The following is a 56,518-nucleotide window of genomic DNA, read 5'->3' as shown; positions in this document are numbered from 1 at the left end:
GGCATTATGCACCTCGCGCATGCGGTCGTTATAGCCGAAGAACAGGCTGCCATCGGCAGCCAGCTCCTGGCGCATGCGGGTCTGGCGATCCAGCATGGCAAGCAGGCTTTGGCGCAGGGTCTGGTCCATGGCGAAAACATCCCATAATTGCGGCGAATCGGGGCCCCTACCCTGCCCCGACCCGCCATTCAACGCAAGGGTGGTTACACCATCAGCTGAGCGCCGATCTCCACCACCCGCCCGCTGGGGATGTGGAAATAGGCGGTGGCATCCGATGCATTGTTGGCCAGCAGGATGAACAGATCGTCCTGCCAGGCCGGCATCTCGCTTTTGGCCGCCCGGCGCAGCGCGCGCCGCGACAGGAAGAACGAGGTTTTCATGATGTCGAATTTCCAGCCCAGCTTGCGGCACAGCGCCAGCGCGGCCGGCACATTCGGCTCTTCCATGAAACCGAAGCGCAGATGCACCCGGCTGAACCGCCCGCCGAGTTTTTCCATGCGCACGCGATCAATGATCGGCACGCGCGGCTGGTTGGCGGTTTCCACCGTGAGGATCACCACCTCTTCATGCAGCGCCTTGTAATGCTTCAGGCTGTGCAGCAGCGCCGTGGGCGTGGTGAGCGGATCGCTGGTGAGAAACACCGCCGTGCCGGCCACGGTGGGCGGCGGACGTTTTTCCAGCGAAACGATCAGATCGGTGAGCGGCACATCGGTCTTGCGCGTCTTGTCGAAAACGATGCGCACGCCGCGGGTCCAGCTCCACATCACCAGCATCATCAACATGGCGAACAGCACCGGCACATAACCGCCTTCGGAGAATTTCAGCAGGTTGGCGCCGAGGAACACGAAGTCGATGGCCAGGAACGGCAGCAGCAGGCCGAGCGACAGCCAGAGCGGCCAATGCCAATGCTTCCACACCACCACGAAGGCCATGCAGGCCGTCACCACCATGGTGCCGGTCACCGCGATGCCATAGGCGGTGGCAAGCTTGCTGGACGAACCGAACAGCACCACCAGGAACAGCACGCCCACCAGCAGCAGGAAATTCACCTGCGGCATGTAGATCTGGCCTTCCTGGCTTTCCGATGTGTGGCGCACCTCCATGCGCGGCAGCAGCCGCAACTGGATCGCCTGGCGGGTGAGCGAATAGGCGCCGGTAATCACCGCCTGCGATGCGATCACCGTGGCCATGGTGGCGAGCGCCACCATCGGCAGCAAGGCCCAATCGGGATAGAGCAGGAAAAACGGATTCTCCAGCGTCTCCGGCTTTGCCAGCACCAAGGCGCCCTGGCCCATGTAATTCAGCGCCAGGGCGGGAAACACCACGGCGCTCCAGGCGAACTGGATCGGCTTGCGGCCGAAATGCCCGAGATCGGCATACAGCGCCTCGGCGCCGGTGACGGCCAGGAATACCGCGCCCAAAGCCACCAGGCCGATATGGCCGTTATGCAGCAGGAAATTCACCGCGTAATACGGATTGAAAGCGGCGAACACCGCCGGATGATCGGCGATATGCAGCAGCCCGCCCACAGCCATGGCAACGAACCAGACCAGCGTGATCGGGCCGAAGAACCGCGCCACTTTTTCGGTGCCGCGGCTTTGCACCACGAACAGCCCCACGATGATGACGATGGTGAGCGGCAGCACATAGGGATCGAAAGCGGTGGTGACCAAGGTAAGGCCTTCCACCGCCGAGAGCACGGAAATCGCCGGCGTGATCAGCGCATCGCCGTAGAACAGCGCGGCGCCCGCCATGCCCAATGCGACCATCAGCGTGCCAACGCGCCGATGCGCGTTATGGCCCAGCGCGCGCCGTGCCAAAGCCATCAGCGACAAGGTGCCGCCTTCGCCCTGGTTGTCGGCGCGCAGCAGCAGCAGCACGTATTTCAGCGTTACGATGATGATCAGCGCCCAGAGGATGAGCGAGAGCACGCCCACCACATCCTCGAACCGCGCCACGCCATGGGCCACATGGCCATGCGCCTTGTTGGCGGCATGCATGGCCTCGCGGAAGGCATAAAGCGGGCTGGTACCGATATCGCCGTAAACCACGCCGATAGAGCCCAGAGTGAGCGCCCAGAAGCCGGCCTTCTTGCCCGCATCATGGCCATTGCCATGACCATTACCGTTGCCATTGCCATGTGCCGCGCCGGAAGCGGAATGCTCCTGCGTAGCGACTTGGTTGGGCTTGGCGATGTCGGGAGAGGAAGTACCGGTTTGGGGAAGAACCCCATTCGCACCGGAAGACGTCATGTGGAAACCACACCATTAACCGCGCATGTCGGCGGCCGCGGCGGCGTCATTACGCCTGTTTCACTCTCCGCGCAAGAGGATTCGCATATGACCTTAGGCGAAATAACGCTCCAGCATGCCGCGATAGATTTCGGTTAAAGCGCGGATATCCGCCACCAGGGAGTTTTCATCCACCTTGTGCATGGTCTGCCCCACCAGGCCGAATTCGATCACCGGGCAATAGGCCTGGATGAAACGCGCATCCGACGTGCCGCCGGTGGTGGACAATTCCGGCGCCTTGCCGGTGATGGCTTCCACCGCCTCGGCCATCGCCTGCACGAAGGCGCCGGGCTTGGTGATGAACGGATTGGCGCTTTCCTGAAACACAACCTCCACGCGGCCATCGTCGAAGCCGCCGCCGAGCCGGCAGCAGCTTTCGATCCAGGCGCGCAATTGCGAAGCCGTATGTTCGGTGTTGTAGCGGATATTCACGGCGGCATGGGCGGCGGCGGGAATCACGTTGGTGGCGGCATTGCCCACATCCACCGTCACGATTTCCAGATTGCTCGGCTCGAAATGCGCATTGCCGCTATCCAGCCGGCGGCGTTTCAGCGCGGCCAGGATATCGATCAGGCGCGGGATCGGATTATCCGCCAGATGCGGATAGCCGACATGGCCCTGCATGCCATGCACGGTGATGCGTGCATTCAGCGAGCCGCGCCGGCCGATCTTGATCATGTCGCCCAGGCGCAGCGGATTGGTGGGTTCGCCCACCACGCAGGCATCCAGCGTCTCTTTGCGTTCGGCCAGCCAGTCCAGCACCTTGGCCGTGCCGTTGATGGCCGGGCCTTCCTCGTCGCCGGTGATGAGCAGGCTGATCGTATGCTCGAAGCCCGGACGGGCGGCCAGGAAACCCTCGGCGGCGGCCGTAAAGGCGGCAATCGCCGATTTCATATCGGCGGCGCCCCGGCCATAAAGCCGGCCGGCCTGGATTTCGGCGCCGAAGGGATCCACGCTCCAGGCCTTGGCATCGCCCACCGGCACCACATCGGTATGGCCGGCAAAGCAGAAATTGCGCCCAGCCCGGCCTAGATCGCCCTTGCCCCAGCGGGCATACAGATTGTCGATATCCGGCGTGCCTGGCGCGGAAAACCGCAAAGGATGGCAGGTGAAACCCAGGCCTTCCAGCGCCGTTTGCAGCACGCCCAGCGCGCCGGCATCGGCGGGCGTGATGCTGGGGCGGCGGATCAGGTCTTGCGCCAAGGCTACGGGGTCGATCACGGGCAGAATCTCCAACGCGAAAGGCGGCATGTAACCTCTTGATCATATAATGGTCAATGGCGGTTGCACCCCGATACGTTGACCCCGATACGTTGACCCCGATACGTTGACAGGGGGCCATGCGCCCCTTATCTGTCACCCGGGCCTTTCTGCGCCCGATTTTCCTGCCGACAATCAGAGGTATGGCATGTTCGGCGCGCTCGCCAAGAAGCTGTTTGGTTCGGCAAACGACCGCTCGGTCCGGGCCTTTTCCAAAAAAGTCCAGGCCATCAATGCCTTGGAACCGGATATCGCCAAGCTGGACGATGCCGCTTTGGCGGCTAAAACGGCGGAATTCCGGGATAGACTGGCTAAGGGCGCCGATCTGGACGACCTGTTGCCGGAAGCCTTCGCGGTGGTGCGCGAAGCCGCCAAGCGCGTGCTGGGCCAGCGCCATTACGATGTGCAGCTGATCGGCGGCATGGTGCTGCATTCGGGCAAGATCGCCGAAATGAAGACCGGCGAGGGCAAGACCCTGGTGGCCACGCTCGCCACCTACCTGAACGCGCTGCCCGGCAAGGGCGTGCATGTGGTGACGGTGAACGATTATCTGGCCCGCCGCGACGCCGAATGGATGGGCCGGGTTTACGGCTTTCTGGGCCTGACCACCGGCATCATCACCCACGGCATCGACGACGAAGAGCGCCGCGCCGCCTATGCCTGCGACATCACCTACGGCACCAACAACGAATACGGCTTCGATTACCTGCGCGACAACATGAAGTTCCAGCGCGACTCCATGGTGCAGCGGTCGTTTGCCTATGCCATCGTGGACGAAGTGGACTCGATCCTGATCGACGAGGCGCGCACCCCGCTGATCATCTCCGGCCCCTCGGAAGACACCACCGACCTTTATGTGAAGGTGAATGTGCTGATTCCGCATCTGGCGCCGGAGGATTACGAGAAGGACGAAAAGCAGCGCGCCGTCAGCTTCACCGAAACCGGCACCAGCCATATCGAGGATTTGCTGCGCGAAGCCGGCCTGCTGAAGGAAGACACCGAGCTTTACGACATCGACAATATCGCCGTGGTGCACCACGCCAACCAGGCTTTGCGCGCACACAAGCTGTTCTCCCGCGATGTGGATTACATCGTGAAGGACGACAAGGTGGTGATCATCGACGAATTCACCGGCCGCATGATGGAAGGCCGGCGCTATTCCGATGGCTTGCATCAGGCGCTGGAGGCCAAGGAAGGCGTCAGCGTGCAGACCGAGAACCAGACCCTGGCCTCGATCACCTTCCAGAATTATTTCCGCATGTATCCCAAACTGGCCGGCATGACCGGCACGGCCTCCACCGAGGCCACCGAGTTCGGCGATATCTACAAGCTGGACGTGGTGGAGATTCCCACCAACGTGCCGGTGCAGCGCAAGGACGAAGACGACGAGGTTTATCGCACCGGCGCCGAAAAATTCGAGGCGATTGCCGAACTGATCGCGCAATGCCGCGCCAAGGGCCAGCCGGTGCTGGTGGGCACGGTCTCCATCGAAAAATCCGAATTGCTGTCGGCCCTGCTCAAGCGCAAGAATGTGCAGCATGCCGTGCTGAATGCGCGGTTCCACGAGCAGGAAGCCGGCATCGTGGCCCAGGCCGGCCGTTTGGGCGCGGTGACCATCGCCACCAACATGGCCGGTCGCGGCACCGATATTCAGCTCGGCGGCAATGCCGAGATGCGCATCAAGGCGGAATGCGAGGGTCTGCAGGGCGATGCCTTCATCGCCAAGGAAGCCGCCATCCGCGCCGAAGTAGCGGCTGAAAAGGAAAAGGTTCTGGCCGCCGGCGGTCTTTACGTCGTGGGCACCGAACGCCATGAAAGCCGCCGCATCGACAACCAGCTGCGCGGCCGCTCCGGTCGCCAGGGCGATCCCGGCGGCTCGAAATTCTTCCTCTCGCTGGAAGACGACCTGCTGCGCATCTTCGGCTCCGAACGCATGGATGGCATGCTGCGCAAGCTGGGGCTGAAGGATGGCGAGGCCATCGTGCATCCCTGGATCAACAAGGCGCTGGAAAAGGCCCAGCAGAAGGTGGAAGCGCGGAATTACGAAATCCGCAAGAACCTGCTGAAATTCGACGATGTGATGAACGACCAGCGCAAGGTGGTCTACGAGCAGCGTATCGAATTGATAGGCACCGACAACGTGGCCGACACCATCACCGACATGCGCCGCGAGATCGTGGACAATCTGGTGGACAAGCATATCCCCGAGAAGGCCTATGCCGAGCAGTGGGATGCCGAGGGCCTGCAGGAAGAAGTGCGCCGCCTCTTCGCGCTGGATCTGCCGATCGTGGATTGGGCCAAGGAAGAAGGCATCGCCGACCAGGCGATCCGCGAACGGCTGCACGATATCGTGGATCGCCGCTTTGCCGAAAAGGCCGCCAATTTCGGCCCCGAGCTGATGCGCATGGTGGAGCGCAGCCTGCTGCTGCAGGTGCTCGACCAGAGCTGGAAGGAACATCTGCATCACCTGGATTTCCTGCGCCAGGCCATCGGCTTGCGTGCCTATGCGCAGAAGGATCCGCTCAACGAATACAAGCGCGAGGCTTTTGCGCTGTTCGAGCAGATGCTGGTGCGCACGCGCGAGAATGTCACCGCCATGCTGGCCCGGGTGGAAATCCGCCCCGAACAGCCGCCGCAGGGCCTATTCGCCGAACCGTCGCAGCCTTTGACGCAGGAAAGCCGCGGCGGCCCATTCGAGGATAGCAGCGGCCAGACCCTGCCGCAGGACGGCACCCTGGCAGCCCGCCCGGTCAGCTCGCACCGCGTCGACCCGGCCGATGAATCGACCTGGAAACACAGCCCGCGCAACGGCCTCTGCCCCTGCGGCTCCGGCAAGAAATACAAATACTGCCACGGCAAATAACGCGGCTTTAATCCGCCATCCTAGGGCTTGTTTAATCCGTCACCCTCGGGCCCAGGCAGCGCTCTTGGCCGAGGGTCCATGCCTGAAGCCGCATCGTTGCCCACCGATGGATGCCCGGAATAAATCCGGGCATGACGGGTGAGGCTGTGATCTCCACCCAGCGTCACCCTCGCACTTGTTGCGAGGGTCCATGCCTCAGCCAACGCAGGCGGGTGGCTTCAGATAAGCTGGCTATACAAATCTTCCCAATCGGGATTGCGCGTCTCAATGGTGCGAATCTTCCAGGCCCGGGGCCAACGCTTCATGGTCTTTTCGCGCTGAATGGCTAACCGGATATCCTCGAAGGGTTCCGCATAAACCAGCCGCTTCAAGCCATAGCGATGCGTAAAGCCCTGCACCGTGCCATCGCGATGCTCGGTGACGCGCCGCGCTAAATCGGCAGTAACCCCAATATAAAGGGTGCCGTTACACTGGTTGGTCATGATGTATACCCAACCACCGGCCATGCGCCCTCTTGATGCTGGGTAAGTTCGTCCGAGGCAAAGAACTGTGGCATGGCCATTTCAGTCCGCGCAACACCAAAACCGTCGCGCGCATATTTAGTCCGGGTTTAGTCCGGGCGTGACGATCTCTCTTGTTTTCGTCACCCTCGCACTTGTTGCGAGGGTCCATGCCCGACACGGCCCGTAAGCTGAAAGATGGACCCCCGGAATAAATCCGGGGGTGACGCTGTGGGAGATTGGGTCCATGCCTAACACAGCGCGGCGACCCAACGATGGATGCCCGGAACACGTCCGGGCATGACGGTGAAGGCCGCTAACGGATTTTCAGCTTGGCGAGCGCGGCAAACGGGCTGTCCTTGATGATCGCCTCGTCGCGTTGGCGGCGTTCCTGTTCGCGCTGGCGCTTGGCCTGGATCGCCTTGCCCGAGCGCACGAACATGTCGATCTCCGGCTCGCCAGGCGCCGGTGCACGCTTCACCGGGCGATAGCCCAACTTGATCAGCAGCAAGCGCAATTGCTCGGCACCGCAGCCGGCGAGATTCATCCATTCAACCGCCGGCGGGAAAGAGCCATCGGGGCGCGGCGTGGCGCGCTTTTCCGGCGCGGCGGCAGGCGCTGCATCGGCAACCGCTTCGGGCGCGGCTTCAGCAACATCGGCAGCAGCCGCATCGGCAATCGCTTCAGGGGCCGCTTCCAGGATCGGCGCCTCCGGGGTTGCTTCCGGAACAACGTCCGGGGCTGCTTCGTCAGGCGCGGTTTCGGCAGTGATCTCAGCCGGCGCGGCTTCCGCCGGTTTGATCGGCTGCACCGAGGCGATCACCAGCGGGCGCGGCGGATGCTTGGCATCCTGTTCGGCCTTGCGGCAGCCTTCGGCAACGCGCTGCACGATGTCCAGGCGGTAGGCGCGGTTTTCCACCCGCAGGAAACCGGCGGCCAGCCACCAGGCATCGGGGCGCGGCTCGAGGATATCCAGCGAGGTGAGGCCCGGCGGCGGCGGCGCCAGCGGGGTTTTTTCGCGCGCCACCGAAAACAGCAGGGTCTTCAATTGCGTCGGCTTGGGCTTGAGCAGCTTGGGCAGATAGATATGCATCTCGCCGAACACCACGCCCAGCTTGCGCAGCGGATGCCGGGCGGCCTGATCCAGGCTGCGCAGCAGATCGTTCACCGCTTCGCGGGTCAGCGCGCCGAATTCCATGGCGAGCTGGAAGGCCAGACCGCGCGCAGCCCCCTTCAGATCGGCATCGCGCAGGCGATACAAATCGGTCAGATGCTGGCGCAGATGGGCATCCAGCCAACCCTGCAGCCGCTCTTCCACCGCCTTGCGCAATTCGGCGTCCAACGCATCGTCGGCCAGCAGGCGCAAACGCGGCTCCAGCGCACTGGGGCCCTTCACCAGCAGCGCCAGCACGGCGCCATGGGCATGCACCGGAATTTCCTTCAGCAGGATGCCGCCTTCCGGCGACAGGCCGAAGCGATCATCCGGCAGCTTCAAAATCTCGCGCGCGCGTTCTTCCAGGGCCGGGCCGAGCGCATGATTGGCGGCGGCGCGCAGCGCACGCTCCTCCTCGCCGGTTTCATGCCCGGCCTGCCGGAACCGCAATCCTTCGATACGGCCGATGCTTTCGCCTTCAACCATGAGCGTGTCGTCCTCCGCCAAGCGTACTGTCAGGCTGCCGGGATCGTGGAGATGCCGGGCGAAGAATGCCGCCCGCCGGTCCACGAACTTTTGTGTCAGCCGCTCGTGCAGAGCGTCCGACAGCCTGTCTTCCATCGCCCTGGTGTTTTCCTGCCAATGAGCGGCGTCGTCAAGCCAGCCAGCGCGGTGTGAAATGTATGTCCAAGTACGAATATGCGCTAGTCGCGCCGAAAGCGTATCGATATCGCCGTCCACGCGGTCGATCCGGGCCAGTTGGCCGGCAACCCAGTCGCGCGGCAATTTCCCGCCATCGTCGCAGAGATGGCCATAAATCCGAGCCAGCAGGCGCACATGGCCATCGAACAGGCTTTTGCGGAAATCCGGGATGGCGCAGACCTGCCAGAGCAGGTCGATGCGATCCCTGTTGCTGGCGCGGTTACGGATTTCCTCGTCCTGCAGCAGCAGTTTCAGCGCCAGGTAATCCTCGGCATCGCGGGCGCGGATCAGGCCCTCGCGCGGCGGCGGCGCCTCCAGGCTGCGCAGCAATCGTTCCGGGCTGCGGTAATCCAGATCGTAATTGCGCCAGCGCGCGGCCGGCACCGGATCGAAACGGTGTTCCTCGATCCGCTGGATCAACTCCGGCGGAATCTCCGCCATGGCGCCGTCATGGGGATTGTTGGTGACGCCGAATGTGCCGTTGCGCATATGGCGCCCGGCGCGGCCGGCAATCTGCCCCATCTCGCCCGGCGTGAGATTGCGGATGGCATGGCCGTCGAACTTGCTGGTCTCGGCGAAGGCCATATGCTCGATATCGAGATTGAGGCCCATGCCGATGGCATCTGTCGCCACCATCACTTCCACATCGCGGTTCTGAAACAGCGCCACCTGGGCATTGCGGGCGCGCGGGCTGAGCGCACCCAGCACAACGGCCGCGCCGCCGCGCTGGCGCCGCAGCAATTCGGCAATCGCATACACATCGCCCGCCGAGAATGCCACCACGGCGGAACGCTTGGGCAGCCGCGACAATTTTTTCGGCCCGGCATATTCCAATGCCGACAAGCGCGGCCTTGCGATGAATTCCGCCGCCGGCACCAGGCGGCGGATCAAGGCCCGCATGGTATCGGCGCCGAGGAACATGGTTTCCTCGCGCCCGCGCGCATGCAGCAGGCGTTCGGTGAACACATGGCCGCGTTCGGGGTCGCCGCAAAGCTGGATTTCATCCACGCAGAGGAAATCGTAGGAGCGATCCAGCGGCATCGCCTCCACCGTGCAGACGAACCACATGGCGCGCGGCGGCACGATCTTCTCTTCGCCCGTCACCAGGGCCACGCGGTCCGGGCCTTTCAGCGCCACCGCGCGGTCATAAATCTCACGCGCCAGCAGCCGCAATGGCAGGCCGATGATGCCGCTGCGATGCGCCAGCAGGCGCTCTACGGCCAGATGGGTCTTGCCGGTATTGGTGGGGCCCAGCACGCACAGCACGCGCCCTGCCGAGGCCACCACAGGTGCCTGCATGTTCATGGCGGAGCCGCAAGCGAAATCATGGAAAACCCCATACGCACTCTCGCGGCATTTTAAAGGCCCGCCGTCGCGCCGGGAAGTGTTCTAGCGGCTGCTGGCGATGCCGTATTTGCGGGCGATTTTCGCCAAATCCCGGTCATAGGTTTTCAGCGCCAGATCATGGCGGGCGCAAATCGCCAGATGCAGGGCGTCGGGCGCGGTCAGGCCGCCATCAAAGGTTTCAAGCATGGCGCTGGCAATCGGAAACACATCGCTCTGGATTCTCACCAAGCCGGCAATCTGATTTTGCCACAGCAGAAAACTTTCCCTTGCAGTCACGGCATCGCGGCGGGTGATATCGCCGCGGCGGATTTTACGGCCAAGCACATCCAGATATTCCATCTGCACCCAGCCGCTGATCCAAAGCGCGCCGGTATCCTGCTGTTCCAGCCAGGTGATGGATTCTTCGGATTGCGCTTCGGCCAGAAACAGTGACAGCACGATATTGGTGTCGAGATAGATGGGCCGCTGCATCCGGTCGATCAGAACCGCTGTTCATTGCGCATGCGGCGCACGGCTTCAACGGCGCTTAGCGCCCCTTTGCGCTGCTTCACCAATCCCTTGCGCAAAGCCGCCACATCTACCTTGCCGGGCACCTTGGGGGCGGTGTTCTGCTGCTCTTCTGCCGCCGGCTCCGGGGTAAAGCGGATGACCGGCTTGCCATGGCGCAGGATCACGATTGTCTCGCCTTGTTGGGCGCGATCGATCAATTCGCTGAACTTGGCCTTGGCTTCGGCCACGCCGTAATTTGCCATGGGCGCCTCCGGGAAATTATGACCCTATTTATGACCATAATTATGGTCATAATTCTAGTCAGAATCAACCCCGGTCCATCGCCACGCTCTTGATGGCGGCGCAGACCTCCGCGCCCGGCGCCAGTTGCATGCGTTCGGCGGAATACCGCGTGATGCGGGCCAGCAAGGCCACGCCGTTGCAATCCAGCCGCACATCCATCGCGGTATCGCCATGGGGCAGCATTTCCACCACCCGGCCGCGCAACAGATTGAGCGCCGAACTGCCCTCGGGCGGTTGCAGAAACAGTGTTACATCGCGGGCGGGAATGCGCAGCTTCAACATGCTGCCCGCCGGCAGATCGATTTTCGGCAGCAGCAGATCCCCGGCCTGACTGCGCACGCGGCTGAGGCCATGGGCGGGCAGATGATCAACCAAGCTGCCTTCCAGCAGCGCGCCGGCATCCTCGCCGCCGCCGAGCAGCGGCAGATCCAGCCGCGCCGCCAGTTCGGCCGGCTTGCCATCGGCCTGCACCCGCCCGGCGCCCAGCAGCACCAGATGATCGGCCAGCCGCATCACCTCGGGCAAAGCATGGCTGACATAGACGATGGGAATCTTCGCCGCGTCGCGCAGGCGCTCGATATAGGGCAGGATTTCCGCTTTGCGCGCCGCATCCAACGAGGCCAGGGGTTCGTCCATCAACAGCAGGCGCGGCCGCGCCAGCAACGCCCGCCCGATCGCCACGCGTTGCTTTTCGCCGCCGGATAATTTGCCCGGCCGCCGCGCCAGCAGCGGCTCCAGCCCCAGCATGGCCACGGTTTCGTCGAAACCATCATGGCGCAGCCGCAGGCCATCGGCGAAGCGGCGGCCATACAGCAGGTTGCTGCGCACATCCAGATGGGGAAACAGCCGCGCTTCCTGAAACACATAGCCCAGGCTGCGTTTATGCGGCGGCAGGAAGATGCCTTGCGCGGTATCCACCAGCACGCGGCCGGCCACGGCGATACGGCCCTGCTGCGGCCGGCGCAGGCCGGCGATCAGATCGATCAGCGTGGTTTTGCCCGCGCCCGAACGGCCGAACAAAGCCGTGATTCCGGCGCCGCATTCAAACCGCAGGGCGAGATCGAAGGCACCCTGGCTGTGCTGGATATCCACCTGCAGACTCATCTCAACCACCCTCGATGCGTTTGGCGGCCAGACGCGACAGCCATTCGCTGAGCAGCAGCGCGCTCACCGCCAAGGCCACGCAGATCAGCACCAGGCGCAGGGCCGGACCGTCGCCATCGGGAATTTGCAGGAAGGTGTAGATCGCGGTGGGCAGGGTTTGCGTCTCGCCGGGAATATTGGAGACAAAGGTGATCGTTGCGCCGAACTCGCCCACCGCGCGCGCGAAGCTGAGCACCAGCCCGGCCAGCAGGCCCGGCAACAACAGGGGCAGGGTTACGGTGACAAACACCGCCCAGGGCGGCGCACCCAAAGTGCCGGCGGCCTGTTCCAGCTTGCGATCCACCGCTTCGAACGACAATCGCAGCGCGCGCACCAGCAGCGGAAAGCCCATCACCGCGCAGGCCAAAGCCGCGCCGGTCCAGCGGAAGGCAAACACGATGCCGAAATATTCGCTCAGCGGCGCGCCCAGCCAGCCCTTGCGGCCGAACAGCAGCAACAGCACATAACCAGTCACGACAGGCGGCAGGATCAGCGGCAGATGCACCACGGCATCCAGCACCGCCTTGCCGGGAAAATCCTTGCGCGCCAGCAGCCAGGCGATCCACAGCCCGAAAGGCAGGCTGGCGAAGGTGGCGGTGCCGGCCACCTTCAGGCTCAACAGCAGGGCCGTGGTTTCTTCCGGGCTCAGACTCAACACAAGATCAACCGAATTGCCTCGTTCAGTTGATCTTGGCCGCCGCCGGCAGCACGGTAAAGCCATGCTTGACGAAAATCGCCGTCGCCTTGGCCGAACGCAGCTTGGCCAGATAGGCTTCCGCGCCCGGATGCTTGGAAGCCGCCAGGGCGGCAGCCGGATAGATGATCGGCGGATGGGTGTTTTCGGGGAAATCGGCGATCACCTTCACCTTGGCATCGGCCGCCGCATCGGTGCGGTAAACGATACCCAGCGGGGTTTCGCCGCGCGCCACCAGGGCCAGCGCCGCACGCACGCTATCGGCTTGCGCCAGGCGGCTTTCCACGCTGGGCCAGAGTTTCAATTCGGTCAAAGCCGCCTTGGCGTATTTGCCGGCCGGCACGCTTTCCACCTGGCCCACAGCCAGCCGGCCATCCTTGCCGAGCAGGGCGGCCAGATCGGCGCCGGGCTTGAGATCGATGGCCAGCTTGCTATCGGCTGCCGCCACCAGGGAGAGCTTGTTGCCCAGCAGCGAAGACCGCGTGCCGGGCCTCACCAGCTTGCGCTCGTCGAGATAATCCATCCAGGGAATATCGGCGGAAATGAAGATATCGGCGGGCGCACCGGCCTCGACCTGCTTGGCCAGCGCAGAGGATGCGGCGAACGACACCTTGGCTGCCACGTTTTCCGCGCCATGAATCTCTTCCAGCGCGTTCTTCAGGCTGGCGGCGGCGAAAATCAGCAGATCCTGAGCCCCGGTCTGTTGGGCCTGGACGGCCTGGGGCAAGGCAAGACCGGCAACAAGCATGAAAGCAAAAAAGCGGCGGCGCAGCATATCCATCTCCGTTATGTTTCAAAAACTATAACGGCAGACCGACGGCAAGCTCAAGCGTTATAGCCTAAAAACCATATCGAATAAGCGTTACCGGGTTTTTTTCGCGCGCAGCTTGCGCAGGGCGGCGATATCCTTGGCGCAGGCGGCTTCGCTGGCGGCCAGCATGGCACGATAGCGGGCCAGCACCTCCTGGCCCAGCCTGGTCAGCTGCGCGCCGCCGCCGGCCTTGCCGCCGGTTGCGGCCGTTACCAGCGGCTCGGCGAAGTAGCCGTTCAGGGTTTCCACCAGCAGCCAGGCGCGCTTGTAACTCATGCCCAGCCGCCGCCCGCCGGCCGCAATCGACCCGGTTGCGGCGATGCCTTCCAGCAGATCGGCCTTGCCCGGCCCCAAAAACGCCTCGGCATCCAGATGCACCCGCAGGCGGAGGGCGCTGCCGGGGGTTTTGGTAAGTTTCTTCACCATGGCAATGACCGATAGAAAGCGTTAACGGGCTCGAAGCAGGTTTTGAAATCTGGCAAATCGCCGATTTCCAGTTTCATCGTATTCCATTCTTTTTGCGCATTCTGCATCAAGCCGGGTTCGATAAGGGAGCTTCTGTTGGGTGAAATATCCCTGGCCAAGCACTTCTCTCTAATTAATGCGAGCAGAGCAGCCTTATCCACATCATAGGTACGCAACAGATAATGCAGGTCGTAAATATCCTGCCGCCGCGACCGTTGTCGATGAATCTGCTGCAAATACGCCCGAAATTTCTCGGCTACGAGATCTAATAAGGAATAGACCATAATGATGCTGCCATCCATGCCCAACCGCACAGGTTGGGTAGCGCCGATCGGTTCATTGAAGCTTATATCCGCGGCTATAACGGTCGTGGCTTGGCGCTCCTGAAGTCGCCTTTCCTCCGGGCCCCCGCGTAAGGCATAGCCAAATTTGATTTCAAATGCGGGAAAGCGTTTTTCGGCAAAGCCATCTTTTCTCGGCTTGTGGGTCACGGATTGTACATTGACCAATATATCCGGCATGCCGAGCCGGATAGCGGATGTTAAAAATTGCGGCTCCAGCTCGGCTCGAAAGAAAGTCCCAGGCAGATCGGCGGCCTTGATATCCGTGGAGAAATCCAGATCGCCGGTTTGGCGCGGACTGCCATACAGCAACCCCATCAATGTACCGCCTTTGAGAAACACCCTTTCGCGCAAACCATCCGTATGTGCCATGGCATCCAGGATGATTTCCGTTGCCTGGCGTTGCAAATAAGCAACCGGGTCATCCCGGACCTTTTCCGACCATGCCTGTATATCGGCGATTTTCGGCTCAGGCATTTATGGTGATTTCCCAGCGGTGCGATCTGATGTCCTGCAGCGGATCTACCGGCGCATCCGCATCGAGGCTGCCCCAGCTTTGCGTGCTGGCAAGCTTTTGCCAATGGGTGAAAGCCGCATCCTGCAAACCCATGCGTTCTTCAAGGATGTAACCCGCCTTCACTTTTATCGCCGCTTTGCCAAGGCTCTCCACTTCCTGGATGATCTCGGACTTGAAACGCGCGGCATGTTCCCCCCAGACGGCAAGCACATGCTGCATGCCGCCGCATCTTTGCGGTTCCAGCAGCATGTCCACGAAACACCGTCCTATCGACACAATTCTGGTTCTGGTGCCGCGCAAGGTGATTGTTTGTGCCTGGCCGCTGAATTCATAAAGGGCGATCTTGCGGCCCCGAACCGTTTCGGGATGCTTGATGGCCTGAGGAAACGGAATAAGCCGTTCTTCCTGGCTTTTCTTTGCATGGGCCGGATTCGGCTTCGGCCGCGATATCTGCAAGCTTTCCGGCCTTCGGTCCGTCAAACCATAGCGCTGCATCGCGGATAGATACGAAACATGGCATGTGGGATCGACGAGGCAGCAAATCTCGTCAGCCGGGGCATCCGATACCGAAAGCACCCGGAAGGCCAGCCCGCGATAATCCGGATCGTTTGCTATGATCCGCGCGGCCAGTAGTGCTTTTCTGAAGCGCGTATATTCCGCCTGGCTCATTTGCGGGCCACGCAGATAAAGCCCTTCGCGATTTTCAAACAGATTGGCTATCAATCCATAAAGCATATGCCGCGAAACAATCGGCAAGCGCATTTTTGCAAGCTGTTCGGCTATACTCTGCGCCGCCCGGCTCAGGCTCGATGACCGAATTCTCTGCGGACGCTGCATAGGATGTTCTTCAGATGATTTTATATATGGACGTATATATCCTGTAAACGTCTCTGACGTTTACAGGATATATACGTCCAATGTCAATGCTTTTCTGTTAATTCCTAATTTTCGATTTGTGCCGTCCTTCCAAGAGAAGTCTTGCCGTACCGGCAAGCAAAAAACAACAACAAGACTCGCACAACCCACCCCCATTTGACACTGGGCCAAACCGGCGCATACTGGCTGTTGCAATGCAAAATAATGTCGGGTGGGGCCGATTATGACCGAGAAGACCGTTCAATTTCCAGACGCCAGTTTTCCTGAGGCCTGGGCAAAGCTGGCCGCCAGGGAATTGGGCGACAAGCCGCTTTCGCAACTTATTTGGGAAACCCCCGAAGGCATCGCGGTGAAGCCGCTTTATACGGCGGCCGATCTGGAGGGCATGGAGGCCACCGGCCTGCCCGGCCAGGCGCCCTTCACCCGCGGCGTGCGCGCCACCATGTATGCCAATCGGCCCTGGACCATCCGGCAATATGCCGGCTTTTCCACCGCCGAGGAATCCAACGCCTTCTATCGCAAAAATCTCGCCGCCGGCCAGCAGGGTGTGAGCGTGGCCTTCGATCTCGCCACCCATCGCGGTTACGACAGCGACCATCCCCGCGTGGTGGGCGATGTGGGCAAGGCCGGCGTGGCGATTGATTCCGTCGAGGACATGAAAATCCTGTTCGACGGCATCCCGCTCGACAAGATGAGCGTGTCGATGACCATGAACGGCGCCGTGCTGCCGGTGCTGGCCTGTTATATCGTGGCCGCCGAGGAACAGGGCGTTTCGCCGGACAAACTTTCGGGCACCATTCAGAATGACATTCTGAAGGAATTCATGGTGCGCAACACCTATATCTATCCGCCCGCGCCCAGCATGCGCATCATCGCCGACATCATCGGCTATACCGCGCAGAATATGCCGAAATTCAATTCGATCTCGATTTCCGGCTATCATATGCAGGAAGCCGGCGCCACCGCCGTGCAGGAGCTGGCCTTCACGCTCGCCGATGGTTTGGAATATGTGCGCACCGCCATCAATAGCGGCCTGGATGTGGATGCCTTTGCCGGCCGCCTGAGTTTCTTCTTCGCCATCGGCATGAACTTCTTCATGGAAGTGGCCAAGCTGCGCGCCGCGCGCCTGCTCTGGCATCGCATCATGAAAGAGTTCAATCCGAAGAAGCCGGGCTCGCTGATGCTGCGCACCCATTGCCAGACTTCGGGCGTTTCGCTGACCGAGCAGGATCCCTATAACAACGTGGTGCGCACCGCCGTGGAGGCGCTTGCCGCCGTGCTGGGCGGCACGCAATCGCTGCATACCAATGCGCTGGACGAAGCCATCGCGCTGCCCACCGAATTCTCCGCCCGCATCGCGCGCAACACGCAGCTCATCATCCAGGAAGAGACCTACGTGACCAAGGTGGTCGATCCGCTGGCGGGTTCGTATTACGTGGAGGCGCTGACCCATGCGCTGGCCGAACATGCCTGGGCGTTGATCCAGGAAGTGGAATCCATGGGCGGCATGACCAAGGCGGTGGAAAGCGGCATGCCCAAGCTGCGCATCGAGGAAGCCGCCGCGCGCCGCCAGGCCCGGGTGGATAAGGGCGAGGATGTGATCGTGGGCGTGAACAAGTATCGCGCCCCCACGCAGGATGTGCCCGATCTGCTGGAAGTGGACAATACCCGCGTGCGCGAACAGCAGGTGGCGCGCCTCAGCACCATCCGCAACACACGCGACAAGGCCAAGGCGGACGCCGCCATCAAGGCTTTGGAAGACGGCGCCGCCGGCAATGCCAATCTGCTGGCGCTCTGCGTGGACGCGGCGCGGGCGCGCGTGACCGTTGGTGAAATGTCGGATGCCATGGAGCGCGTGTTCAGCCGCCATCAGGCCACCATCCGCTCGATCAGCGGCGTGTATGGCGCGGCCTATGAAGGCGATGAAGGCTTTCAGCGCATCCAACGCGAGATCGAGGCCTTCGCCGCCGAGGAAGGCCGCCGGCCGCGCATGCTGGTGCTGAAACTGGGCCAGGACGGCCATGATCGCGGCGCCAAGGTGGTGGCCACCGCCTATGCCGATCTGGGCTTCGACGTGGACGTGGGCCCGTTGTTCCAGACGCCCGAGGAAGGCGCCCGCGATGCCATCGACAACGACGTGCATGTGGTGGGCGTATCCAGCCTCGCCGCCGGGCATAAGACCCTGGTGCCGGCGCTGATCAAGGCGTTGCGCGACCAGGGCGCCGACGACATCATCGTGATCTGCGGCGGCGTGATTCCACCGCAGGATTACGATTACCTGCGCAATGCCGGCGTGGCGGCGATCTTCGGCCCGGGTACCAATATTCCGGCCTCGGCGGCGGAAATCATGCGCCTGGTGCGCGACCGCCGCAGCAAGACGCAGGCGGCGTAATTTCGCAGGCAATCCCCTCGCCTGTGTTGCGAGGGTCCATGCCCGATATTCTTTGTTTTCCGTCACCCTCGGATTTATTCCGAGGATCCATGCCGGACATAGCGTGGATGCCCAACGATGGATGCCCGGAACAAGCCCGGGCATGACGGATGGGGCTGAGATTTCCACCCACCGTCACCCTCGCACTTGTTGCGAGGGTCCATGCCAGAAACAACCCGTAAGCTGAAAGATGGACCACCGGAATAAATCCGGTGGTGACGCTGTGGGAGATTGGGTCCATGCCGGACACAGCGTGGGTGCCCAACGATGGATGCCCGGAACAAGCCCGGGCATGACGGATGGGGCTGAGATTTCCACCCACCGTCACCCTCGCACTTGTTGCGAGGGTCTATGCCTGATGCAACATAAATGCTGAAAGATGGACCACCGGAACAAGTCCGGGCATGACGACCTCTCTCGTTTCCATCACCCCTTGCGCTTCAGTACCTGCATGCCCATATTGATGGCATGAACCGCGCCGGCCTCATTGCGTCTTTCTGCCGAGCCAGCCGCCTGCATGCAGGCCGCTAGGCCCCGGACACGCACGCGCGATTTTCGCGCTCTGCCCCGGGGCTAAATCTTAAAAATCCCATCCTTTCGATTTTTCATGCAGCGCATGCTGCCTGAGCCCAAATTACCGGAGTATTGCCATGAGCTTTTTACATCCCCGCCCCGCCATCATCGTTACCGAGCCGGATTTCGAGCGGCTATTCGCCCTGGCGCAGAGCCTGAAGCCGCGCCAGCCCAATGTGGCCGACATGCTGGATAGCGAACTCAACCGCGCCAGCCTGGTGCCGCCGCAATCGGTGCCGGCCGACGTGGCCACCATGGGCAGCCATCTGGTGTTCGGCTACGAGCATAGCCGCAAGCCGCATTGGCTGAGCCTGGTCTGGCCCGACGAAGCCGATCTGGAATCGGCCAAGATATCGGTGGGCACGCCGGTGGGCGCGGCGTTGATCGGCCTGCGCGAAGGCCAGAGCATCGCCTGGTCGATGCCCAGCGGCCAGCGCCGCGCCATCACCCTGCACAAGGTGGCCTATCAGCCCGAGCGCGAGGGGCGTTACGATGTTTGATCGCTTGGGTTAGACTGCGCCGGATTCACCCCAGGCCCGGAGCCATCTGCCATGTCGATCACCACCCTGCCGCTTTATGCCGCGCCGCTTTATGCCGCCTTGTGCGGATTGCTGCTGCTTGTGCTGTCTGTGCGCGTTGTGCTGCTGCGCAATAAATACAAGGTAGGGATCGGCGATGGCGGCCATGGCGAGTTGAACCGCGCCGTCCGCGTGCAGGCGAATTTCGTGGAATACGTGCCGCTCACGCTGCTGCTGCTGGCGTTGCTGGAATTGGCCGGCGCGCCCGCCTTGGCGCTGCATGGGCTGGGTGCGGCTCTGGTGCTGAGCCGTCTGGCCCATGCCATCGGCTATAGCCAGAGCGCCGGGGCTTCGGCCGGCCGGGCGGCGGGTGTGCTGCTCACCTTCCTGGTGTTGTTGATCGCCAGCGCCTGGCTGCTCTATCTGGCCATCACGTGATGGTTTCATAAAACTGCAATATTTCGCGCGATTGCCGCTGGCCATGGCGGCGGGTTAGACTTCGCCGCCATGCCAGCCGATGCCGAAGCACCTGCCCTCAGCGCCGATCCGGCGCTGTTTCTGCGTTTGGCAAGCATTGGCAAGAAAGCGGCAGCCGATCTTCAGGCCCTGAAAACCAGTCCTGTTCTGAAAACCAGGCCTGTTCTGAAAACCAAGCCCGGCCTGAAAACCAAGCCCGGCCTGAAAACCGGTAAAGCCCGGCGCTGGCGCAAACGCAGCCATGTGCTGCGGCTGCTGGATACCGCCGAGGGCAATCTGCGCCAGGCCGGCTGGCTTTGCGCCGCCATCGACGACACACCGCTGTTGCTGCCCTTGCTGCCGGCCTTGCCCGATCCGCCAATGATCGAGGATCTGGGCGCATTGCAAATCCTGGCACGCGGCACCTTGATCAGCGAATCTTGCAGCCTGCCGGATTCCGCCAGCCCGCAGCCGCATGCCATCACCCTGCATGCGATCACCCTGGAGGGCCGGCAGTATCACGCCGTGCAGATCGACGGCCCGCGCACAAACAGCCTCGGGCTGGCGACGCAGCTTACCGAAACCTGCATGTTGTATTGGGATGGCGCGCATCCGCTGGTGCAATTGGCGCAGCAGCTTGGCCTGGTGCCGAACAAGCCGCTCTGGGCCAACCAGATTCCGCTGGCGCTGCCGCAGCCGGAAAACCTGCACGAACTGGATGCGCTGAGCGCCTGTTGCGCCATGCTGCGCCATGCGCTGGCGCAGGTTGATGGCAACATAAGCTGCCTGCTGGCGGCGCAAGACAGCGAAGGCGTGCATCAGATGCGCGTGGCGCTGCGGCGCCTGCGTTCGGTGCTGGCGCTGCATCGCGGCCTGCTGCCGGCCGATGCCGTGCAGACCGTCCGCGCCGAACTGGCCTGGCTGAACGCACCGCTGGGCCGCCGCCGCGACCTTGACGTATTCGTGGAGGAAACCCTGGCGCCGCTGCGCCGGGCGCTGCCCGATCTGCAGGGGCTGCACGATCTGGCGATCCATCTGGATGAAAAACGCGCCGCCGCGCAGCAGGCCCTGCTATCGGCTTTCCGTAGCCCGCGCTTCACCCGCCTGCGCCTGGCGCTGGAGGCGTTATGCCACCAGCCGCCCGCAACCGAACCGCCGCCCGCCCTGCAGCATGCCGCCCTGCTGCTGCAACGCCGCCGCCGCAAATTGAAAAAGCTCGGTCGCCGCCTGGGCGAATGCAGCGAAGCCGAATTGCATGAATTGCGCATCCTGGCCAAGAAGCTGCGTTACGCCGTGGAATTCTACCGGCCGCTTTTCAAGGGCAGGAGCAAATCCGCCCGCCGCCATGCCCAGGGCCTGGCCCGCCTGCAGGATGCGCTGGGCGCGCTGAACGACGCCGCGGTGGGGGCGCAATTGCTGCGTAACCTGCTGGGCATGCCGGCGGAAGACCCCGTGGCGGCGGCCATCGCCGGCTGGTTCGCCGCCCGCCAGCATGGCCAGCTGGCCGGCCTGCCCGCCGCCTGGGAAGCCTATGCCGAGCTGAAGCCGTTCTGGAAAGCCGCCCTGCCCCCTGAATAACTGGCACCGGAATAACGGCACTGGAATAACTGGCGCCACCCCCAAAAGAACAATAAGCGAATAATATTGCCTGGCCGGCGCTATATTGTCGCAATATTACAGCCTGCAACAGCTTTGCTCCCCCCAATTTTGTTCCATCCCGTAATAACACTTCACGCCTAAAGGTGGAGCAGCCTGGCGAATCGGATTTCGGCCAGTTTTGTAACTGGCTATGGTAAATTGAAATAAACCATGCAAATTCTGTCACTTAGGCGTTTTTGCCGGGCAAAACTTGCCGCTGCAAGCATACCCGTTTTGGTTAAAGCTGTTAACCTATTGGCAATTTCTCTTAAACAGTCAAATACTTAAGTATATTTTCCTATATTGGCATGGCTTTTGCTCCTGCGGCTGCCGAGACAACCCATCGGAACCAGGAGCCCACCATGTCGATCTCTGCCGCCCTGCAAAGCGCGATTTCCGGCCTCAACGGCCAGGCCACCGCCATCGGCTATATTTCCGACAACGTCGCCAATGCCAGCACGCCCGGCTACAAGAAGGTGGAATCGCGCTTTTCCACGCTGGTGACGCAATCCAGCGCCCAGGCGAACACCCATTCGCCCGGCGGCGTGCAGAACCGTCCGTTCTTCGCCAACAACGCCCAGGGCGCCATCGCGCAGGTGAGTTCCACTACCTCGGTGGCGGTTTCCGGCGACGGCTTCATCCCGGTATCGCGCGCCATCGGCATCGACCCCACCACCGGCAACACGATTTTCGAGGATACGTCGTATTACACGCGGCTGGGCGATTTCACGCAGAACTCGGCCGGCTATCTGGTCAATTCCTCAGGCTATTACCTGCAGGGCTGGACGGTGGACCCCACCACCGGCGTGGTGGATACCTCGGCCACCAGCGAGGTGCGGGTATCCGATCTGCTGGATGCGCCGGTGGCCACCAGCAATATCGAATATTCCGCCATCCTGCCGGCCAATGCCCTGGATACCAGCGGCAACCTGCCGGCCACCCTGGCGGCCAATTCGATCCAGGTTTACGACGCGCTGGGCAATGCCCGCACCTTGGATCTGACCTGGACCCGCAACGCCGCCAATGAATGGGAAGTCACCATCTCCACGGTGGACGATACCGGCGCCACGCAGACTTTCGGCCCGGCCAGCCTCACCTTCGGCAGCCTGGGCAATGCCGGCACCATCGGCGCCATCACCGGCGGCGGCGGCCTGACCGCACCCGGCAGCCAGGCCGCCGGCGACGATGCCGCGCTGAGTTTCAATGTGGATTTCTTCGGCGATGGCAGCAGCCAGGCGATCAACCTCGATCTCGGCAGCTTCAATTCCACCAATGGCACCACGCAATTCGGCGGCACCACGCTGAGCCTGAACGATATCGCGCAGAACGGCGTGCCGCGCGGCAATTTCAAAAGCCTGGCGATCGACGAAAACGGTTTCGTCTCGGTCACCTTCGACAATGGCAATGTGAAGAAGTTCTTCCAGATTCCGCTGGCCAAGTTCCGCGATCCCACCGAACTCGACCGCGTGGACGGCAATGCCTTCGCCGCCACCCCGGGCTCGGGCACCGCCGTGCTCAACACCGCTGGCTCCAGCGGCCTGGGCAGCCTGGTCTCCGCCGCCATCGAACAATCCAACGTGGATATCGCGGAAGAGTTTTCCAAGATGATCGTGGCGCAGCGGGCCTATTCGGCCAATGCACGCATGATCACGGTGGCCGACGAGCTGCTGCAGGAAACCATCAACATCCGCCGCTAAAGCCGCGCAAGCAGGAGGCATAAACCATGTCGCTCTCGGCCGCACTCAGCACTGCCACATCCGGGCTGTCCAGCTTGCAGACCCAGAGCGCCATTCTCTCGGGCAATGTCTCCAACGCGCAGAATGCCGATTATTCGCGGCGCTATGCCACGCTCACCACCCAGGCGGTGAACGGCCTGCCGATGGCCGGCCGGGTAAGCAGCATCCTGCGGGTTTCCGACAGCATGCTGAGCCAGAGCTATTACAGTTCGGTATCCGGCCTCGGCCTGGCCGATGCGCAACTGGCCAACATGAACAAGCTGGCCGGCCTGCTGGGCGCTTCCGAGAGCAGCAGCGACCAGACCGCGCTGGGCCAGGCGCTCAGCCAGTTCGAGCAGGCCTGGAAGGATCTGGAAGCCACGCCGGAATCCGCCGACCTGAAAGCCCAGGTGATCAATCGCGGCAAACAGATGCTGAGCGAAATCGCGCGGCTGGCGGCGCAGGAAAACAGCCTGCGCCTGGCATCGCAAGACAGCATCCAGTCCGGCCTGACCGGCATCAACGATGCCGCCGCCCGCATCGCATCGCTGAACAGCCAGATCGTGGCGCAGCAGAATGCCGGCCAGAGCGTGGCCGATCTGCAGGATCTGCGCGATGCCGAACTGGCCAAGATCGCCGCACAGACCGATATCAAGGTGCTGGTGGACGATCGCGGGGCGATGAGCGTGTATTCCGCCAATGGCGTGCAGATCGTGGCCGGCACCCAGGCGCAGACATTCCGCTACGATGCCGATAGCAACACGATCCTGAATGCTGGCCCGGGCAATGGCGGCAGCGATGTAACCGCCGGCCTGGCCGGGGGCGCATTGCAGGGTCAGCTGGATTTCCTGGATACCAGCGCGGCCGCGCTTGCCAGCAGCGACCCCAATCGCGCCGGCCTGGCCAAGATGATGAACCAGCTGGATGCGCTGGCGCAAAACATCATGGATGTGGTGAATGCCGCCTATGACGATCCCGACACCGCCGATGCCGAGGTGTTTTTCGAGGTCGATCCCACCGCGCCGGCCGATGCACGGATTGCCAGCTCGCTGATCGTTGCCGCCACCGCCGACGACCTGCTGACCGGCCGCGCCGGCGCCGTGCAGCAGGCCATGGCCACCACGCAGATCACCGCCGATGCCAGCAATCCCGCCAGCGCCCCCAACGGCTTGCGCTTAAGCAGCACCACGCTGAGCGGCCTGGTCAGCGGCATCCTGTCGTATCACGCCCGCGCCGCCAGCGAAGCCACCACCGATCAGGCCGCGGCCAGCAGCCTGAAATCCACCGTGGAGATCAAGCTGCAGGATACCAAGGGCGTGGATATCGATACCGAACTGGCGCAGCTGCAATTGCTGCAAAACAATTATGCCGCGCTGGCCAATGTGCTGAACAGCATCATCAGCATGTACGACGAACTGATGAGCATCGGAAGGTAATCACCATGGCTGTCACCGGCACCACGCAACTGGCGCGCAACCTGGCCGCCACCCAGATCATCAAGCAGCTCAACAGCCAGCTCAACACCCAGAATGCGCAGCTTTCCTCGGGCCTGAAAAGCAACGGCCTGGTGGGCGTGGCATCCCAGGCGCAGGAACTCGGCTGGCTGAAGAACCAGCTTTCCGCCTCCAGCGCCTATCAGAGCGGCACCACCACGGTGCAGAACCGCGTATCGCTCTACACCGTGAGCATGGAGCGCATCATCGACATCGCCACCGAGGCGATGGACCTGATGATCAAGAACCGCGACACCACCTTTGCCGCCACCTCCGCCCCCGCCAGCCAGGCCAATGCACTGCTGGATCAGATCGGTTCGGCGCTGCTGGTGAAGGATGGCGACCGCTATCTGTTTTCCGGCGGCAATTACGGCGATGCGCCGATCAGCGGCCAGCTTTCCTCGATCCCCACGCAATATGCCGCCGGTGCCGTGCCGGGCGATACGGGCTACGACGATCCGCTCAGCGTGGCCACCGATGCCGCCAGCAGCCCGCAGCCGCCCTATCTGAACAGCGCGGCCGCATCGCAGGATAATTTCTACGACACCGACGGCATCGCGCTGTATGTGGACGACAACGAGCGCGTGAGCTACGGCATCGCCGCCACCGATCCCGGCATCCAGCAGGTGATCGACGCGCTGGTGCGCTTCCGCGATGCCACCGCCGATATCTCCGGCGATCCGGCGAATTACCAGACCCGGGTGGACGACGCGCTGAAGCAACTGCGCACATCCATCACCTCGCTGCAAACCACCGCATCGGAGAATGGCTATGTGCAGCAGCGCCTCACCGAGGTGCAGAGCCGCCATGCCAGCAACACCGACCTGCTGAAAAAGCGTATCGCCGGCATCCAGGAAGCCGATGTGGCGGAAGTGTCGGTGAATATCAAAAGCCTGCAGGCATCCCTGGAAGCCACCTATGCGGTGCTGTCCGACAGCTTCTCGCTTTCGCTCGTCAATTATCTGAAATAAGGAGCCGCGCCATGACCACGATTTCCTCCAGCACCAGCACCGCCAGCACCAGCACGTCTTCCACCAGCACGGCGAGCAATACGCTCACCGCCGATATGGAGACCTTCCTCAAACTGCTCACCACGCAGTTGAAGAACCAGGATCCCACCGATCCGATGGACCCGAAGGAATTCACCTCGCAGCTGGTGCAGTTCTCCCAGGTGGAGCAGCAGATTCAGCAGACCGGCAAACTGGAAGAAATCCTCGCAGCCCTGACCAGCGGCAAGGCCTCCGATGCCCTGGCCTATATCGGCCAGGAGGTGCAGGCGCCGGGCGACACCACTTACCTGGAAGACGGCGTGGCCAGCTGGTCTTACGGCGTGCCCAGCGGCGCCTCCAGCGTCACCCTCAATGTCTACGATTCCAGCGGCAGCCTAGTCTACACCACCACCGGCGATGCCAGCAGCGGCCGCCATGATTTCGACTGGGACGGCAGCAACAGCGATGGCGGCACCGAAAGCGATGGCGGCCTCTACACCCTGGAAGTGGTGGCCAAGGACAGCAGCGGCACCGCGCTGACCACCGACACCCTGGTGCGCGGCGTGGTGGACGCGGTGGAAACCATCAATGGCAGCACCTATCTGGTGGTGGGCCAGCTCGCCATCGACCCCGACGACGTGGTGCTGGCCCGCAAGCCGACCTGACCGGCCGGGCCGGGGCGGCACTCCTGGCCTTCCGCCCCAACCGTCACCCTCGGGCCCAGGCAGCACTCCTGGCCGAGGGGCCATGCCCGACACTATTTTAGTCCGTCACCCTCGGACCCAGGCAGCACTCCTGGCCGAGGGTCCATGCCCAACGCAGCATAGCCGCTGAAAGATGGACCCCCGGAATAAATCCGGGGGTGACGCTGTGGGAGATTGGGTCCATGCCTGGTTCTTCTTCTTTCGTCGCCCCCCAGGCCCAGCCCCTCAGGCGGTCAATCCGAAGCATTGGCTGCGGCGCCGGATCGGGTATAGTGCGGCGCAACGCAACACCCCCTGTGACCATGCCCCGGCGCGGAGTTTTCCCCATGTCGCATTCTGCCTTGCATAACAAGCTTGTCGTGGTTTTCGGCGGTTCCGGCTTTGTCGGCCGGTATATCGTCAAGCGGCTGGTGGAGCAGGGGGCGCGCGTGCGGGTGGCGATCCGCCGGCCGGATCAGGGGCTGTTTCTCAAGCCGATGGGCCAGGTTGGCCAGGTGCAGATCGTGCAGGCCAATGTGCGGGTGCCGGTTTCGGTGGCCAATGCGCTGAAAGGCGCCGATTACGCCTATAATTGCGTGGGCATCCTGGCCGAGGGCGGGCCGCAGCGTTTCAACGCCGTGCAGGCTTTCGGCGCCGAAGTGATTGCCAAATGCGCCAAGGAAGCCGGGGTGAAGCAGCTTGTGCATCTCTCGGCGATCGGCGCCGATGCGGAAAGCCCCTCCAAATACGCCCAGACCAAGGCGGCCGGCGAGGCCGGCATCCGCAAGCATATGCCGGGCGCCGTGATCCTGCGTCCCAGCGTGATTTTCGGGCCCGAGGACGACTTCTTCAACCGCTTTGCCGCCATGGCCGGTTTCGTGCCGGCGCTGCCGCTGATCGATGGCGGACAGACCAAATTCCAGCCGGTCTATGTGGGCGATGTGGCCGAGGCCGCCCTGCGCGCGCTGACCCTGGACAGCGCCGCCGGCAAGACCTTCGAGCTGGGCGGGCCGAAAGTGTACAGCTTCGCCGAATTGATGCGGCTGACCCTGGATACGATCCAGAAGAAGCGCCTGCTGCTGCCGGTGCCGGGTGCGCTGCTGAAGCCGCTGGCTTGGGTGTTCGAAATCCTGCCGCTGCCGTTCAAGGCGCCGATCACCCGTGACCAGATCACCCTGCTGGGGTCTGACAATGTGGCGACCGCGGGCGCCCCGGGCTTTGCCGATCTGGGCATCGCGCCGCGCCCGGCCGAGGGCCTGATCGACACCTGGCTGATCCGCTTCCGCCGCGGCGGCGGCAAATTCGAGCCGCGTTTCAGCTGATCCGCCGCCCCCCGCTTTTTTCCGCTATACTGGCGCGAAAGAACGGCGGGAGGCCCCATGATCGCCATCATCTTTGAAGTGACCCCGGCCGATGGCCGGCGCGATGCCTATCTGGATATCGCCGCCAGGCTGCGCGGCGAGCTGGAGCAGATCGACGGCTTCATTTCCGTGGAGCGGTTTCAGAGCATCACCAATCCCGGCAAGATGCTGTCGATCTCGTTTTTCCGCGACGAGCAGGCCGTGCAGCAATGGCGCAACCTGTCGGTTCATCGTGCCGCGCAACAAGCCGGGCGCGGCGGCATTTTCGCCGATTACCGTTTGCGGGTGGCCCAGGTGCTGCGCGATTACGGCCTCAACGACCGCGCCCAGGCGCCCGACGACAGCCGCGCGGTTCACCATGATGCGAGGTCTGAAAGCTGAGCCATGACGCCCGTGGCGGAGCGGCGCTTCGATCTGGATTGGCTGCGCATCATCGCGTTCGGCCTGCTGATTTTCTACCATATCGGCATGTTCTTCGTGACCTGGGATTGGCATGTGAAAAGCCGCCATGCCGGGCCGCTGATCGAACCGCTGATGCTGCTCAGCAATCCCTGGCGGCTGAGCCTGCTGTTTCTGATTGCCGGCGTGGCCACGCGCTTCATGGCCGACAAGGCCGGGCCGAGCATGCGCGCCCTGATCGGCCAACGCAGCAGGCGCCTGCTGCTGCCGCTGGTTTTCGGCATGCTGGTGATCGTGCCGCCGCAGACTTATTGCGAGATCGTGGAGAAGCTGGGCTATGCCGGCTCCTGGCTGGATTTCTATATCGCCTATCTGAGCTTTTACGATGGCTGGCGGCCGGGCGGGCAGCCCTTGCTGGTGCCGACCTGGAATCACCTGTGGTTCGTGCCCTATCTGTGGGCCTATACGATGCTGGTGCTGCTGGCGCGCACTGCGCTGCCCGGCGGCATCTGGCCGGCCATGGAGGCCGGACTGGCCGGGTGGCTGCGTGGCTGGCGCCTGCTGCTGCTGCCCTGGCTGCTGCTGGCCGGGCTGCGGATCTGGCTGCGGCCGATCTTCGGCCAAAGCCATGCCCTGGTGGATGACTGGTATCTGCATGCCGCCTATGGCGGGCTGTTCCTGTTCGGCTTCCTGATCGCCCGGCAGCCGGCTATATGGGCCGGCATCCGCGCCCTGCGCTGGCCGGCCCTGGGGCTGGGCCTGGCGGGTTATGGCGGGCTGCTGCTCTGGCGGTTCGGGTGGCAGCCGGCGGCATTGGTGCCGCTGCGCGATGCCGCCTGGGCGTTGCAGCAATGGGGCCTGATCCTGGCCCTGCTGGGCTTTGCGCAGATCTGGCTGAACCATGACGGCCCGGCCCGGCGCTATCTCACCGAGGCGGTGTTTCCCTTCTATATCCTGCACCAGACCGTGATCGTGCTGGTGGGCCATGGCCTGCGCGATGCCGGGCTGTCCGCCCTGGCCGAGATGGCGGTGATCCTGGGCGCCACTGCCCTGGCCTGCTGGCTTGGCTTTGCTCTGGTGCGGCGGTTGCCCTGGCTCCGCCCATTTTTTGGCCTCAGAGCCGCATCACCCCGTTAATGTATTGAAATTCAAGACGAATAATAGGACCGAAACGGAACTATATACCGCCCACAACACCCTGCCCGCGTGCTGATGCCGGTTGGGCTGCGCGTATCGGATTCATTAATAGGTCAGTAATATTGTCCTATTGGTGATTTTTTGCTTGCAGAAGACTCGGTTGGATAATAAAAGCAGGGCCAGACCGGCCTGCAGCGGCATAACCCTGCGCGCCGGGCGTTGCCTGCCCCCAGCCCCCTGCACGTCTTACCTTCGCCCCCTGCACGTCTTGCTTTCGCCCCAGGAGCATCCGGCCATGGCCGAGAAAATGTTGAAATTCGTGTCTCTGGCCCAGTCGATGCCCGACAAGCGTGCAGCCGCCGAGCGCGCCCAGGATTTCGACGAGATCTACCGGGAATTCGCCGCCGAGAAGGCCGGCCAGCAGGCCTCGCGCTGTTCGCAATGCGGCGTGCCGTTCTGTCAGGTTCACTGCCCCTTGCACAACAATATCCCCGACTGGCTGCGCATGACCGCCGAGGGCCGGCTGGAAGAGGCCTACGAGCTGTCGTCGGCCACCAACTCGATGCCGGAAATCTGCGGCCGCATCTGCCCGCAGGACCGTCTGTGCGAAGGCAATTGCGTGATCGAGCAATCCGGCCATGGCACCGTCACCATCGGCTCGATCGAGAAATACATCACCGAAACCGCCTTCACCAATGGCTGGGTGAAGGCGCCCAAGCCGCTGCATGGCGAGCGCCCGCAATCGGTGGGCATCATCGGCGCCGGCCCGGCCGGCCTGGCGGCTGCCGACAAGCTGCGCCGCCTGGGCTATGCCGTGCATGTGTATGACCGCTACGACCGCCCGGGCGGCCTGCTGATCTATGGCATCCCGAATTTCAAGCTGGAAAAGAGCGTGGTGGAGCGCCGCTCGGCTTTGCTGCGCGAGGCCGGCGTGGTGTTCCATCTGAATTTCGAGGTCGGCCGCGATGCCAGCCTGGACGATCTGCGCAAGAAGCATGACGCGATCCTGATCGCCACCGGGGTGTATAAGGCGCGCGATATCCAGGCGCCCGGCGTAGGCTTGAGCAATATCGTGCCGGCGATGACCTACCTGACCGCCAGCAACAAGCATGGCCTGGGCGATGCGGTGCCGGATTTCGAGAGCGGCGCGCTGGATGCCAAGGGCAAGCGCGTGGTGGTGATCGGCGGCGGCGATACCGCGATGGATTGCGTGCGCACCGCCATCCGCCAGGGCGCGGCCGCCGTGCATTGCCTGTATCGCCGCGACAAGGCCAACATGCCGGGCTCGATGCGCGAAGTGAAGAATGCCGAGGAAGAGGGCGTGGAATTCTCCTGGCAGACCCTGCCGCGCGCCTTCCATGGCGAGGGCAATGTTTCCGCCGTGCGCGTGGGCAGGATGAAGCTGGGCCCGGTGGATGCCTCGGGCCGCCAGAGCCCGGTGGAGATCGAAGGCGCCGATTACGACCAGCCCGCCGATATCGTGGTGAAGGCCTTGGGCTTCGACCCGGAAGATCTGCCGGCAGGCTTCAAGGCACCGAATCTGGAAGTCACCCGCTGGGGCACGGTGAAGGCCAATGCCCGCAGCCATGCCACGTCGATCCCGGGCGTTTATGCCGCCGGCGACATCGTGCGCGGCGCCTCGCTGGTGGTGTGGGCGGTGCGCGATGGCCGCGAGGCCGCGGATTCGATCCATCGTTATATCCAGGCCAAGGCGGCACCCTCTGCCGCCGCCGCCGAGTGAGTGAAGGGAGCCAGCCATGACCGATCAATACGTCTCCCGCTATCAAGCCGAAGCCGCCAAGCTGGCGGCCGAGGGCATGTACGATCCCACCGACGAGCGCGATGCCTGCGGCGTCGGCCTGGTCTGTTCGCTGGATGGCCAGCCGCGCCGCGATGTGGTGGTGGCCGGCATCAAGGCGCTGAAGGCGGTATGGCATCGCGGCGCCGTGGATGCCGATGGCAAGACCGGCGACGGCGCCGGCATCCATGTGCAGATCCCGCAGGATTTCTTCCGCGAGCATGTGCGCCGCACCGGCTTCGAGCCGGGCGAGGGCAAGCTGGGCCTGGGCCAGGTTTTCCTGCCCAAGACCGACCTGGCGGCACAGGAAACCTGCCGCACCATCGTGGAGACCGCGATCCTGGATTTCGGCCATGGCATCTATGGCTGGCGCCAGGTGCCGGTGGATGCCACCATCATCGGCGAAAAGGCCAATGCCACGCGGCCCGAGATCGAGCAGGTGCTGATCGAGAACCGCTTGGGCCATGACGACGCGGCTTTCGAGCGCGAGCTGTTCCTGATCCGCCGCCGCATCGAGAAAGCCGTGCTGGCCGCGCATATCACCGAATTCTATATCTGCTCGATGAGCTGCCGCAGCGTGATCTACAAGGGCATGTTCCTGGCCGAGCAGCTCGACAATTTCTATCCCGACCTGAAGGACGAACGCTTCGTCTCGATGTTCGCCATCTATCACCAGCGCTATTCCACCAATACCTTCCCCACCTGGAAGCTGGCGCAGCCGTTCCGCATGCTTGCCCATAACGGCGAGATCAACACCGTGCGCGGCAATATCAACTGGATGAAGAGCCACGAGATCAAGATGTCGGCGGACGCCTTCGGCGAATATTCCGACGACATCAAGCCCATCGTGCAATCCGGCTCGTCGGATTCGGCGGCACTAGACGCGGTGTTCGAAGTGCTGGTACGCGCCGGCCGCACCGCGCCGATGGTGAAGACCCTGCTGATCCCGGAAAGCTGGTCGAACAAATCCACCATGCCCGAGGCGCATCGCGACCTGTATTCCTACGGCAATTCGGTGATGGAACCGTGGGACGGCCCGGCGGCGATCTGCGCCACCGATGGCCGCTGGTGCGTGGCCGGCCTGGACCGCAACGGCCTGCGGCCTTTGCGCTACACCATCACCACCGACAAGCTGCTGGTGATCGGTTCGGAAGCCGGCATGGTGCCGGTGCCGGAAAGCCGCGTGGTGGCCAAGGGCCGCGTGGGGCCGGGCGAGATGATCGCCGTGGATCTGAAGAAGGGCCGGCTGTTCAAGGATCGTGAGATCAAGGACCGCCTGGCCGCCGAGCAGCCTTACGGCGAGTGGGTGAAGAACATCACCACGCTGGACAAGATCAAGGATGCGCCGGCCAGCGGCCCGGTTTTCACCCGCGATGCGCTGCGCCGCGCGCAACTGGGCGCCGGCCTGACGTTGGAAGATATGGAGCTGATCCTGCAGCCCATGGCGGAAGACGCCAAGGAAGCCGTGGGCAGCATGGGCGACGATACGCCCATTGCCGTGCTGAGCGAGCAATATCGCGGCCTGCATCATTTCTTCCGCCAGCAATTCAGCCAGGTGACCAACCCGCCCATCGACAGCTTGCGCGAAAAGCGGGTGATGAGCCTGCGCACCCGCATGGGCAATCTGAACAACGTGCTGGACGAGGATGCCCAGCAGGTGAAAATCCTGCTGCTGGAAAGCCCGGTGCTGAGCAATGCCGATCTGGCCCGGGTGCTGAAATACACCGAAGCCACCACCACGCGGATCGACATCACCTTTCCCGCCATCGAACAGGCGCGCGGCGACCATGCCAGCCTGCGCGATGCCATCAAGCGCATCCGCACCGAGGCCGAGAATGCCGTGCGCGGCGGCGCCGGCCATCTGCTGCTGACCGATGAAGGCCAGAGCGCCGAACGCGCGGCGATCCCCACCATCCTGGCGGTGGGCGCGGTGCATAGCCATCTGGTGCGCCAGGGCCTACGTACCTTCACCTCCATCACCGTGCGTTCGGCGGAATGCCTGGACGTGCATTACTTCGCCGTGCTGATCGGCGTGGGCGCCACCACGGTGAATGCCTACCTGGCCGAAGCAAGCCTGGTGGACCGCGTCAATCGCGGCCTGCTCGGCAAGCTGAGCGCCGAGGAAGCCATTCATCGCTTCAAGGAAGCCGTGGATGGCGGCCTGCTCAAGGTGATGAGCAAGATGGGCATCTCGGTGATCTCGTCCTATCGCGGCGGCTATAATTTCGAGGCGCTGGGCCTTAGCCGTTCGCTGGTGGCCGACCTGTTCCCCGGCATGCCGTCGCGCATTTCCGGCATCGGGTATGACGGCATCCAGAAGAAGGTTCTCGAATTGCATGAAAAGGCCTGGCGCGGCGACGTGCTCGCCTTGCCGGTGGGCGGCATTTACCGCTACCGGCGCGGCGGCGAGGCGCATGCCTGGGAAGCCAACCTGATCCACATGCTGCAAACCGCAGTGGCGACGGAAAACTACGCGCTGTTCAAGAAATATACGCTTGGCCTGCGCGACCTGCCGCCGATCGCCCCGCGCGACCTGCTGGAACTGCGCCCGGCCGGCCCGAAGATTCCCATCGAGCAGGTGGAAAGCGTCACCGAAATCCGCAAGCGTTTCGTTTCGGCTGCGATGTCGCTGGGCGCGCTGTCGCCGGAAGCGCATGAGACGCTGACCATCGCCATGAACCGCATCGGCGCCAAGTCGGATTCCGGCGAAGGCGGCGAGGCACCGGAGAATTTCAAGCCGCGCCCGAATGGCGACAATGCCAATTCGGCGATCAAGCAGATTGCTTCGGGCCGCTTCGGCGTCACCGCCGAATACCTGACCAATTGCCGCGAGCTGGAAATCAAGGTGGCCCAGGGCGCCAAGCCCGGCGAGGGCGGGCAGTTGCCCGGCTTCAAGGTGACCGAGCTGATCGCCAAGCTGCGCCATGCCACGCCCGGCGTGATGCTGATCTCGCCGCCGCCGCATCACGATATCTATTCCATCGAAGACCTGGCCCAGTTGATCTACGACCTCAAGCAGATCAACCCGGAAGCCTATGTCTGCGTGAAGCTGGTTTCCGAAGCCGGCATCGGCACCATCGCCGCCGGCGTGGCGAAAGCAAAAGCCGATGTGCTGATGATTTCCGGCCATGTGGGCGGCACCGGCGCCTCGCCGCAAACATCCGTGAAATACGCCGGCACGTCGTGGGAGATGGGCCTGAGCGAAGTGAATCAGGTGCTGACGCTGAACAAGCTGCGGCATCGCGTGAAGCTGCGCACCGATGGCGGCCTGAAATCGGGCCGCGACATCGTGATCGCCGCCATGCTGGGCGCCGAGGAATACGGCGTGGGCACGGCAGCCCTGGTGGCCATGGGCTGCATCATGGTGCGGCAATGCCATTCCAACACCTGCCCGGTGGGTGTGTGCACCCAGGCCGATGCGCTGCGGCAGAAATTCACCGGCACGCCGGAGAAGGTGGTGAACCTGTTCAGCTTCATCGCCGAAGAGGTGCGCGAATTGCTGGCCTCGCTCGGCGTGCGCAGCTTGAACGAGATCATCGGCCGCACCGATCTGCTCACCCAGGTGAGCCGCGGCGGCCAGCATCTCGACGATCTCGACCTGAACCCGATTCTGGCCCAGGCCGATGCCGGCGATTATGCGCGCTATTGCACGCAGGTGGGCCGCAACGAAGTGCCCGACACCCTGGATGCCCAGATGGTGAAGGATGCAGCGCCGGTGTTTGGCCATGGCGAGAAGATGCAGCTCGCCTACAATATCCAGAACACCCATCGTGCCATCGGCACCCGGCTGTCGTCGCATATCACGCGCAAATTCGGCATGACCGGCCTCAAGCCCGGCCATATCACCGTGCGCCTCACCGGTTCGGCCGGTCAGTCGCTCGGCGCCTTCGCCGTGCAGGGCCTGAAGCTGGAAGTGTTCGGCGATGCCAATGATTACGTGGGCAAGGGGCTTTCGGGCGGCATGGTGGTGGTGCGGCCGGCGCCGTCTTCGCCGCTGGTCGGCCAGACCCAGGCCAACACCATCATCGGCAACACCGTGTTGTATGGCGCCACGGCAGGCAAACTGTTTGCCGCCGGCCAGGCCGGCGAACGCTTCTGCGTGCGCAATTCCGGCGCGCTGGCGGTGGTGGAAGGCTGCGGCTCCAACGGTTGCGAATACATGACCGGCGGCCGCGTGGCCATCCTGGGTGCCGTGGGCGACAATTTCGCCGCCGGCATGACCGGCGGCATGGCCTTCGTGTATGACCCCGACAACACCCTGCCGATCTCGATCAACGACGAGAGCGTGGTGTATCAGCGCATCGCGTCATCCTATTGGGACGGCGTGCTGCGCGGCATGATCGAGGAGCATGTGCGCGAAACCCAATCCGCCTATGCAGCGGAATTGTTCAGCGACTGGGAAAACACCCGCACCAAGATCTGGCAGGTCTGCCCGAAGGAAATGATCGCACGATTGCAGCACCCGCTCTCGGATGCCCAGCAGGCCAAGCGGGCGTAAGCAGGCAATATAGACTTGAGGATTCGACATAACGGCGGCATAATGTCGTCGTTATGCTGACCGTTCGCATCAAACCGGAAACTGAACGCCGCCTGGAGGCGCTAGCTCGCGCTACAAAGCGGTCGAAGAGCCATTTCGTGGAACGCGCTATCCAGCAATATCTGGAAGACCGCGAAGATATTGCCCTGGCAAAAGCAGTTTTGGCGCGTCGCGAACCGCGCATCGGCATCAAGGCTTTGCGGAAGAAACTTGGCCTGGACCATTGAGTTTAGCCGCACAGCTGAAAAGCAAATTGCCAAGCTAGACCGCCGCTGGCAGCGTGAAATTCTCGATTATCTGGATCAGCGTGTTGCACGACAGAGCGATCCCACACAGTTGGGCAAGCCCTTGCGGGGCGATATGAAAGGCTTATGGCGTTATCGCATCGGCGATTTTCGCGTCATCTGCTCTCTGGAGGCAGACCGGCTGGTGGTACATGTGGTTGGCCTAGGCCATCGCAGCGCCGTTTACGAATAGCCCGCCATCCTAATCCCACCCCAGTATCCTTCCAGTACCTTGCAGCCGGCGCGCGACCACCCTACATGTTGGCTTCCTGCATAGAGGAACGAGCATGAGCGACGACAAGAGCTGGCATGGCACAACCATTCTGGCGGTGCGCAAGAATGGCCAGGTGGTGATTGCCGGCGATGGCCAGGTGAGCCTGGGGCAGACCGTGATTAAGGCCAATGCGCGCAAGGTGCGCCGGCTGGGCGATGGCAGCATCCTGGCGGGTTTCGCCGGCGCCACCGCCGATGCCTTCACTTTGTTTGAGCGGCTGGAAAGCAAGCTGGAGCGCCATCCCGGGCAGCTTGCGCGGGCCTGCGTGGAGCTGGCCAAGGATTGGCGCACGGATCGTTACTTGCGCCGCCTGGAAGCCATGATGGCGGTGGCCGATGCCAGCGTTTCCCTGGTGCTGACCGGCAATGGCGATGTGCTGGAGCCGGAAGACGGGCTGATCGGCATCGGCTCGGGCGGCAATTATGCTTTGGCTGCCGCGCGTGCGCTGATCGACCGCGACGACATGGATGCGGAAGCCATCGCGCGCCGCGCCATGGGCATCGCCGCCGATATCTGCGTCTATACAAATACCAACGTCACGCTCGAAAAGTTGAGTGGGGAGAAACTGTAATGGCCGATTTTTCGCCGCGCGAGATCGTGTCGGAACTCGACCGCTTCATCATCGGCCAGCATGATGCCAAGCGCGCCGTGGCCGTTGCCCTGCGCAACCGCTGGCGCCGGCAGCAATTGCCCGAGGCGTTGCGCGAGGATGTGCTGCCGAAGAATATCCTGATGATCGGCCCCACCGGCGTGGGCAAGACCGAAATTTCGCGCCGCCTGGCGCGGTTGGCCGGCGCCGCCTTCATCAAGGTGGAAGCCACCAAGTTCACCGAGGTGGGCTATGTCGGCCGCGATGTGGAACAGATCATCCGCGACCTGCTGGAAACCGGCATCGCCATGGTGCGCGAACGCAAGCGCAAGGAAGTGACCGCGCGCGCCGAACTGGCCGCCGAGGAGCGCCTGCTGGATAGCCTGGTGGGCGACAAGGCCAGCGCCGATACGCGGCAGAAATTCCGCAAGCTGCTGCGCGAGGGCGAACTCGATGCCCGCGAGATCGAGATCGAATTGTCGGATGGCGGCAGCGGCGGCCTGGGGGGCGGCCTGCCGCTATTCGAGATTCCCGGCATGCCCGGCGGCCAGATGGGCATGATGAATCTGCAGGATGTGCTGGGCAAGGCTTTGGGCGGCGGGCGGCGCAAGCCGCGCAAAACCACCGTGGCCGATGCCATGCGTGCGCTCACCCAGGAGGAAAGCGACAAGCTGCTGGATCAGGACAGCCTGGTGAAGGAAGCCATCAGCCAGGTGGAGCAGAATGGCATCGTGTTCATCGACGAGATCGACAAGATCTGCGCCCGCACCGAATATCGCGGCGGCGGCGATGTGAGCCGCGAAGGCGTGCAGCGCGATCTGCTGCCGCTGATCGAAGGCACCATCGTGAACACCAAGCATGGCCCGGTGAAGACCGACCATGTGCTGTTCATCGCGTCTGGCGCCTTCCATATCGCCAAGCCATCCGACCTGCTGCCGGAATTGCAGGGCCGGTTGCCGATCCGCGTGGAATTGAAGGGCCTGAGCAAGGACGACTTCAAGCGCATCCTCACCGAGCCGGAAACCAGCCTGCTGAAGCAATATGTGGCGCTGCTGGGCACCGAGGATGTGCGGCTGGATTTCACCCCCGATGGCATCGATGCGATTGCCGGCCTGGCGGCGGCGGTGAATGAGGGCGTGGAGAATATCGGCGCCCGCCGGCTGCACACGATTTTGGAGCGCGTGCTGGAGGAGATCAGCTTCGCCGCCAGCGACCATGGCGGCCAGACGCTGAAAATCGACGCCGCCTATGTGAATACCCGGGTGGGCGACCTGGCGAAAAACACCGATCTGAGCAAATTCATCCTCTGATTACAGAGCGTGATAGGGGTCACAAACCGGGCGATCCAGGCCCGGTAGCGACTTCGTGATCGGCAAACCGGCTTGGCAAAGCGATTTTTCGCACCCATATGCGAGTCATGGTGGAGTTCCTCTCCGCCTTCGGCATGGTGCATCCCCCCATTCGCATCATGCCAGCTTACCGCGTCTTCCCCCGACGCGCGAAGCCAGCGCCCGGTTGGTCCATCCCCCCGATTTTGGACCACCGGGCGCTTTTTTTCTTGCCGCATAACGGCTTAAGGCCTAAATCGGGGCCCATGAAAAATCCCCCGCGCAGCTATCTGCTGGCCGGAGACGCGCCGGTAATGCCAGCCCTGGCCAAGGTTTTGACAGGCTTTAGCGAGGCCGTGCTGCTGGCCCGGCCGGAAGGCGATCCTGCCGGGGATGCGGCCCTGGCGGCAGCGCTGGGCCTGCCGGTCTGGGGCCGGGGCTATGGCGCCTGGGACAGCGCCGCCGGCGCGGTGGCCGAGGCCCGGGCGGCTTTCGGCGGGCTGGATGCCCTGGTGCATGCGCCGCAGCAAAAACCCGATACCGGCGGCATTCTGGCGGCCGAACCCTGGGCCGCCGAGGCCGCTTTGCGCGATCCGCTGTTTCAGGCCTATTACCTGGCCGCCGCCGCCGCGCCGGTGTTGCGCCGGGATGGCTGCCTGCTGTTCATCGGCCATGCCTCGGGGATTTTCGGCGCCGAGGATGGCGCCGCCCGGGCCGCCGCCAATGCCGGATTGCTGGGCCTGGTGCGGGCCCTGGCGCGCGAATTGGCGCCGCGCGGCCTGCGCGCCAACCTGCTGCTGCCGCTGGATGGCTGTGCGCCGGAGGATGCCGCCATCGTGGCGGCCTGGCTCTGCGCGGCCGAAAGCGACGGCCCGTCGGGGCAGGTTTTTCTCTGCCACGACCGCGCGGTATGGTTGCTGGGCCAGGGCGGCGTGCAGATCGGCGGCGAAACCCGGCGCATTGCCCGGCTGGAGCGGCCCTGGGATATTGCGACATTGCGGCAGGCGACGCGGGAAGCGTTTTCGCCGTATTATTTCCAGGCGGGGGTGGAAGCAAACCACCTCGCCCAACGATAAAAACGACCGACCCCGAGATTACAGGAGCATCCGATGAACAGCCCTCTCGTCGCAGATTCTGGCCGCGTTGTTGAACCCAGCGTGCAGCAGGCGCGCCAGGCCTATTACCAGCGGATCGGCGGCAGCAAGCTGGCGCCGCTCTGGGAAGTGCTGAGCGCGCTGGTGATCAAGGAACCCAAAAGCGCCTGCCAGCCGGCTTTGTGGCATTACGACGATGTGCGGCCCTATATCATGGAAGCCGGCGCGTTGATCACCGCGCGCGAGGCCGAGCGCCGGGTGCTGATCCTGGAAAATCCCGGCATGCCCGGCCAGTCGCGCATCACCACCTCGCTCTATGCCGGGCTGCAGCTGATCCTGCCCGGCGAAGTGGCGCCCTCGCACCGCCATGCGCAATCCGCCCTGCGCTTCGTGGTGGAAGGCTCGGGCGCCTACACGGCGGTGGATGGCGAAAAGACCATCATGGAGGAAGGCGATTTCGTGATCACACCCTCCTGGACCTGGCACGACCATGGCAACGACAGCGACAAGCCCATGGTGTGGATGGATGGCCTCGACATTCCGCTGATCCAGGCGCTGGATTGCTCTTTCCTGGAACGCTATCCGGAAGAGATGCATCCGCAGACCCGGCCGGCCGGCGATGCTCTGGCGCGCTATGGCAATGGCCTGCTGCCGCTGGATTATGAATCGCCGCGGCTCAGCTCGCCGGTTTTCAACTATCCCTATCGCCGCACCCGCGAGGCGCTGGAAACCATGCGCCGCAGCCAGGAATGGGATCCGATCCATGGCCTGAAGGTGCAATACGTCAATCCCGTCACCGGCGATTACGCCATGCCGACGATTGCCACCTTCATGCAATTGCTACCCAAGGGCTTCGATGGCGACAGCTATCAATCCACCGATGCCACGGTGTTCAGCATCGTGGAGGGCGAGGGTTACAGCATGATCGGCGGCCAGCGCTACGATTGGCGCAAGCGCGATGTGTTCGTGGTGCCGAGCTGGGTGAAGCACAGCCATCATGCGCCCAATGGCGATGCGGTGTTGTTCAGCTATTCGGACCGCGCGGTGCAGAAGAAGCTGGGGCTGTGGCGCGAAAGCCGCGGCAACCGCCAGTGATGGACAGCTAACGATGAGTAACCCGCGATGAATAACCGGCCGCCGCGCTTTATCGTTGCCAACGACGATGACGAACCCGAAGACGACGCGCTGTATCCCTCCCATGATGATGGGATGGAGGGCGATGCATCCGACGATGATGAAGATTCATCGGTTGCCGCAGATGATGTGGATGCCCTGCGCGCGATTGCCCGCCTGGCGCAATTGGCCGGCGGCATCGACTGGTTCGGCGCCTGCGGCCAGCCGTTGCAACGCGCCGATATCGCATTGCTGAACGAGTATTGCGCCGCCATCGGCGTGTTCGATCCGCAGATCGACCGGCCCGATGGCTGGCAGGCCTTGAGCGATATCATCCGCGAACCGGATTGGGATGCCGAACTCTGGCAGACCGAGGAACAGGCGATGCAGGCGCTGATGGAAAGCCTGGCCGAACGCGATGTATCGGAACACGATCTGCTGGTGGCGCTGAACCATGCCGGCACGCGGGCCACCGAGGCCGTGCGCGAAAAGCTGGAAGGCCTGATGGATGCCGCCGGCTTCGCCGATGACGATCTGCTGGAAGCCGGCATCCAGGCCGCCATGCAGGCAACGCAGCAAGCCGCCCTGGTGCTGGCCGCGCAGGCCTTGCTGGGCGATGCGTTGGAGGCAGATGGGCAGCACCCATTCGCGTTGAAATTCCGGCTGTTCGAACGCGGCCATTGGCCGCTCGGCCTGGTGGGCGGCAGCTATCGGATTTTTTAATCCAGGATTTTTTCAATCCCGGATTTTTCAATCCCTGGTGCCGATCTCCTGGCGCCGGCCATAGAGGAAAATCGCCACCACGATGCCGCCCAGCACCAGGCTGAGCACCACGCCCAGGATCATCGGGATAACCGCTGCCGGATCGAGATCCTGCTGCATGCCGAACCAGAAACGCCAGGCCATATAGGCCGCGCCCAGCAACGCACCCAGCAAGGCCAGGGTGATGGCGATGGCGAAAATACGGTCGGCGCGCGAATGCATGGGGCTACTCCAATCCCGGCGGGCGGCTGCGGCGCCGCTCTGTTACGGTGAAACTCCGTTACGGTGAGAATGGGCAATTGCCGCATAAAAGCAACCAGGTGCGACACTTTGCCTGCGCGGGTCGATCCGCTACCATCATGCCATCGTATGAGGATGCCGATGGCTGCGAAAAAACCCAAGACAGAGACAGACTTTCCCAAGCGGGCGCTGACCCTGGCGACCTGGAACATCAATTCGGTGCGTGCGCGCCAGGATCTGATGCATGGGTTTCTGCAGCAATATGCTCCCGATATCCTGTGCCTGCAGGAAACCAAGGTGCGCGACAGCGAATTTCCCCACGACCTGTTCGTGCAGCACGGTTATGCGCATCGGTTGATCCAGGGCCAGCCGGGCTATAACGGCGTGGCGATCTTCGCGCGCTTTCCCATCGAACTGGCCGAGGCCCGCAAGCTGGTGGGGCGCGACGACAAACGCCATATCGCCGCGCGCCTGCCCGATGGCACGGTGATCCACAATTATTATGTGCCGGCCGGCGGCGATATTCCCGATCCGAAAAAGAACGACAAGTTCCAGCATAAGCTGGATGTGCTGGCGGAGATGACGGCCTGGTCGAAAGGCCTGGGCCGCAAGGGCAAACGCCATGTGCTGGTGGGCGATCTCAACATCGCACCCTTGGAAAGCGATGTCTGGTCGCACAAGCAACTGCTTGATGTGGTGAGCCATACGCCGGTCGAAACCGAAGGCCTGCTGGCGCTGCAGAAAACCCATGGCTGGCTGGATGCCATGCGGCATTTCGTCGGCCCCAGCGAAAAGCTGTATAGCTGGTGGAGCTATCGTTCGCCGGATTGGGAGAAGGCCGACAAGGGCCGCCGGCTGGACCATGTCTGGCTCAGCCCCGATCTGGCGCCGGCGCTGAAAGGCTGTCAGGTGGTGAAGGCCATGCGCGGCAAGGAAAAGGCCTCCGACCACGCGCCCGTGCTGGCAACGCTGGATTTGGCGGCCACGGGGGGTTAGATTTTCCGCAGGTCATGACTTTCGAGAGGGCTTTCCCATGCGTCTCAGCTTTCCCTGGCAAATCGGGCGGATTCTGAAGGTTCAACGATTTGTCGTTGCGGCCATGATGCTGGCGCTTGCCGGCTGCGCCAGCGGCGCCGGCGGCGGCAAGGGTAAGGAAGTCACCTTCTCCGCCGATGCGGTCAAGCCGGCCATGCCGCAGCCCGCCGCGGCCAGCCTGAAGCCCGGCCTGGCCACGATGTATTTCCATGGCCGCTACGACCATATCAACGACATGCCCTCGCTGGACAAACCGGCCGAGATGGCCAAGGGCCGCCCGGGCAAGCCGGTGGCGCCGATCGACGAAATGTCGGGCAGCGGCGTGATGTGGGAGAGCCAGGATTTCCAATTCTTCGGCGTGGTGTTCACCGGCTTCATCAATTTCGACAAGCCGGGCACCTACCACATCACCGTGAATTCCAACGATGGCATCCGCATCTATATCGGCGGCAAGATGGTGCTGGAAGATCCCTTCGTGCATGCCGATGCGATGGCCAATCCGGTGGCGCTGGATATCGCCGCGCCGGGCTGGTATCCGATCACCATGCAGTATTTCCAGAAACGCAACACCGCCACGCTGCAATTCTTCTGGCAGCCGCCCAATGCCAACAACATGAGCATCATCCCGGCCAGTGCCTTGATGCATGTGCCGAAGTAAGCACCGCTTTCCTCGACCGCTTTCCTCGCCCTCGGACCCAAGGCATTCTCGGCCGAGGATCTATGCCGGCTTTTCTTCTTCCGTCACCCTCGGACTTGTTCCGAGGGTCCATACCCAACGCCACGCCATTACCCAATGATGGATGCCCGGAATAAATCCGGGCATGACGGGCAGAGAAACCACCCAAGACCGCCACCCTCGGACCCAAGTCGCGTTCTTGGCCGAGGGTCCATGCCCAACGCCGCGCCATTACCCAACGATGGATGCCCGGACTAAATCCGGGCATGACAGTAAAGAGAAGCGCCTATAGGCCCCAATCAGGATCCGGCACGGTGGCGAAAACCGAGCGCAAGCCTTCGCCCCAGCGGCGGCGAATATCGTTGAAATACGGATCTTCCGCATCGATGCGGCGATGCAGGGCGGGCTTGAATTCGTCCTTGCGCAGGATCAGCAGATCCAGCGGCAGGCCCACCGAGATATTGGAGCGCAGCGTGCTGTCCATCGAGATCAGCGCGCATTTCGCCGCCTGCAGCAAAGGCGTTTCCGGCACGATCACACGATCCAGGATCGGCTTGCCGTATTTCGCTTCGCCGATCTGCAGATAGGGCGTGTCGCGGGTGGCGCGGATGAAATTGCCGGCGAAATACAGCATGTAGACTTGCGGCGGCCGGCCGGCAATCTGGCCGCCCAACAGCATGGTGAGATTGGGCTCGATGCCGTTTTCCTTCAGCGCCTCGCCATCGCGGCGCGCCACTTCGCGGATCGCAGCCCCCACCATGCCGGCGGCCTCGAACATCCGGGTGGCCAGCATCAGATCGTAGGATTTGCCATCGGCATCGGTGAAACCATCGCGCAGCAGCGACACCACCGACTGGCTGAGCGACAGATTGCCCGCCGTGGCCAGGGCCAGCACGCGCTCGCCGGGTTGCTGCCAGAGATGCATCTTGCCGAAGGTGGCGATGCTGTCGACGCCGGCATTGGTGCGGCTATCGGCGAGCATGACGATGCCTTCGTCGAGATTGAGGCCGACGCAATAGGTCATGATGCTGGAAACTCCCTAGGATTCGGACTCATTCAGGCCGGTCCGATGCTTATGCCGTATGCATGAAATCCTGCGCGATCGCCACGCCCAGTTCGATATTGCGATCGATCGCCTCGGTGAGATATTCGTGCAGGCCGACCGACAGGATGTCGTCGATGCTGCCATAGCGCAATTGCATCAGGATGCGTTCGGCCAGCCGCACCGAGGGAAAATCGCGGCGGTAATCGCGGCGCAGCTCGTCGAGAATCTCCACGATCTCGCCGAAGCAAGCATGCAGGCTGCGCGGCATGTCGTCGCGCAGCACCAGCAATTCGGCCACCCGCAGCGGGGTGATGGCATCGCGGTAGATCTGGCGATAGATGCGGAAAGACGATACCGAGCGCAGCAGCGCGCCCCATTGATAATAATCCACCGCGCCGCCCACATCCTTCGAGGATGGCAGCAGGATATGGTATTTCACATCCAGGATTCGCGCGGTGGAATCCGCGCGTTCGATCAGCGTGCCGAGCCGCATGAAGCGATAGGCATCGCCGCGCTGCATGGTGCCTTCCGCCACGCCGCGAAACAGATGCGAGCGGTCGCGCACCCAGTCGAAAAAGCCGCGCAGGCCATCGCTTTCCACCTTGTCGAGCGAGAGCGTGCGCATTTCCAGCCAGGCGGCATTGATGCTTTCCCAGGCCTCGTTGGTGATTTGCGCCCGCATGGCGCGGGCATTTTCGCGCGCGGCCAACAGACAGGCGGCGATGGAAGAGGGATTCTCGCGCTCGAAGGCCAGGAAATCGATCACCGAACGCGGGCTGGCGGCACCGCCGCGCAAGGCAAACGGCTTTTCGCAACCGGCGATGATCAGCGTGGCATTCCACTGGTTCATGCCGGCATCGGCGCCCATCAGGCTCATGCGATGGGTGACATCCAGCATGCGCGCCATGTTTTCGGCGCGCTCCACGTAGCGCATCATCCAGTAGAGATTGTCGGCGGCGCGGCTGAGCATCACACGGCCCCGCTGCTGGTTTGCGATTGCGCCTGGCCCGTTGGCGTGTCTGCGGCCTGCATATCTGCCGGCGGTGCGTCGAGCGGCCCGGGCTCCAGGATCCAGGTATCCTTGGTGCCGCCGCCCTGGCTGGAATTCACCACCAGCGAGCCTTCGCGCAACGCCACGCGGGTAAGCCCGCCGGGCACGATGCGCGTGGTGTTGCCCGACAGCACGAAGGGCCGCAGATCCACATGGCGCGGCGCCAGGCCCTGGTCCACGAAAGTGGGGCAAGTGCTGAGCGCCAGGGTGGGTTGGGCGATATAGGCTTCCGGCTTGGCGATGATCTTGGCGCGGAAGGCCTCGATCTCGGCCTTGCTGCTGCGCGGGCCCACCAGCATGCCGTAGCCGCCGGAGCCATGCACTTCCTTCACCACCAGCTCGGGCAGATGTTCGAGCGTGTATTTCAGATCGTCCGGCCGGCGCAGAATGTAGGTCGGCACATTGGCCAGCAAAGGCTCTTCCGCCAGATAGAAACGCACCATCTCGGGCACATAGGGGTAGATCGACTTGTCGTCGGCCACGCCGGTGCCCACCGCATTGGTGATGGTGATGTTGCCGGCCTTGTAGGCGGCGAACAGGCCCGGCACGCCGATCATCGAATCCTTGCGGAAGGCCTGGGGATCGAGGAAGGCATCGTCGAGCCGGCGATACAGCACGTCCACGCGCTTCAGCCCGCCCACCATGCGCATGTAGACGCGGTTGTCGCGCACCACCAGGTCCGAGCCTTCCACCAGCTCGATGCCCATCTGCTCGGCCAGGAACACATGTTCGAAATAGGCCGAGTTGAACACGCCGGGCGTGAGCAGGGCGACGGTGGGTTCGTCGTTGCAATTCGGCGGCGCGCATTCGCGCAGGGTCTGCAGCAATGCATCGGGATAATGGCCCACCGGGGCGACGCGCACGGCGCCGAACAATTCCGGGAACAGGCGCATCATCGCTTCGCGGTTCTCCAGCATGTAGGAGACGCCGCTGGGCGTGCGGGCATTATCCTCCAGCACGAAGAATTCATCCTCGCCGGTGCGCACCAGGTCGATGCCGGCGATATGGCTGTAGATGCCATGCGGCACTTTGAAGCCGGCCATGGCGGCGGTGTATTGCTCGTTGCCGGTGATCAGGTCGGCGGGGATCTTGCCTTCGCGCAGGATCGCCTTGTCGTGGTAGATGTCGTCGAGGAAGGCATTCAGCGCCTTCACGCGCTGTTCCAGCCCGCGGCGCAGGCGCGCCCATTCGGAGGCCGAGAGGATGCGCGGCACGATATCGAAGGGGATCAGGCGTTCGGTATCGCCGCCTTCGCCATAGACCGCGAAGGTGATGCCCAGGCGGCGAAACAGGGTATCGGCTTCATGGCGCCGCTGCTGCAGGCGGTCGCTCTGCGCGGTTTGCAGCCATTGCGCATAGCCGCGATAGGGGGCGCGGATGGCACCCGCGGCATCGGTCATCTCATCGAAGGCCGGCATCGCGTCACTCTCCCCCGATCGGCCGGCGCAACTGGCGGCCCCTTGACGGCAAGATTGAACCTAATCCGACGAACTCTCGTTCGTAAGACTATATCGGGCGGCAATGTTAGATGAAAGAGGGGGGTGGGATGAAAGAGGGGGGGCCGAAAAGATGCGGCCCGGGCCGACGGGTGGGTGTGTCGGTCCGGGCCGCAAGTGTGCGTGTCTTATTGCACCGTCTCGCCGTGCAAGTTGATATCGAGGCCGTCACGCTCGGTAGCCTCGTCGACACGCAGACCGATGGTCCAATCGATGATCTTCAGCAGGATCAGGGTGACGATCGCGGTGAAGACGATGGTGATGATCACACCATAGACCTGGGTCAGCACCTGGCCGGCATTGCCGTCCAGCAGGCCCAGCGGCTCGTCCTTGCCGGCAATCGCGGCCTTGGCGAACACACCGGTGAGAACCGCACCGACGATGCCGCCCACGCCATGCACGCCCCACACATCCAGGCTGTCGTCGTAGCCCAGGGCGTTCTTCACGCTGGTGGAGGCGATGAAGCAGATCACGCCGGCAACGATGCCGATGATCAGCGAGCCCATGGGATCCACGAAGCCGGCAGCCGGGGTGATGGCGACCAGGCCGGCCACGGCACCCGACACGATGCCCAGCACGCTGGGCTTGCCGCGCGTGATCCACTCGGCGAACACCCAGGCGAGCGCCGCAGCAGCGGTGGCGATCTGGGTGACCAGCATGGCCATGCCGGCATTGGTGGTGGCACCGGCAGCCGAGCCGGCATTGAAGCCGAACCAGCCGACCCACAGCAGGGAGGCGCCGATGATGCTCAGCGTCAGATTATGCGGCGCATGGGCCGACTTGCCGTAGCCGGCACGCTTGCCGAGCACGATGGCGGCCACCAGGCCGGCCACGCCGGCATTGATGTGCACCACGGTGCCGCCCGCGAAATCGAGCACGCCCATCTCGCCCATCAGGCCGCCGCCCCACACCATGTGGGCAATCGGCGCGTAGACGAAGATCAGCCACAAGGCGGTGAACCAGAGCAGCGCCGAGAACTTCATGCGATCGGCGAAAGCACCGGTGATCAGCGCCGGGGTGATGATGGCGAAGGTCATCTGGAAGGTGAGGAACACGGTTTCCGGAATGGTCTTGGCCAGATCGTTCACGCTGTCGATGGCAACGCCGGACAGGAACAGGTTGCCGAAGCCGCCGATGAAGGCATTGCCTTCCGAGAAGACCAGGCTGTAGCCGATGATCATCCACAGCACGCTCACCAGGCAGGTGATGGCGAAGGACTGCATCATGATGGTGAGCACGTTCATCTTGCGGACCATGCCGCCGTAGAACAGCGCGAGGCCCGGGATGGTCATCATCAGCACCAGGGCGGTGGAGGTGAGCATCCAGGCGGTGTCGCCGGAATCGAGCTTCGGCGCCTCATCGGCGGCGAAAGCATGGAACGGCGTCAGCGCCAGCATGGCCGCCAACGCGAGCAACAGCCAGCCGAGCTGGCTTCCTTGAGTCCGGGAAACGGCGGGGATCGCCGAAACGGTGAGACGTGGCATAGTCGAAGACCTCCTGCTTGATGGACCCGCACCAACCGCCGGCCGCCGCCCGGATGCTCCTCGATGCCTCCCTCACCCCCCATGCGGGGATAGTGCGAGGGCATCTCGATTGCTCCGCAGCGGCCAGCCCACCCGGCACGCGCCTGAACTGGGAGTTACAAGAAGCGTGCCAGAAACCGCCTCGGCATGTGCACCGCAACAAATTGTGGGTCAGACGCGATTCAAAGGCGATTCAGCCCTGAATCCACCACCGGACCCATTGCCTCGGCGCCGGCTTTTTGCTCATACCGCCGCATAGCCGGTCAAAAATTATGCTAAAATTGTGGCGGTGAGCAAAAAATAGGCTTTTGTTGGCTGGATTGTATCACCGCTGGAAGCGAAACCAAGCAGCTTTCGGCCCTGGAAGCTGCATTGCCGGCACTTTGGGCTGCCCGGGGAACAGCGCTCCCGGTCATAATATATATGTATCTGCGCCTCAGCGGCGGCTGAGGCAGGTGTATCTGCGCCTCAGCGACGGCTGAGCCATGTGTATATGCGCCTCAGCGGCGGCTGAGGCGGCGGGCCAGGTCGTCGAGCTGTTCCAGGGTCTGGTAGTGGATCACCATGCGGCCGGTTTCGCCTTTCGGGTCGGCCTCCACTTCCACCTTCAGGCCGAGCGCCTGGGTGACATCGCGCTCGAAGGCCAGGGTATCGGCATCCTTGCGGGCCGGCTTGGCCGCAGGCGGCGGCGGCGCGGGCTCGGCCACCCCGGCCGAACGCGGGCGCGGACCGGCGCCGGCATTGCTGCTGCCGGCACGGCTGAGCTTGACCAGGTTTTCCGCCTCGCGCGCCGAGAGCTGGCCCTGGCGGATACGCAGGGCGATCTGCGAGGCCTGCGGATGGCCGATCAGCGGGCGCGCCTGGCCGGCGGTGATCTCGCCTTCGGAGATCATGCGCACGACATCCTCCGGCAATTGCAGCAGGCGCAGCGTATTGGCGATATGGGCGCGGCTCTTGCCCACCGCCTCGGCGATCATCTCGGTGGTATAGGCGAATTCATCGCGCAGGCGGCGATAGGCGGACGCTTCTTCGATGGCGTTCAGGTCTTCGCGCTGAACGTTTTCGATGATACCGATCTCGAGCGCCTGGCGGTCGTCGATCTCGCGCAGCACGGCAGGCACGGTATGCAGCTTGGCCAGCTGCGCCGCCCGCCAACGGCGTTCGCCGGCGATGATCTCATACACACCCGGCTTGCCGGCAGCGCGACGGATCACCAGCGGCTGCAGCACGCCGCGCTGCTTGATGGATTGCGCCAGGGTGGCCAGCGCATCGGCATCGAAAATCTTGCGCGGCTGATAGGGATTGGCGATCAGTTGCTCGATGGGATAGTCGCGCAGCGCCCCGCGCGGATCGGCGGCCGGCGCAGCAGCAGAGGCGGGCGCATCGCCCATCAGGGCTGCCAGGCCGCGGCCCAGACCTCTCGGCTTTTCCGGCAAGCGCTTCTTCGGATCGTCGATCATGTTTGCAAATCTTTTTCAGCTTCTAGGATTAAATCGGGCATCACCGCCAACCGTAGCAGATTGGCTGCCTCCGGCTTCAAAACGGGCGCCCTTCACGGCGGATATTTTCCAGCAGCATGCTGTCATGCCGATTGCGATCATCGGTATCGGATAAAGTGGCTATAAGCGGCGGCATGACCGCCTCAAGCCGCGTCGCGCAGGGCGCGTTCGCGGCGCATCACTTCGCGCGCCAGGGCCAGATAGGCGGTGGAGCCCGGGCAGCGCAGATCGTAGATCAGCGCCGGCACGCCATGGCTGGGGGCTTCCGACAGGCGGATGTTGCGCGGGATCACGGTGTCGTAAACCTTGTCGCCCAGGAAGCCGCGCACATCGGCGGCAACCTGCTCAGACAGGTTGTTGCGCTTGTCGAACATGGTGAGCACCACGCCCTGCACTTCGAGCGCCGGATTGAGCGAGGAGCGCACACGCTCCACCGTGCGCAGCAGCTGGCTCAAACCTTCCAGCGCGAAGAATTCGCATTGCAGCGGCACCAGCACCGCATCGGCCGCCGCCATGGCATTGACGGTGAGCAGGGTGAGCGAAGGCGGACAATCGATCAGCACATGATCGTAATCGAGATCGGCACCGGCGGCATCCAGCGCATCGGCCAGGCGATGCTGGCGGCGATCCAAATCCATCAGCTCCAGTTCGGCGCCGGACAATTCCATGGTGGCCGGAATGATCGAGAGATTGGGCACCTGGGTGGCATGGATGGTCTCGGCGAAGCTGGCCTCGCCGATCAGCAATTCATAGGTGCCCTGGCCGCGATCCTCATGGGCCACGCCCAGCCCGGTGGTGGCATTGCCCTGGGGGTCGCTGTCGATCAGCAGCACTTTTTCGCCCACCGCCGCCAGGGCGGTGGCCAGATTGATGGCCGTGGTGGTTTTGCCCACGCCGCCCTTCTGGTTGGCAATCGCCAACACCCGGGCCAGCCGCTGCGGCTGTGTCGCGGTATGTTCCATACCTGTACCTGTTCCGAACTCGTTCATTTCCGGCACAGCCCTTTGAGCCTGATGATCCGCCCAGCGGGGTCGCTGCGGCTTGGGATCATCTCCACGTGATCGATTGTCCAGGATTCCCGGGCGAGCGTCAATTCATCCTCGGCCTGGCGGCCTTTGGGAAACAGCAGCAGCGTATCCGGGCCCATGAAAGGCGCCGCCAGATCGAGCAATTCGGCCAACGAGGCCAGCGCGCGGGCGGAGATCACGGCAGGCACAGCCAGACTGGCAGGCTCCACCGCCTCGATCCGCTCAGCCCGCACAATGGCCGGCACATCCATCTGCCGCGCTGTCTCGCGCAAAAAGGTGGCCTTGCGGATATCGCTTTCGATCAGGGTGACCTGCCGGCCCATGGCGGCGATGACCAGACCGGGAAAACCGGCGCCGGAACCAAGATCGAGCCAGGGGCCGGGCGCATCGGCTGCCAACGGATAAAGCTGCGCGGAATCCAGGAAATGCCGGCGCCACAGATCGGGCAGGGTGTTGGGCGCCACCAGATTGATCGCCTTGGTCCATTTGACCAGCTGGGCGGCATAAATCCGCAGCCGGTCGAGTGTTTCACGTGAAACACCGGCTTCTGCGGCGAAGGTCTCGGGAGATAACGGGTTTTGGGCTGGGGATTGTTTCACGTGAAACACCGGCTGGAGGCTATGCCGGCAGTTTAGGGGATGTGTTTCACGTGAAACAGGGGTGCAGGGCCACTGCCCCCTTAAAACCGTCGCCCCCGGAATAAATCCGAGGGGGACGATCAGGGCAATCAGGCCGCCCGGCTGTCGCGGGCGCGCTTTTTCACATAGCCCAGCAGGGCGGACAGCGCCGCCGGCGTAACGCCGGAGATGCGGCCGGCCTGGCCCAGTGTAGCCGGGCGGGCTTGTTTGAGCTTCAGCCGCACCTCGGCGGACAGGCCGCCCACGGCGTCGAAATCCAGATCGGTGGGGATGGCCAGGCTTTCATCCTTGCGGAAAGCCAGGATATCGGCCTCCTGGCGCTCCATATAGCCGGCATAGCGGCCATCGATTTCGATCTGCTCGGCGATATCCGGGCGAAAACCCGCCAATTCAGGCCAGATTTCCGCCAGACGGGGCAGGTCCACGCCGGGATAGCCCAGCAACTGGGCCACCGACCGGACCTGGCCATCCTGGTTCACGTGAAGCCCGCGCTTGGCCAGCTCCGGCGGGCTGAGCCGCAGGCTCTGCGCCAGATGGCGGGCTTCGGCCAGAGCCTGGGCCTTGGCGCCAAAAGCCTGGGCGCGCGGCGAGGCCACGCAGCCGATCGCCAGGCCCAGCGGGGTGAGGCGCTGATCGGCATTGTCGGCCCGCAGGCTGAGGCGGTATTCCGCCCGGCTGGTGAACATGCGATAGGGCTCGCGGGTGCCCAAGGTCACCAGATCGTCCACCAGCACGCCGATATAGGCGTCGGCGCGGTCCAGGATGAAGGGCTCATAGGCGGCGCCCAGGCTGAGCGCGGCATTGATGCCGGCCATCAGGCCCTGGGCGGCGGCTTCTTCATAACCCGTGGTGCCATTGATCTGACCCGCGAAAAACAGCCCTTTTTGCAGCTTAGTTTCCAGGCTGGGCAGCAGGGCGCGGGGATCGACGAAATCATATTCGATGGCATAGCCGGGCCGCAGCATCACGGCATTTTCCAGGCCGGGAATGGTTTTCAGCAGGCCGAGCTGCACATCCCGGGGCAGGGAGGTGGAAATCCCGTTGGGATAGACCGTGTCGTCGTCCAGGCCTTCCGGCTCCAGGAAGATCTGATGCCGCTGTTTCCCGTGAAACCGCACGACTTTGTCTTCGATGGAGGGGCAGTAACGCGGGCCGGTGCCCTCGATCTGGCCGGAATACATCGGGGCGCGATGCAGATTCTCCCGGATCAGGGCATGGCCGGCTTCCGACGTATAGGTGATGCCGCATTGGATCTGCGGCACGGTGATACGGTCGGTCAGGAAGCTGAACGGCACCGGCGGATCGTCGGCCGCCTGCATTTCCAGCCCGGACCAGGCAATCGTGCGGCCATCCAGCCGCGGCGGGGTGCCGGTTTTCAGCCGTCCGAGCGGAAAACCTATACGCGCCAATGTTTTGGACAGGCCCAGGGCCGGCGCTTCGCCGACCCGGCCGGCGGGAATCTTCTCCTCGCCGATATGGATCAGGCCAGAGAGAAACGTGCCGGTGGTGAGGATCACCCGGGGCGCGGCGATGAAATCACCGTTTCCCGTGAAAACCCCCTTCAGCACGCCATCCTCGATGAGGAGATCTTCGGCGCCGCCGGCCATCAGGGTAAGATTGGGCTGCGCCGCCAGGATGGCCTGCATGGCCTGGCGATAGAGTTTGCGATCCGCCTGGCTGCGCGGGCCGCGCACGGCAGGGCCCTTGGATTTGTTGAGCATGCGGAACTGGATGCCGGCGGCATCGGCGGCCCGGCCCATCACGCCGTCCAGGGCATCGATCTCGCGCACCAGATGGCCCTTGGCCAGCCCGCCGATGGCCGGATTGCACGACATCTCGCCGATGGTTTCCAGCTTATGGGTGAGCAGCAGGGTGCGGGCGCCCAGGCGCGCCGAAGCGGCAGCCGCCTCGCAGCCGGCATGGCCGCCGCCGATCACGATAACATCGAAGGAATTAGCGCTCTGCGTCATGGCCGGGGGTTCTATCCCCAGGCCGCGCCGCCGTCAAAAGGAATCGCCTGCCTGCGGCATGGCCCCGGGGCATGGCGGCAGCTGTTTCACGTGAAACAAGCCGTCAGAGCAGGGTTTCCACCCCAGCCGCGCGGGCAGCGGCAACCAGCGCATTATCCAGGCTGGCCAGCGGCAGGCCACGGCGCAGAGCCAGTTCCAGATAGGCGGCATCGTAGACGGTGAGGCGATACTGCCGGGCCAAATCAAGCGCGGCCCGGCTGGTCATGGCAGGAAGCCCATCATCATCGGCCAAAGGATACCGCGCCAATTGCTTCAGCAGGAGCGGCCAGCGCGCAGGGTCGAGACGGCCTCGCCGCTCTGTCATGTAAAGCGCGTTGAGCACTTCACCATGCCAATGTACCGGCACCCAGGCCGTCCGCTCGCTCAGCGTGGCTTCCAGGTTATCCAAAACCTGATTACGCTCGTCGCCGAAACACCAAGCCACCGCCACCGAAGCATCCAATACGAAATCCGGCAGCATGGGTTAGAACCGGCGGCCTTCGTTGATCAGGTCTTTGATATTCAGCCCATCCAGCCGGTTTTCCTTCGCCAGCTCGCGCATCGTGGCGATGGCCTCGCGGATTTTTTCCTTGTCGCGCGCCGGACGATACGGCACCAGCTTCATCACCGCGCGGCCATGGCGGGTGATGACGATTTCCTCGCCCTGCTCCACGCGATCCATCAACTGGGCGAAATGGGTTTTGGCCTCGAAGGAACCGACGCGGGTTTCGCCCTCGGGTGCCGGGACATGGCGGGGCGAGACATAAGCGGCTTTCTGATCGGACATGGGATGCCTCCTGGGAATGGCTGTGGCCTGGGTTGTAGCCTGGGCTTTAGCCGGGGCTGTAGCTGTGGATTGTTTCACGTGAAACAGCGCGGCCAGGCCGTCATGCCCGGAACAAGCCCGGGCATGATGATGAGATAACGCTGTTTCACGTGAAACAACTAGTTTAAACTAGTCTGAACTGGTTTAAATTACAAGCTCTATTTGACAAGAGACTGACTGGATCGCTACCGACGCAGCAATCCCGACCTTGACGATCCAGCCCATCCGCAAGCTTGCCGCCGAGCATCGCCTCACGGTCTACGGCGCCGCCTATCTCGAACTGGCGCGGCGCCACGGTCTGCTGCTGGCGGAACTTGGTCTGCTGCTGGCGGCACTTGCTCTGCTGCTGGCGACACTGGCTGCCGACCTGGCCGCCGCCGCGCAGGCCATGCGTTTGCCGCTATTGCGGCTCGACTGATACTAGGCCAAGGTCGCTGACATGAGCATCCATCTCGCCGGCATTCAGCGCTTTCCCGTGAAGGGCCTTTCACCGCAGCCGCTGGATAGCGCGCAGCTCGGCCAGGATGCGCCGCTGCCCGGCGACCGCCGCTTCGCGCTGGCCCATGGCGCCTCGGCTTTCGATGCGGCCCAGCCGGCCTGGCAGAAGAAAGCGCATTTCCTCAATGGCGCGCGCAATCCCGCTCTTGCCAAACTGAAGGCCAGCTATGACGAAAGCGGCACGCGGATCAGCCTGGCAAGCAATGGCGCATCGCTGCTGGAAGATGCCGATCTGCTGAAGCCGGAAGGCCGCGCGGCCCTGGCCGACGCGCTGTTGCCGCTATTCGAACGCGAGGCACGCGGCAAGCTGATGGTGGCGGTGGCGCCGGGCGTGAGCTTCGCCGATGTGCAGCCGGGCTACCTCTCGATCCAGAACCGCGCCAGCCTGGATGATTTTTCCGACAAGCTGGGGCAATACGTGGATGCGCGGCGCATGCGCGGCAATCTGCTGCTGGAAGGCGCGCCGGCCTGGGATGAAATGCATTGGCCCGGCCGGCGCTTCCGGCTTGGCGGCGCGGAATTGGACGTGGTGGAAATCATCGGCCGCTGCGCCAACACCACGCTCAACCCCGATAGCGGCGAACGCGACATCGAAACCCTGGATGGCCTGCAACGGTTTTATGGCCATACCGATTGCGGCGTTTATGCCCGCGTGACCAAGCCCGGCCGCATCATGGTGGGCGACAGCCTCACGGAAATCTGACGGCCATGGCAAGCCAGCGGCATTTCCTCGAACGCTATACCGCCGATGGGCGGGTGAAGCTGTCCTATGTCGATTTCAATCCGGACAGGAAGCAGGGCGAGATTCTGCTCTGCCTGCATGGCCGCTCCGGCTCGGCGCGCAACTTCGCCGGCCTGGCGAAAGCGCTGGCGCCGGATTGGCGCGTGATCGGCCTGGATCAGCGCGGCCATGGCTGGAGCGACCAGCCGGAGACCGCGCAAGCCGGCGGTATCCGCGATGCCTTCGTGGCCGACGCGATGGCTTTGCTGGACCAGCTTGCGCCCGGCCGGCCGGTGGCTGTGCTCGGCCATTCCATGGGCGGCATCAATGCCTATCATCTGGCGGCGAAACATCCCGCCCGGGTGAAGGCACTGATCGTGGAAGATATCGGCGCGCGCCTGCTGGGCCAGGCGCCTGCCATCGAGCCCTGGCCGTTGCGCTGGGACAGCCTGGCCGAAATGATCGCCTTCATGCAGGCCAGTCCGTTCGGCCTGGCGCCGCTGCTGCTGGACAGCATCGTGGAGCATGAAGATGGCTGGGGCTTCCGCTTCGAGGATGCCTGGTATGAGCGCCAGATCCGCCCCGGCCTGCATGGCGATTTCAGCGCGGCCTGGGCGGCGGTTGCCTGCCCGGTGCTGCTGCTGCATGGCGGCAAGAGCTGGGCGGTGAGCGCCGACGAGATCGCCCGCATGGCGGCGCTCAATCCGCATTGCCAGGTGCTGCGCTTCCCCGAGGCCGGCCATATCATCCACGACGACGCGCCGGCGCAATTCGCCCAGGCCGTGCGGGATTTCCTGCTGGCAAGCAGCGGCGCCTAGAGCGGATCGCCCTCCAGCCGGGCATAAAGCAGGCTGTCGCGCCATGTGCCGCGCACCAGGAAATTCTCGCGCAGCCGGCCTTCGCATCGGAAGCCATGGGATGCCAGCAATTTCTGCGCGGCGAGATTATCCGCATCGGTAAGCGCGGCCAGGCGATGCAGCCCGAGATCGTCGAAGCCGAACCGCGCCAGCGCCGCCATCGCCTCGCCGGCATAGCCCTGGCGCCAATGATCGCTATCCACCGAGATGGCGATATTGCCCTGGCGATGCTCGGGCGAAGCAATGGTGAAGCGCGCGGTGCCGATCGGCAGGCCGAGTACCGCATGCTCCAGGCAGAAATGCCAATCGCCCTGCCCCATATTGGCCAGCCGCGCCTCCAGAAACGCCTCGATCAGATCGGCGGTCATCTCCGGCCCCGGCAGATAGCGCCAGAAAGCCGGCCGCACCGCAAAAGCCTGCAGGTAAGGCAGATCGTCGGCCTTGAAACC

At 63.4% G+C, this 56,518-nt stretch carries 51 protein-coding genes (2 of these 51 running past the window's edge); 26 read left to right on the top strand and 25 right to left on the bottom strand.

Annotated features, from left to right (window positions below; genetic code table 11):
• From KF827_RS03375 to dapE, 3 genes are all read right to left on the bottom strand, one after another.
• On the bottom strand, positions 1 to 129 hold the 5' end (the start) of the coding sequence (locus KF827_RS03375) for a DUF6624 domain-containing protein (RefSeq protein WP_291000071.1). Its footprint begins 468 nt before the window's first position; the window shows 129 of its 597 coding nt (coding positions 1-129); its start codon is at positions 127 to 129; its stop codon lies beyond the left edge, outside the window.
• A gap of 74 nt (positions 130 to 203) precedes the next feature.
• Complete coding sequence (locus KF827_RS03370; RefSeq protein ID WP_291000068.1) at positions 204 to 2,252, bottom strand: potassium transporter Kup; 2,049 nt, start codon at positions 2,250 to 2,252, stop codon at positions 204 to 206.
• Positions 2,253 to 2,345: 93 nt separating this feature from the next.
• Entirely contained in the window at positions 2,346 to 3,542 is a 1,197-nt protein-coding gene (gene dapE / locus KF827_RS03365) for a succinyl-diaminopimelate desuccinylase (protein WP_291000065.1), read from the bottom strand.
• Between the two features lie 157 nt (positions 3,543 to 3,699).
• Here dapE and secA point away from each other — a divergent pair, with 157 nt between their 5' ends.
• Positions 3,700 to 6,414 carry a preprotein translocase subunit SecA gene (gene secA / locus KF827_RS03360; protein WP_291000062.1) on the top strand — a complete coding sequence of 905 codons (2,715 nt, stop codon included), beginning with the start codon at positions 3,700 to 3,702 and terminating at the stop codon, positions 6,412 to 6,414.
• A 218-nt stretch (positions 6,415 to 6,632) separates the two neighbouring features.
• Here the strand turns inward: secA and KF827_RS03355 are convergent, their stop codons facing one another.
• The 10 genes from KF827_RS03355 to KF827_RS03310 form a co-directional block, all read right to left on the bottom strand.
• Positions 6,633 to 6,920, bottom strand: coding sequence for a GIY-YIG nuclease family protein (locus KF827_RS03355; protein WP_291000059.1), 288 nt, complete (start codon positions 6,918 to 6,920; stop codon positions 6,633 to 6,635).
• A gap of 310 nt (positions 6,921 to 7,230) precedes the next feature.
• A complete protein-coding gene (locus tag KF827_RS03350; RefSeq protein ID WP_291000056.1) occupies positions 7,231 to 10,074 on the bottom strand; it encodes a helicase-related protein in 2,844 nt (947 codons plus the stop codon).
• A gap of 84 nt (positions 10,075 to 10,158) precedes the next feature.
• Positions 10,159 to 10,587, bottom strand: a complete 429-nt coding sequence (locus KF827_RS03345) for a type II toxin-antitoxin system VapC family toxin (RefSeq protein WP_291000053.1) — start codon at positions 10,585 to 10,587, stop codon at positions 10,159 to 10,161.
• 8 nt (positions 10,588 to 10,595) lie between these two features.
• Complete coding sequence (locus tag KF827_RS03340) at positions 10,596 to 10,868, bottom strand: type II toxin-antitoxin system prevent-host-death family antitoxin (RefSeq protein ID WP_291000050.1); 273 nt, start codon at positions 10,866 to 10,868, stop codon at positions 10,596 to 10,598.
• 64 nt (positions 10,869 to 10,932) lie between these two features.
• A complete protein-coding gene (gene modC, locus KF827_RS03335) occupies positions 10,933 to 12,012 on the bottom strand; it encodes a molybdenum ABC transporter ATP-binding protein (protein WP_291000047.1) in 1,080 nt (359 codons plus the stop codon).
• 1 nt (position 12,013) lies between these two features.
• Positions 12,014 to 12,709 carry a molybdate ABC transporter permease subunit gene (modB, locus tag KF827_RS03330; RefSeq protein ID WP_291000043.1) on the bottom strand — a complete coding sequence of 232 codons (696 nt, stop codon included), beginning with the start codon at positions 12,707 to 12,709 and terminating at the stop codon, positions 12,014 to 12,016.
• Positions 12,710 to 12,731: 22 nt separating this feature from the next.
• The gene (gene modA / locus KF827_RS03325; protein ID WP_291000040.1) at positions 12,732 to 13,520 is read right to left on the bottom strand and encodes a molybdate ABC transporter substrate-binding protein; all 789 of its coding nucleotides are present in this window, start codon (positions 13,518 to 13,520) and stop codon (positions 12,732 to 12,734) included.
• Between the two features lie 87 nt (positions 13,521 to 13,607).
• Positions 13,608 to 13,982: a winged helix-turn-helix domain-containing protein gene (locus KF827_RS03320; RefSeq protein WP_291000037.1), complete on the bottom strand. Its 375-nt coding sequence runs from the start codon at positions 13,980 to 13,982 to the stop codon at positions 13,608 to 13,610.
• Positions 13,976 to 14,839, bottom strand: coding sequence for a nucleotidyl transferase AbiEii/AbiGii toxin family protein (locus KF827_RS03315; protein WP_291000034.1), 864 nt, complete (start codon positions 14,837 to 14,839; stop codon positions 13,976 to 13,978). The genes KF827_RS03320 and KF827_RS03315 overlap by 7 nt, the downstream gene beginning before the upstream one ends.
• A complete protein-coding gene (locus KF827_RS03310; protein ID WP_291000031.1) occupies positions 14,832 to 15,716 on the bottom strand; it encodes a type IV toxin-antitoxin system AbiEi family antitoxin in 885 nt (294 codons plus the stop codon). The genes KF827_RS03315 and KF827_RS03310 overlap by 8 nt, the downstream gene beginning before the upstream one ends.
• A 262-nt stretch (positions 15,717 to 15,978) precedes the next feature.
• Between KF827_RS03310 and scpA the strand changes: the two genes are divergently transcribed.
• The 20 genes from scpA to KF827_RS03210 all read left to right on the top strand — a co-directional run bounded on the left by scpA (position 15,979) and on the right by KF827_RS03210 (position 40,888).
• Positions 15,979 to 18,147: a methylmalonyl-CoA mutase gene (gene scpA, locus KF827_RS03305; protein WP_291000028.1), complete on the top strand. Its 2,169-nt coding sequence runs from the start codon at positions 15,979 to 15,981 to the stop codon at positions 18,145 to 18,147.
• 689 nt (positions 18,148 to 18,836) lie between these two features.
• Positions 18,837 to 19,259: a nucleoside diphosphate kinase regulator gene (gene rnk, locus KF827_RS03300; protein ID WP_291000026.1), complete on the top strand. Its 423-nt coding sequence runs from the start codon at positions 18,837 to 18,839 to the stop codon at positions 19,257 to 19,259.
• Positions 19,260 to 19,310: 51 nt separating this feature from the next.
• Positions 19,311 to 19,715 (top strand): MAPEG family protein, encoded by a 405-nt coding sequence (locus KF827_RS03295; RefSeq protein WP_291000023.1) that lies wholly within the window; start codon positions 19,311 to 19,313, stop codon positions 19,713 to 19,715.
• Between the two features lie 69 nt (positions 19,716 to 19,784).
• Positions 19,785 to 21,311 carry a CHAD domain-containing protein gene (locus tag KF827_RS03290; RefSeq protein ID WP_291000014.1) on the top strand — a complete coding sequence of 509 codons (1,527 nt, stop codon included), beginning with the start codon at positions 19,785 to 19,787 and terminating at the stop codon, positions 21,309 to 21,311.
• Positions 21,312 to 21,733: 422 nt separating this feature from the next.
• A complete protein-coding gene (locus tag KF827_RS03285; protein ID WP_291000010.1) occupies positions 21,734 to 23,068 on the top strand; it encodes a flagellar hook protein FlgE in 1,335 nt (444 codons plus the stop codon).
• 26 nt (positions 23,069 to 23,094) lie between these two features.
• Positions 23,095 to 24,522 (top strand): flagellar hook-associated protein FlgK, encoded by a 1,428-nt coding sequence (gene flgK, locus KF827_RS03280; protein WP_291000007.1) that lies wholly within the window; start codon positions 23,095 to 23,097, stop codon positions 24,520 to 24,522.
• Between the two features lie 5 nt (positions 24,523 to 24,527).
• Positions 24,528 to 25,550: a flagellin gene (locus KF827_RS03275; RefSeq protein ID WP_291000004.1), complete on the top strand. Its 1,023-nt coding sequence runs from the start codon at positions 24,528 to 24,530 to the stop codon at positions 25,548 to 25,550.
• Positions 25,551 to 25,561: 11 nt separating this feature from the next.
• The gene (locus KF827_RS03270; RefSeq protein WP_291000001.1) at positions 25,562 to 26,233 is read left to right on the top strand and encodes a flagellar hook assembly protein FlgD; all 672 of its coding nucleotides are present in this window, start codon (positions 25,562 to 25,564) and stop codon (positions 26,231 to 26,233) included.
• A gap of 365 nt (positions 26,234 to 26,598) precedes the next feature.
• Positions 26,599 to 27,573, top strand: coding sequence for a complex I NDUFA9 subunit family protein (locus KF827_RS03265; protein ID WP_290999998.1), 975 nt, complete (start codon positions 26,599 to 26,601; stop codon positions 27,571 to 27,573).
• 57 nt (positions 27,574 to 27,630) lie between these two features.
• Entirely contained in the window at positions 27,631 to 27,993 is a 363-nt protein-coding gene (locus tag KF827_RS03260; protein WP_290999995.1) for an antibiotic biosynthesis monooxygenase, read from the top strand.
• Between the two features lie 3 nt (positions 27,994 to 27,996).
• Positions 27,997 to 29,148 (top strand): acyltransferase family protein, encoded by a 1,152-nt coding sequence (locus KF827_RS03255; protein ID WP_290999990.1) that lies wholly within the window; start codon positions 27,997 to 27,999, stop codon positions 29,146 to 29,148.
• A gap of 295 nt (positions 29,149 to 29,443) precedes the next feature.
• Positions 29,444 to 30,889 (top strand): NAD(P)-dependent oxidoreductase, encoded by a 1,446-nt coding sequence (locus KF827_RS03250; protein WP_290999987.1) that lies wholly within the window; start codon positions 29,444 to 29,446, stop codon positions 30,887 to 30,889.
• Between the two features lie 16 nt (positions 30,890 to 30,905).
• Positions 30,906 to 35,444 (top strand): glutamate synthase large subunit, encoded by a 4,539-nt coding sequence (gene gltB, locus KF827_RS03245; protein ID WP_290999984.1) that lies wholly within the window; start codon positions 30,906 to 30,908, stop codon positions 35,442 to 35,444.
• 53 nt (positions 35,445 to 35,497) lie between these two features.
• Positions 35,498 to 35,710, top strand: a complete 213-nt coding sequence (locus tag KF827_RS03240) for a ribbon-helix-helix domain-containing protein (RefSeq protein ID WP_290999981.1) — start codon at positions 35,498 to 35,500, stop codon at positions 35,708 to 35,710.
• Positions 35,694 to 35,960: a type II toxin-antitoxin system RelE/ParE family toxin gene (locus KF827_RS03235; protein ID WP_290999978.1), complete on the top strand. Its 267-nt coding sequence runs from the start codon at positions 35,694 to 35,696 to the stop codon at positions 35,958 to 35,960. Before KF827_RS03240 ends, KF827_RS03235 begins: the two co-directional genes overlap by 17 nt.
• 94 nt (positions 35,961 to 36,054) lie before the next feature.
• The gene (hslV, locus tag KF827_RS03230; protein ID WP_290999975.1) at positions 36,055 to 36,612 is read left to right on the top strand and encodes an ATP-dependent protease subunit HslV; all 558 of its coding nucleotides are present in this window, start codon (positions 36,055 to 36,057) and stop codon (positions 36,610 to 36,612) included.
• The gene (gene hslU / locus KF827_RS03225; RefSeq protein WP_290999972.1) at positions 36,612 to 37,940 is read left to right on the top strand and encodes an ATP-dependent protease ATPase subunit HslU; all 1,329 of its coding nucleotides are present in this window, start codon (positions 36,612 to 36,614) and stop codon (positions 37,938 to 37,940) included. Before hslV ends, hslU begins: the two co-directional genes overlap by 1 nt.
• A 284-nt stretch (positions 37,941 to 38,224) precedes the next feature.
• Entirely contained in the window at positions 38,225 to 39,034 is an 810-nt protein-coding gene (locus KF827_RS03220; protein ID WP_290999969.1) for an SDR family oxidoreductase, read from the top strand.
• 33 nt (positions 39,035 to 39,067) lie between these two features.
• Entirely contained in the window at positions 39,068 to 40,147 is a 1,080-nt protein-coding gene (gene gtdA / locus KF827_RS03215; protein WP_290999966.1) for a gentisate 1,2-dioxygenase, read from the top strand.
• Positions 40,148 to 40,174: 27 nt separating this feature from the next.
• Positions 40,175 to 40,888, top strand: a complete 714-nt coding sequence (locus KF827_RS03210) for a hypothetical protein (RefSeq protein ID WP_290999963.1) — start codon at positions 40,175 to 40,177, stop codon at positions 40,886 to 40,888.
• Between the two features lie 27 nt (positions 40,889 to 40,915).
• Here KF827_RS03210 and KF827_RS03205 read toward each other — a convergent pair whose 3' ends face one another.
• The gene (locus KF827_RS03205) at positions 40,916 to 41,149 is read right to left on the bottom strand and encodes a hypothetical protein (protein ID WP_290999958.1); all 234 of its coding nucleotides are present in this window, start codon (positions 41,147 to 41,149) and stop codon (positions 40,916 to 40,918) included.
• Between the two features lie 159 nt (positions 41,150 to 41,308).
• Here KF827_RS03205 and xth point away from each other — a divergent pair, with 159 nt between their 5' ends.
• Both xth and KF827_RS03195 read left to right on the top strand, forming a co-directional pair.
• Positions 41,309 to 42,163, top strand: coding sequence for an exodeoxyribonuclease III (gene xth, locus KF827_RS03200; protein WP_290999955.1), 855 nt, complete (start codon positions 41,309 to 41,311; stop codon positions 42,161 to 42,163).
• Positions 42,164 to 42,200: 37 nt separating this feature from the next.
• Complete coding sequence (locus KF827_RS03195; protein ID WP_290999950.1) at positions 42,201 to 42,860, top strand: PA14 domain-containing protein; 660 nt, start codon at positions 42,201 to 42,203, stop codon at positions 42,858 to 42,860.
• Positions 42,861 to 43,164: 304 nt separating this feature from the next.
• On the opposite strand, the gene KF827_RS03190 is transcribed toward KF827_RS03195, so the two are convergent.
• The 10 genes from KF827_RS03190 to KF827_RS03145 form a co-directional block, all read right to left on the bottom strand.
• Positions 43,165 to 43,902, bottom strand: a complete 738-nt coding sequence (locus tag KF827_RS03190; protein WP_290999947.1) for a peptidase — start codon at positions 43,900 to 43,902, stop codon at positions 43,165 to 43,167.
• 49 nt (positions 43,903 to 43,951) lie between these two features.
• Positions 43,952 to 44,893, bottom strand: a complete 942-nt coding sequence (locus tag KF827_RS03185) for an alpha-E domain-containing protein (protein WP_290999945.1) — start codon at positions 44,891 to 44,893, stop codon at positions 43,952 to 43,954.
• Entirely contained in the window at positions 44,893 to 46,392 is a 1,500-nt protein-coding gene (locus tag KF827_RS03180) for a circularly permuted type 2 ATP-grasp protein (RefSeq protein WP_290999943.1), read from the bottom strand. The genes KF827_RS03185 and KF827_RS03180 overlap by 1 nt, the downstream gene beginning before the upstream one ends.
• A gap of 206 nt (positions 46,393 to 46,598) precedes the next feature.
• Positions 46,599 to 47,954 carry an ammonium transporter gene (locus tag KF827_RS03175; protein WP_290999939.1) on the bottom strand — a complete coding sequence of 452 codons (1,356 nt, stop codon included), beginning with the start codon at positions 47,952 to 47,954 and terminating at the stop codon, positions 46,599 to 46,601.
• Positions 47,955 to 48,493: 539 nt separating this feature from the next.
• Complete coding sequence (locus KF827_RS03170) at positions 48,494 to 49,453, bottom strand: ParB/RepB/Spo0J family partition protein (RefSeq protein ID WP_290999936.1); 960 nt, start codon at positions 49,451 to 49,453, stop codon at positions 48,494 to 48,496.
• A 182-nt stretch (positions 49,454 to 49,635) separates the two neighbouring features.
• Entirely contained in the window at positions 49,636 to 50,454 is an 819-nt protein-coding gene (locus tag KF827_RS03165) for a ParA family protein (protein ID WP_290999933.1), read from the bottom strand.
• 23 nt (positions 50,455 to 50,477) lie between these two features.
• Entirely contained in the window at positions 50,478 to 51,119 is a 642-nt protein-coding gene (gene rsmG / locus KF827_RS03160) for a 16S rRNA (guanine(527)-N(7))-methyltransferase RsmG (protein ID WP_290999930.1), read from the bottom strand.
• Between the two features lie 128 nt (positions 51,120 to 51,247).
• The gene (gene mnmG / locus KF827_RS03155; protein ID WP_290999913.1) at positions 51,248 to 53,128 is read right to left on the bottom strand and encodes a tRNA uridine-5-carboxymethylaminomethyl(34) synthesis enzyme MnmG; all 1,881 of its coding nucleotides are present in this window, start codon (positions 53,126 to 53,128) and stop codon (positions 51,248 to 51,250) included.
• Positions 53,129 to 53,231: 103 nt separating this feature from the next.
• Positions 53,232 to 53,648 (bottom strand): type II toxin-antitoxin system VapC family toxin, encoded by a 417-nt coding sequence (locus KF827_RS03150; RefSeq protein ID WP_290999908.1) that lies wholly within the window; start codon positions 53,646 to 53,648, stop codon positions 53,232 to 53,234.
• Between the two features lie 3 nt (positions 53,649 to 53,651).
• Entirely contained in the window at positions 53,652 to 53,954 is a 303-nt protein-coding gene (locus tag KF827_RS03145) for a type II toxin-antitoxin system prevent-host-death family antitoxin (protein ID WP_290999905.1), read from the bottom strand.
• A 247-nt stretch (positions 53,955 to 54,201) separates the two neighbouring features.
• Between KF827_RS03145 and KF827_RS03140 the strand changes: the two genes are divergently transcribed.
• From KF827_RS03140 to KF827_RS03130, 3 genes are read left to right on the top strand one after another with little or no spacing between them, the layout of a single operon-like run.
• A complete protein-coding gene (locus tag KF827_RS03140) occupies positions 54,202 to 54,411 on the top strand; it encodes a hypothetical protein (RefSeq protein WP_290999903.1) in 210 nt (69 codons plus the stop codon).
• Positions 54,412 to 54,432: 21 nt separating this feature from the next.
• Complete coding sequence (locus KF827_RS03135) at positions 54,433 to 55,194, top strand: MOSC domain-containing protein (protein ID WP_290999891.1); 762 nt, start codon at positions 54,433 to 54,435, stop codon at positions 55,192 to 55,194.
• A gap of 5 nt (positions 55,195 to 55,199) precedes the next feature.
• Positions 55,200 to 56,030, top strand: coding sequence for an alpha/beta hydrolase (locus KF827_RS03130; protein WP_290999888.1), 831 nt, complete (start codon positions 55,200 to 55,202; stop codon positions 56,028 to 56,030).
• On the opposite strand, the gene KF827_RS03125 is transcribed toward KF827_RS03130, so the two are convergent.
• Positions 56,027 to 56,518 carry the 3' portion of a GNAT family protein gene (locus tag KF827_RS03125; RefSeq protein ID WP_290999883.1) on the bottom strand. The gene runs 48 nt beyond the window's last position, so the window shows 492 of its 540 coding nt (coding positions 49-540); the start codon falls outside the window, past its right edge; its stop codon occupies positions 56,027 to 56,029. The two genes, KF827_RS03130 and KF827_RS03125, sit on opposite strands and share 4 nt — an antisense overlap.

It is taken from the genome of Ferrovibrio sp. (assembly GCF_019636075.1).
Taxonomy (GTDB): domain Bacteria; phylum Pseudomonadota; class Alphaproteobacteria; order Ferrovibrionales; family Ferrovibrionaceae; genus Ferrovibrio.
Note: the sequence above shows the minus strand (reverse complement) of the source record. Positions and strands in the feature narration are given on the sequence as shown.

What these genes read in the sequence shown, in the direction of transcription:
- KF827_RS03205 (WP_290999958.1), bottom strand. Translation starts at nt 41,149, where the DNA reads ATGCATTCGCGCGCCGACCGTATTTTCGCCATCGCCATCACCCTGGCC.
- KF827_RS03220 (WP_290999969.1), top strand. Translation starts at nt 38,225, where the DNA reads ATGAAAAATCCCCCGCGCAGCTATCTGCTGGCCGGAGACGCGCCGGTA.
- KF827_RS03240 (WP_290999981.1), top strand. Translation starts at nt 35,498, where the DNA reads ATGCTGACCGTTCGCATCAAACCGGAAACTGAACGCCGCCTGGAGGCG.
- KF827_RS03315 (WP_291000034.1), bottom strand. Translation starts at nt 14,839, where the DNA reads ATGCCTGAGCCGAAAATCGCCGATATACAGGCATGGTCGGAAAAGGTC.
- modC (WP_291000047.1), bottom strand. Translation starts at nt 12,012, where the DNA reads ATGAGTCTGCAGGTGGATATCCAGCACAGCCAGGGTGCCTTCGATCTC.
- gltB (WP_290999984.1), top strand. Translation starts at nt 30,906, where the DNA reads ATGACCGATCAATACGTCTCCCGCTATCAAGCCGAAGCCGCCAAGCTG.
- KF827_RS03320 (WP_291000037.1), bottom strand. Translation starts at nt 13,982, where the DNA reads ATGGTGAAGAAACTTACCAAAACCCCCGGCAGCGCCCTCCGCCTGCGG.
- hslU (WP_290999972.1), top strand. Translation starts at nt 36,612, where the DNA reads ATGGCCGATTTTTCGCCGCGCGAGATCGTGTCGGAACTCGACCGCTTC.
- KF827_RS03350 (WP_291000056.1), bottom strand. Translation starts at nt 10,074, where the DNA reads ATGAACATGCAGGCACCTGTGGTGGCCTCGGCAGGGCGCGTGCTGTGC.
- modA (WP_291000040.1), bottom strand. Translation starts at nt 13,520, where the DNA reads ATGCTGCGCCGCCGCTTTTTTGCTTTCATGCTTGTTGCCGGTCTTGCC.
- secA (WP_291000062.1), top strand. Translation starts at nt 3,700, where the DNA reads ATGTTCGGCGCGCTCGCCAAGAAGCTGTTTGGTTCGGCAAACGACCGC.
- KF827_RS03185 (WP_290999945.1), bottom strand. Translation starts at nt 44,893, where the DNA reads ATGCTCAGCCGCGCCGCCGACAATCTCTACTGGATGATGCGCTACGTG.
- KF827_RS03355 (WP_291000059.1), bottom strand. Translation starts at nt 6,920, where the DNA reads ATGGCCGGTGGTTGGGTATACATCATGACCAACCAGTGTAACGGCACC.
- KF827_RS03170 (WP_290999936.1), bottom strand. Translation starts at nt 49,453, where the DNA reads ATGATCGACGATCCGAAGAAGCGCTTGCCGGAAAAGCCGAGAGGTCTG.
- rnk (WP_291000026.1), top strand. Translation starts at nt 18,837, where the DNA reads ATGAGCTTTTTACATCCCCGCCCCGCCATCATCGTTACCGAGCCGGAT.
- hslV (WP_290999975.1), top strand. Translation starts at nt 36,055, where the DNA reads ATGAGCGACGACAAGAGCTGGCATGGCACAACCATTCTGGCGGTGCGC.
- KF827_RS03285 (WP_291000010.1), top strand. Translation starts at nt 21,734, where the DNA reads ATGTCGATCTCTGCCGCCCTGCAAAGCGCGATTTCCGGCCTCAACGGC.
- KF827_RS03270 (WP_291000001.1), top strand. Translation starts at nt 25,562, where the DNA reads ATGACCACGATTTCCTCCAGCACCAGCACCGCCAGCACCAGCACGTCT.
- KF827_RS03260 (WP_290999995.1), top strand. Translation starts at nt 27,631, where the DNA reads ATGATCGCCATCATCTTTGAAGTGACCCCGGCCGATGGCCGGCGCGAT.
- KF827_RS03165 (WP_290999933.1), bottom strand. Translation starts at nt 50,454, where the DNA reads ATGGAACATACCGCGACACAGCCGCAGCGGCTGGCCCGGGTGTTGGCG.
- gtdA (WP_290999966.1), top strand. Translation starts at nt 39,068, where the DNA reads ATGAACAGCCCTCTCGTCGCAGATTCTGGCCGCGTTGTTGAACCCAGC.
- KF827_RS03295 (WP_291000023.1), top strand. Translation starts at nt 19,311, where the DNA reads ATGTCGATCACCACCCTGCCGCTTTATGCCGCGCCGCTTTATGCCGCC.
- KF827_RS03255 (WP_290999990.1), top strand. Translation starts at nt 27,997, where the DNA reads ATGACGCCCGTGGCGGAGCGGCGCTTCGATCTGGATTGGCTGCGCATC.
- flgK (WP_291000007.1), top strand. Translation starts at nt 23,095, where the DNA reads ATGTCGCTCTCGGCCGCACTCAGCACTGCCACATCCGGGCTGTCCAGC.
- KF827_RS03275 (WP_291000004.1), top strand. Translation starts at nt 24,528, where the DNA reads ATGGCTGTCACCGGCACCACGCAACTGGCGCGCAACCTGGCCGCCACC.
- KF827_RS03290 (WP_291000014.1), top strand. Translation starts at nt 19,785, where the DNA reads ATGCCAGCCGATGCCGAAGCACCTGCCCTCAGCGCCGATCCGGCGCTG.
- KF827_RS03145 (WP_290999905.1), bottom strand. Translation starts at nt 53,954, where the DNA reads ATGTCCGATCAGAAAGCCGCTTATGTCTCGCCCCGCCATGTCCCGGCA.
- KF827_RS03190 (WP_290999947.1), bottom strand. Translation starts at nt 43,902, where the DNA reads ATGACCTATTGCGTCGGCCTCAATCTCGACGAAGGCATCGTCATGCTC.
- mnmG (WP_290999913.1), bottom strand. Translation starts at nt 53,128, where the DNA reads ATGACGCAGAGCGCTAATTCCTTCGATGTTATCGTGATCGGCGGCGGC.
- KF827_RS03250 (WP_290999987.1), top strand. Translation starts at nt 29,444, where the DNA reads ATGGCCGAGAAAATGTTGAAATTCGTGTCTCTGGCCCAGTCGATGCCC.
- KF827_RS03175 (WP_290999939.1), bottom strand. Translation starts at nt 47,954, where the DNA reads ATGCCACGTCTCACCGTTTCGGCGATCCCCGCCGTTTCCCGGACTCAA.
- KF827_RS03130 (WP_290999888.1), top strand. Translation starts at nt 55,200, where the DNA reads ATGGCAAGCCAGCGGCATTTCCTCGAACGCTATACCGCCGATGGGCGG.
- dapE (WP_291000065.1), bottom strand. Translation starts at nt 3,542, where the DNA reads ATGCCGCCTTTCGCGTTGGAGATTCTGCCCGTGATCGACCCCGTAGCC.
- KF827_RS03135 (WP_290999891.1), top strand. Translation starts at nt 54,433, where the DNA reads ATGAGCATCCATCTCGCCGGCATTCAGCGCTTTCCCGTGAAGGGCCTT.
- KF827_RS03310 (WP_291000031.1), bottom strand. Translation starts at nt 15,716, where the DNA reads ATGCAGCGTCCGCAGAGAATTCGGTCATCGAGCCTGAGCCGGGCGGCG.
- KF827_RS03180 (WP_290999943.1), bottom strand. Translation starts at nt 46,392, where the DNA reads ATGCCGGCCTTCGATGAGATGACCGATGCCGCGGGTGCCATCCGCGCC.
- xth (WP_290999955.1), top strand. Translation starts at nt 41,309, where the DNA reads ATGGCTGCGAAAAAACCCAAGACAGAGACAGACTTTCCCAAGCGGGCG.
- KF827_RS03370 (WP_291000068.1), bottom strand. Translation starts at nt 2,252, where the DNA reads ATGACGTCTTCCGGTGCGAATGGGGTTCTTCCCCAAACCGGTACTTCC.
- KF827_RS03210 (WP_290999963.1), top strand. Translation starts at nt 40,175, where the DNA reads ATGAATAACCGGCCGCCGCGCTTTATCGTTGCCAACGACGATGACGAA.
- KF827_RS03345 (WP_291000053.1), bottom strand. Translation starts at nt 10,587, where the DNA reads ATGCAGCGGCCCATCTATCTCGACACCAATATCGTGCTGTCACTGTTT.
- KF827_RS03340 (WP_291000050.1), bottom strand. Translation starts at nt 10,868, where the DNA reads ATGGCAAATTACGGCGTGGCCGAAGCCAAGGCCAAGTTCAGCGAATTG.
- scpA (WP_291000028.1), top strand. Translation starts at nt 15,979, where the DNA reads ATGACCGAGAAGACCGTTCAATTTCCAGACGCCAGTTTTCCTGAGGCC.
- KF827_RS03195 (WP_290999950.1), top strand. Translation starts at nt 42,201, where the DNA reads ATGCGTCTCAGCTTTCCCTGGCAAATCGGGCGGATTCTGAAGGTTCAA.
- KF827_RS03265 (WP_290999998.1), top strand. Translation starts at nt 26,599, where the DNA reads ATGTCGCATTCTGCCTTGCATAACAAGCTTGTCGTGGTTTTCGGCGGT.
- KF827_RS03150 (WP_290999908.1), bottom strand. Translation starts at nt 53,648, where the DNA reads ATGCTGCCGGATTTCGTATTGGATGCTTCGGTGGCGGTGGCTTGGTGT.